Origin of the sequence: Streptomyces atratus (genome assembly GCF_014648655.1) — a bacterium.
Lineage (GTDB): Bacteria > Actinomycetota > Actinomycetes > Streptomycetales > Streptomycetaceae > Streptomyces > Streptomyces atratus.
The window spans coordinates 1-54,389 of record NZ_BMRN01000014.1 but is presented as its reverse complement, the minus strand read 5'-3'; the positions used below and the strand labels follow the sequence as shown (position 1 = coordinate 54,389).

Sequence of the window (54,389 nt, the reverse complement as noted above, 5' to 3'; positions counted from 1 at the left end):
CCGGCACGGTCACCGTCACCGGACCCCAGATCAACCTCGACATCCCGTCCGGGAAGCCGATCGAGATCCCGCCGTACGAAGGGGACTTCATCATCCCCGCCAGTGCGAAGGGGCCGATCTCCTTCACCCCGGTACGCAATCTGACGCGTACGAAGGTGCTCGGTTCCACGTACGAGACCCCGTGCGACGTGATCAGCGGCGGCGGCTCCATCGGCACCGTCACCGCCGAGGGCACCGCGGGCCTGCCCGCCACTCTGACCGCGCCCACCACCGCCGTCCGGCCGTCCACCGCGGTCGCCCTGACAGGCAGCCTGTGGACCGCCGGCGCCACCCCCGTGCCCTCTCTGTGCGCGGCGGACGGCGGTGGCTGCGACACCGGAAAGTTCGTCTCCGGCACCCTCGCGATCAGCAGCTCGGGGGAGCTGACCGGAAGTGCGGTGCTCGCCGCCGCCGGCGCCGTGGCCGACGGCTCGTACCTGGTGAAGGTCGGCGACGGTACGAAGGAGGCGACCGCACCTCTGACCGTCAAGGCGTACGTCCCCGGCGGCCCGCGGACCATCGCGCTCTCCCGCCCCGGCGCCCCGCTGGGCAGCGTCATCAAGGTCACCGGCAGCAACTACTTCCAGGACCGGTGGATCAACACCGTCGCCCTGGACGCGAGCGGGACGACGCTCGACGACACCGCCGTCTATGTGAAGAGCACCGCCGACGGCACGTTCAGCGCAGACTTCACCGTCTCCGACCCGGCCATCGCCGCGATCCAGGTCGACGAGGGCAACGACCCGGCCACCGTACTGACCACCCCGTTCGCCGTGACCGACGCCTCCGCGACGCTCTCGGCAGGTGCGGCAAAGGTCAAACCCGGCGGAACGATCACCCTCTCCGGCGGTGACTGGCCGACCGGGACCACGCCCGCCGCCGCGCTCTGCGCCGCGGACGGCAGCGCCTGCGACAGCGCACGGATCAGCGGCTCCACCCTCCGGATCAACGCCGACGGAACGCTCGCCGGCACGGTCACCGTCGCCGGATCCACCCCGCGCGCCGTGTACGCGCTCCAGGTCACCGCGGGAGGAGCGCAGGCCCTCACCCCGCTGACCGTCGCCCCGACCTTTGTCGTCCTCACCCCGTCGGCCGGGCCGAAGGGCACCGCCGTCACCGTCCTCGGGCAGGGGTTCGCGAAGGTCGCCACCGTATCCATCGTCGGGCTGCGGGCCGACGGGTCGCAGACGTCCGACCCGGTGAGGACGAAGGTGGTCGGGCTGGACGGGGCGTTCTCGCAGACCTTCACGGTCAACGCCACCGACACCGTCGCGATCCGGGTCCGGGAGGTCCTCGTCAACCCGCGCACCGAGACGGCGGCGTTCACCGTCCAGGACGGGACCGTCCCCGCCGGACCGTCCTTCGCGCTCTCGCCGTCCGAGGGGCCCCTCGGCACGGTGGTCCAGGTGACCGGCCGGGGCTTCGCCCCCGTCGCCACGGTCTCGGTGACCGGCCGCACCGCGGACGGGAAGCAGACCTCGGACTCGTACGTCACCCGGGTCATCGGACTAGACGGCACCTTCGCCCTCAACTTCACCGTCCGCGACCCGGCGACGAGGGCGATCAGAGCCTGCGAGGTGCTCGTGAACGGAAAAATTGTTCAACAGTCGTTCACGTTGAGCTAACGACCGTTCACGTCCGGTATGCGGAGCGTCGCCGAGGCGTCGGTCGACCTGGACGCGCGTAGACGTCCAGGCTTCGGCCGACGCCGCGCTGACCGGCGCTTATGGTTCTTCACCGCAACTCCACTTCCGCTGACGCCCGGATTCTGGACGAGGTCTTCCGCTGAGCGGACTGGCTCGCTACTGTCCCAAAAAAATGCACGCCCCGTGGCAACGCCGCCGCGGAGCGCAGCCGGTTGCCTTGGCCAGGCCGGCGGCCTCTCCGTGCGTCGCCGCTGGGACCGGTGGCACACATTCCGTGGGAACCAGCCGCCGCCGCTCACCAAAGAGGAGAGGGCGTCGTGACCGCGGAGACTTCCCAGACTCTCGACCGGGGACTACGGGTCCTCAAACTGCTCGCCGACACCGACCACGGCCTGACCGTCACCGAGTTGTCCAACAAACTCGGCGTCAACCGAACCGTGGTCTACCGTCTGCTGGCCACCCTGGAACAACACGCCCTGGTACGCCGCGATCTGGGCGGCCGGGCCAGGGTCGGCCTCGGCGTGCTGCGCCTGGGCCGCCAGGTGCATCCGCTCGTACGGGAAGCCGCACTGCCCGCACTGCGGTCCCTCGCCGAGGACATCGGGGCCACCGCCCATCTCACGCTGGTCGACGGCAGCGACGCGCTGGCGGTCGCGGTCGTCGAGCCGACCTGGACCGACTACCACGTGGCCTACCGGGCCGGCTTCCGTCACCCGCTGGACCGGGGTGCCGCGGGCCGGGCGATCCTCGCCGCCCGCCAGAAGCCGGTGGGTGAGACCGCCTTCACCCTCACCCACGGCGAACTGGAAGCCGGGGCGAGCGGGGCGGCGGCCGCGCTGATGGGGGTGACGGGGGTCGAGGGGAGCGTGGGCGTGGTGATGCTCGCCGACGCCGTACCCGAACGCGTCGGCCCCCGAGTCGTGGACGCGGCCCGCGAGGTGGCGGACGCGCTCCGCTAGCCAATTCAAGCCCGTCGGGCGATCGAGGACGAAGCGGCCGACCGGACGACCCGGCCCCTCGCGGGAGCGCGGGCAGCCGGGCGGGCCGGGTCGCCCCACCACCCGGCCCGTACCAGCGCCCCGGCGGTTAGATTGGGCGGGTGCTCACTCGTCTCTCGCGCCCCCGCACCCGCACCCTCGCCCTGTGCGCCGTGCCCGTCCTCGCCCTGTTCGGCGTGGCTGCCTTCGCACCGCTGCCGTTCACGCTGGCACAGCCCGGCACGACCGCGAACGTGCTCGGGGACGATCACGGCACTCCCGTGATCAGTATCAAGGGCGCGCCCACCCGCCCCACCGAGGGCGAGCTGCGGATGACGACGATCGTCGCGACCGGGCCCACCGTCGATGTCGGCATCGGTGATGTGGTCGACAGCTGGTTCCGTACGGACCGGGCGGTTCTGCCCCGCAACTCCGTCTACCCGACCGGCGGCTCCGAGAAGGAGATCGAGAAGCACAACCTCGAGGACATGAGGAAGTCGCAGAACTCCGCCGTCGACGCGGCCCTGAACTACCTCGACAAGCCCAAGAACTCGGTCGACGTCACCCTGCACCTCGCCGATGTCGGAGGCCCCAGCGCGGGCCTGTTCTTCGCGCTCGGCATCGTCGACAAGCTCGACGGCGACGGCTCCGGCGGCGATCTCACCGGTGGCCGCACCATTGCGGGCACCGGAACGATCCAGGCGAACGGCACAGTCGGCGCGGTCGGCGGAGTGTCGCTCAAGACTCAGGCCGCGCACCGCGACGGCGCGACCGTCTTCCTCGTCCCGAAGGCCGAGTGCAGGGAGGCGGGTGCCGAGCTCCCCAAGGGGCTCCGGCTGATCCCGGTCACGACTCTGAAGAGCGCGGTGTCCTCGCTCCAGGCGCTGGAGCAGGGGCGCGAGGTCCCGAGCTGCTGACCTCGGCGGCCGGTGACGGTACGGAGGCCTCCGACGCGGCGCCCCCGGCCCCGGACTCGGACCCGGACCCGGACCCGGCCACGTCCATCGTGCGCCACACCGGGAACACCAACGGGCTCAGCGTCGCCAGCAGGTACACCGTGCCCATCGCCAGCAGTGCCCCTCTCGCCCCTGCGCTCTCCACCAGCAGGCCGGCCGCGAGACCGCCCACCGGCATGGCCAGTTCGCCGCCCGCCGTGAGGACCCCGGAGACCCGGCTGCGCAGCTCGTCGGGCACGCTCCCGTAGATCACCGTCGTGAGGATCGGGTTCAGCACCCCGCCCGCGATGCCGCTCAGCGCCATGGTCACGGCGAGCGGCAGCGTCGTCCCGGTCAGCGCCGCGACCGCATACCTGGGCGCGCCGCACAGCACCACACACACCGTGAAGACGGACCGCCGCGAGAAGCGGTGCCCGAACGCCCCGTACAGCAGTGCCCCGGTCAGCCCGCCCGCGCCGAACAGTGCGGTGAGCAGTCCGATGTCCCTGGCCCCGCCCAGCTCGGCGGAGGCGTGCACCGGTAGCAGGACGGCGTTCCAGCCCTGATCGGTGCCGTTCATGAAGAGGACCATCACCACGACGGCCAGCAGCAGCCGGTTGCTCAGCAAGTAGGCGTATCCCTCGCGCAGTTCGGCGCGGTACGCCCGCAGCGAGACGGGCGCCGCGGCCTTGCGGGGCTCGGCCGCGGGTACCCCCCGCACCCCGGCCGCGATCAGCAGCGCGGACGTCAGGAACGTCGCGGCATCCAGCAGCAGTACGGTCTCCGCGCCGACCAGCGCGATCAGTACGCCGGCCAGCGCCGCCCCGACCATCCGGGCGCCGCGCGAGACGGCGTCGAAGAGGCTGGCGGCGCGGGCGAGGGTGGTGCCGGCGTGCTCGGCGAGATCCGGTACGAGGACGTAGCGGGCTGTGTTGCCCGGGGTGTGCAGGAGTCCGCTGAGCGCCATCAGCGCGCACAGCATCCAGAACGCCAGGGCGTCCGCGTAGTGCAGCACCGGGATGGCGGCCACGGCCGCGCCGCACACCAGGTCGGAGGCGACGGAGACCCGGCGGCGCCCGATCCGGTCGATGACGGGTCCGCCGATCAGCGCGGAGACGACGATCGGCAGAGTCGCGCAGAAGGCGACGACGCCGGCCCGTCCCGCGCTGCCCGTGGTCTCCAGGACGAACCACGGGACACCGATGAGGGTGAGTGAAGTACCGGCCGTGGATATGGAGTTGGCGGAGAGAACGGCGATGAGCGGGGTGCGGTTCCGGTCCCCCCGGCCGTTCATGCCGTACTGGGTGCGACAAAGGCGCGGCCGGGGTGGCGGGGCAGGATGCGCAGCCCCAGCTCGATGAGACCCCAGCCCAGTCGGGTGCGCAGCCCGGTGTGCGAGGCGGCCGGTGCGAGACCGAACTCCGTTGCGTGCCCCCGCAATTCGGCGGAGCGCAGGCTGTGCAGCAGCAGATGGGTGTCGCAGTGCATGACGGTGTCCTTCCGGTCGGGAGGGGCTGGTTACTCCGCGGGGCGCGGGAAGAGGTGCACATGGCTGCGGACGTTGGCCGATCCCTCGGTGCCCTCCGGTACCCGGCCCCGGTAGCTCTCGATGAGTTCGTGGATCTTCCCGATCAGCTCCTCGGAGAGATCCGGGGTGAGGCGCACCTGGAAATCGCTGATGTCCCAGCCTTCCTGGCGCCATGCGTCGGGCCATTCGCGCATGGTGCCGATCCAGGTGTTCAGCTCCTGGGAGTGTGTGGTGGCGATCTCGTGGAGTACGACGTCGACCGCACCGCGCACCTCGGGATCCGGGTGGCTCAGGAATCTGCTGCTGTCGAAGACGGTGCCCCGGTGTGCGGCCCGCCACCAGCGCTCGCGGCCCTTGCCGCGTTCCGGGTCGTCCTCGACGAAGCCGTACGCCGCCAGCTGCCTGAGGTGGTAGCTGGTGGCGCCGCTGGACTCGCCCAGCCGGTCGGCGAGACCGGAGGCGGTGGCGGGGCCGTACTCCCGCAGGGCGGCCAGCAGGCGCAGCCGCAGGGGGTGGGCCAGCCCGCGCAGGGTGCGGGCATCGACTTTGTGGACGTTCTCGGCTTCGGCGGGGGGCTCGGTGCCGTCCTCTGTTGCGGGCATGGGTAAACCGTAGAGTTGCAAAGTTCTCTTTGCAACAGGTTCTTTGCAACGGAATCTTTGTGAGTGAGGGGCGGTGCCCGGGGGAGGGCCGCGGCGCAGGCTTCCCGGCTCACCCCTTCTTGATGAACCCCTCTTGGATCAGCCAGTCCTTCGCCACCTCGTGCGGGTCCTGCCCGTCCACGTCCACCTTCGCGTTGAGCACCTGGGCGACCTCCGTCGTCAGCTTCCTGCTGACCGGGTCGAGCAGCCCCGCGATCTGCGGGTACTTCTCGAAGGTCTTGGTGTGGATGACGGGCGCCGCGTTGTAGTTGGGGAAGAAGTGCTTGTCGTCCACGAGCACATCGAGGTCCATGGCCTTGATCCGGCCGTCCGTCGTGAACACCTCTCCCAGCAGGCAGGAGTTGGACTTCGAGACCTGGGTGTAGATGATCCCGGCGTCCATCTTCTTGATGTTGGCGGCCGGGAGCGACATCCCGTACGCCTTCTCCATGCCCGGCAGCCCGTCGTCGCGCGAGGCGAACTCGTTCTCCACGCAGATCGTCACCGCCGACGGATCCATCTTCGCCAGTGCGGCGACATCGGAGAGCGTCCTCAGGTGGTACTCCGCGTTGTTCTTCCTGCTGATGGCGAGCGCGTAGGTGTTGTTGAGGGTGGACGGCGTCAGCCAGGTCACGCCGTTCTTCCGGTCCTCGTCGCGGACCGCCTTCCATTGCTGCAACGGGTCGGCGATCGGCTTCGCATGGCCGAGATAGGTGATCCAGCCGGTGCCCGTGTACTCGTACATCGCATCCGCGCCACCCTTGACGATCGCCTCGCGCGCACTGATCGAACCGGGCAGGTCCGTCCGGTCCAGGACCTCCGCACCGGCGGCCTTGAAGACCAGGCCGATCATCTGGCCGAGGATGATGTTCTCGCTGAAGTTCTTCGAGGTGACGGTCAACGAGGCACCGTCCAGCGGCTTCCCCTGACCCACGGAGCCGGGCACCACGTCGTCCACCATCGGCGAGCCGCTCTTCAGACCGCACCCGGAGAGCGTCAGTGCCAGGACGACCGCCCCCAGGAGTCCGGCACGCACCTGCCGCGGGCCCATCTCACCCCACCTCCAGTCCGCGCGGCGTCAATGCCACCTCGACCAGCGAGGCCAGCCAGTCCACCAGCAGCGCCAGCACCACCGTCAGTACGGAACCGAGTACCAGCACCGGCATCCGCTGGGTCTGGATGCCCGAGGTGATCAGGTCCCCGAGGCCGCCGCCACCGACGAAGGTGGCCAGGGTCGCCGTACCGACGTTGAGCACCAGCGCCGTCCGTACACCGGCCAGGATCAGCGGGACGGCGAGCGGCAGTTCGACCTTGGCGAGCGTCCCCATCGCCGACATGCCGATGCCGCGCGAGGCCTCGACCAGGCTCGGTTCGATCGCCTTGAGACCGGCCACGGTGTTGGAGAACACCGGCAGCACCGCGTAGATCACCATGCCGATGATCGCCGTCGACGGGCCGATGCCCAGCCAGATGACCAGGAGCGCCAGCAGACCGATCGCGGGGGTCGCCTGCCCGATGTTGGCGACGGCCGTGACCACCGGGGCGCCCTTGCGCAGCCGGCGCCGGGTCAGTGCGATCCCCAGCGGGATGGAGATGATCAGAACCCAGAACGTCGAGATCGCGGTCAGTTTCACATGCTGCCACCAGCGCAGCCGCACATTGCCGCCGGTGAGCGCGTTCCTCGCGATCGAGTCGAGGTGGGTGTTGGTGATCCACAGATAGGTGATGGCCAGGACGATCGCGAGCGCGGCCGGCAGCAGTACCAGCTTGCGCCAGGTGATCCGGCGCCGCGGCCCCGCCGGTGGCGGTGGGGGTTCCTCCTCCTCGTCGCGGAAGGCATGGCCCATGACGTCGTGTTCGCCGGGCGGGCGGTCCTTGTCGGACGCGGGCGCCGGGCGCAGGGAGCGCGGAGTCCGCGCCGGTTCGGGATTCCGAGGGGAGTTGGGATTCATGCGCCCGCACCGCCCTCCAGCTCCTGTTCGGTCTGGTGGGCGCGCATTTCCTCCAGGTCGTGCTGGTGCTCGATGGCGGCGAGCCGGTCGGCCTCCAGCAGTTCCTGGACGGAGTTCATCAGGGTGTGCATGTCGACGACCCCGATGAACTCGCCGCGCCGCCCGGTCACCGCGGCCCGTCCGCCGCTGTCGGTCAGCACCGCCTCCAGGGCGTCGTGCAGCGTCGCGTCCCGCGTCACCGTGTCATGGACCAGCTGTCCGGCACGCGCCAGCGAACCCCGCGCCCGCATCAGGTCGCCGCGCCGCAGCCACTTGTACGGGCGGTTCCTGCGGTCCAGCATCAGGAGCTCGTTGTGCGGGCCGCCGCGCAGCTTGTTGAAGATCGACTGGAGCGGGTCGTCGACCGTAACCGTCGGGAACTGGACCATCTCCACATCCCGTACGCGGGTGAGGTTGAGCCGCTTCAGCGCGGCCCCGGCACCGACGAAACCCGAGACGAAGTCGTCCGTCGGGTTGGTGAGGATCGCCTCCGGGGTGTCGAACTGCGCGATGTGTGAACGCTCCCGCAGTACCGCGATCCGGTCACCCAGCTTGATCGCCTCGTCGAAGTCGTGGGTGACGAAGACGATCGTCTTGTGCAGCTCGTGCTGGAGCCGGATCAGTTCGTCCTGCAGGTGGTCGCGGGTGATCGGGTCGACCGCGCCGAACGGCTCGTCCATCAGCAGCACCGGTGGATCGGCCGCCAGGGCCCGCGCCACGCCCACCCGCTGCTGCTGTCCGCCGGAGAGCGCACGCGGGTAGCGCCCGTGGAACTCCCGGGGGTCGAGGCCGACCAGATCGAGCATCTCCTCGACCCGGTCCTTCACCTTCGACTTCGACCAGCCGGCCATCCTCGGTACGAGGGCGATGTTCTCGGCGACCGTCATGTGCGGGAAGAGCCCGGACGACTGGATCGCGTAACCGATCTTGCGGCGCAGCTTCACCGGGTCGATGTCGGTGACGTCCTCGTCGTTGATCCTGATCCGCCCGGACGTCGGCTCGATCAGCCGGTTGATCATCTTCAGGGTGGTGGACTTCCCGCAGCCGGACGGGCCGACGAAGACCACCGTTTCACCGGCCTTGATGTCCATCGTGACGTTGTCCACCGCCGGGCTCGGATTGCCCGGATAGCGCTTGGTCAGATTGTCCAGATGGATGGTGGCGCCGGAAGTGGTCTTCGTCGTTTCGGCGCTGTCGGCGGTATCGGGGCCGGCGTTTCCGGCGCCGGAGGTCTCAGACACGGATCCCCCTGGGAATGGTGAGCCGCCCGAGCAGTACGTACGCGGCGTCGAAGAGCAGGGCGAGGATGACGATGCCGAGCGTGCCTGCGAGCACCTGATTGAGCGCGTTGGCGCTGCCCAGCGAGGCGATGCCGCGGAAGATCTCATTGCCCAGGCCGGGGCCCGACGCATAGGCGGCGATGGCGGCGATGCCCATCAGCATCTGTGTGGAGACCCTGATGCCGGTGAGGATCGGCGGCCAGGCGAGCGGCAGCTCCACCCGGCACAGCCGGGCCGGCCGCGACATTCCGATGCCCTTCGCCGCGTCGACGAGCGACGGATCGACGCCACGCAGGCCCACGATCGAGTTACGGACGATGGGCAGCAGCCCGTACAGCGTCAGAGTGATCACCGTGGGCGCGACCCCGAGCCCGACCAGCGGGATGAGCAGACCGATCGCGGCGAGGGAGGGGATGGTGAGGATCGTCGCCGTCGACGTGATGGCCAGCGCCCCCGCCCATCCGCTGCGATAGGTGACGACCCCGATCAGGACACCCAGCACGGTGGCGATGACCATGCACTGGAATACGGCACTGACGTGCTGATACGCGTCGGTGAGCAGCTGTTGATGCCGGTCGCCCAGGTACTCCCAGAAGCTCACACGCCACTCCTCGGCTCAGTCGTTGTCCCCTGCGGCCTGCTCGACGAGCGGGATGATGCGCAGCGGAACCGGGTTCTCCATGACGATGGCCGTGGAGGCCCGGACGATGCCATCAAAACCGACAACCCGGTCGATCACCCGTTGAAGATCGGCGTTGGAACGCGCGACGAGACGGCAGAGCATGTCTCCGTGCCCGGTGGTGGTGTGCAGCTCCAGCACTTCCGGGACACCGGCCAAGTGGGCCCGTACATCGGCGCCTTGGCCCTGCTTGATCTCCAGCGTCGCGAACGCGGTGACGGGGTAGCCGAGCGCCGCCGGATCGACGGTCGGGCCGAATCCGCGGATGACTCCATTCGACTGAAGCCGGTCCAGGCGCGCCTGTACCGTCCCGCGCGCCACGCCGAGCCGGCGCGACGCCTCCAGGACGCCGATACGGGGCTCGCGGGCCAGCAGCACGATGAGCCGCCCGTCCAGGGGATCGATCGCCATGGTGCGTCTCCGGGGTCGCTGTGATGGTCATCATGTACAGATAGCCCGGCCATCATCCCCATCGGCTGTGCAGATTGCCCAGCGGATTCGCGAACTGTTGCGCACCTTGCGAAGCGGCGAGAGCCTTCGAGTATGACTGAGACTCTGCACACCACCCCCGACACAGCCCGGCAGGCCGACCCCTTCCCGGTCAAGGGAATGGACGCGGTCGTCTTCGCCGTCGGCAATGCCAAACAGGCCGCCCACTACTACTCGACGGCCTTCGGCATGAAGCTGGTCGCCTACTCCGGGCCGGAGAACGGCAGCCGCGAGACGGCGAGTTACGTCCTGACCAATGGCTCAGCCCGTTTCGTCTTCACCTCCGTCATCAAGGCGTCCACCGACCACGGCCGCTTCCTCGCCGACCATGTCGCCGAGCACGGCGACGGCGTCGTCGACCTGGCCATCGAGGTCCCGGACGCCCGAGCGGCCTATGCGTACGCGGTCGAGCACGGCGCCCTCGGGCTCGCCGAACCGCACGAGGCCAAGGACGAGTACGGCACGGTCGTGCTGGCCGCCATCGCCACGTACGGCAAGACCCGCCACACCCTCGTCGAGCGCACCGGCTACGACGGCCCGTACCTGCCCGGCTACGTCGCCGCCGCCCCCATCGTCGAGCCGCCGGCCAAGCGGACCTTCCAGGCCATCGACCACTGCGTCGGCAACGTGGAACTCGGCCGGATGAACGAGTGGGTCGGCTTCTACAACAAGGTCATGGGCTTCACCAACATGAAGGAGTTCGTGGGCGACGACATCGCCACCGAGTACTCCGCCCTCATGTCGAAGGTCGTCGCCGACGGCACCCTGAAGGTGAAGTTTCCGATCAACGAACCGGCGATCGCCAAGAAGAAGTCCCAGATCGACGAGTACCTGGAGTTCTACGGCGGCGCGGGCGTCCAGCACATCGCGCTCGCCACGAACGACATCGTCGCCTCGGTGCGCGCGATGCGGGCGGCCGGCGTCCAGTTCCTGGACACCCCCGACTCGTACTACGACACCCTCGGCGAGTGGGCGGGCGAGACCCGCGTCCCCGTGGAGACCCTGCGCGAGCTGAAGATCCTCGTCGACCGCGACGAGGACGGCTACCTGCTGCAGATCTTCACCAAGCCCGTCCAGGACCGCCCGACCGTCTTCTTCGAGATGATTGAGCGCCATGGCTCGATGGGCTTCGGCAAGGGCAACTTCAAGGCCCTGTTCGAGGCGATCGAGCGCGAGCAGGAGAAGCGCGGCAACCTCTGAGCTCCCAGGGCGTGAAGGCGGGGCCTCCGGCGAACCCGGAGCCCCGCCTCATATGTTGCCCGTGCCCGGAGGGCGCGCTGTCGGGGCGGCGACCGCGACTCGGCGTCCTGCACGGTCACCTTCGCGGACCCGGCCGACGGCCCCGAGTACCACGCCGTCGGTACCCGCCTGGTCATCGCCGACGGACGCCCACTCTCTCCCCCGCGACCTCGCCGTCGACGGAAATCGCCGGACGGCCTGCGATGTGCGGGCCGTCCGGCGGCCGGACCGACGCGGGACCCGGGCGAAGTACCGGCTGCCCCGTCAGCGGGCTGCTCAACACATGCGAGGCCGGGGCCTTAGCGGGCGCCTGCCGCTGCGGCGCCGGTGCGACGGGCCGCGGCTCCGGCGCCGGATCGGGTGCCCGGGCGGGCTGCATGCCCTGCGGGACGTCAGCCGGAGGGCCGCCCAGGGAATCCAGGGCCTTCTGGGCCGCAGGGCCTTCCAGCGGCGAGAAGTGCGGGTTGATGAGCAGGGCCTCCGCCAGATTGCGGCGCGCCGGACCGTAGTCCTTCAACGCCTGCTGGATCGCGCCCAGGTGGGACATGTACGAGGCGTTCTGCCCATCCGTGTCGACCGCCCGCGTCGCGTACTGCAGCGCGGAGGACGAGTCGCCGGAGCGGTGCAGCGCCCAGCCCAGCGCGTCCGCCACCGCCGCGCTGCGGTGCGACCGGTCCCACTCCGCCTTCAGCAGCTTCACCGCCGCGGCCGGGTCCCCGTGATCGGTCTCGAAACGGCCGCGCAGAGCTGCGTTGTCCACGCCCTCGCCGTCGTCACGCGCGAGAGCCGTGCCGAGCTGCGCGTACTGGCTGCGGGCATCTTCGTCCCGGCCCAGCGACTCGTACAACTCGCCCAGCGCCAGCATGTATTCGGGCCGGGGGAGGTTGGCCAGCGCCGCCTTGTAGTCGCGCTCGGCCTCGTCCGTACGGCCGAGCGCCACCAGCGCCCTGGCCCGGCCCGCGAGCGACGGATGGGCACGGTCGGTCCGCAGCGCCGCGCTGTACTGCGCCACCGCCTTGTCGGGCTCGCCACGCTCCCAGGCCAGTTCGCCCAGCAGATACAGGCATTCCGCCTTCTGCGCCGGTGTGGTGGCCCGGTCCGCCGCGGCCTGCGCGTCGGCCTGCGCGTCCTCGCGCCGGCCGAGGTCCCGGTACCTCTGCGCCGTCCGGATGAGAGCCGGGGCGCCGGAGTGCAGCGCCGTGAACTTCTCCACCGCAGTGTTCGCGGACTCGTAGTCACCGAGGCCGTTGTACGCGTCGATCAGGGCCGGATACACGTTCCACTGTTTCGGCTGCCGTGCCCGTACCGTCTCACCCCACTTCTTCGCCGTGACGAAGTCGTGCCGGGCATTGGCGAGCGTCGCGAGCCCCACCCAGGCCGCCGTGTTCCCTTTCTCACCCGGCTGTACGTCCAGCGAACGCTTCAGCGCCTGTTCGGCCCGGCTGTAGTACGCCGCGTCCGCGGAACGCTGCCCCCACTCCACATAGGCCGTGCCGAGCAACGCCCACGACGGCGCGTCGGACGGATGCGTGCCCACCCACTGCTGCCGGTCCCCGATCAGCGCCGTCAGATCGGAGAGCGAGGCGGGGGAGCCCATGTCCCTGGCCTTCAGGGCCCGCGAAACCGGACCGGGCGCGGGCGGCGGCGCGGACTTCTTCTCGTCCTCCGGCACGGCCACCACCGCACCTGTCACCAGTACCGCACCCGCCACCGCACCCATGGCCGCCCTGCGCAGCGTCGTACGCAGCGAAAGGGGCGGCAGTTCGGACGGGGCCGGGCCGGGCGACGCCGGGTCCGGCGGTGCGGGGCCGGTTCCGGGAGGTTCAAGGGGAGGCTCGGTCGAATCGGGGGACTGCGGAGGCTGCTGCGGCGTGACATCCATGCCGATCACTCTGCGTCAGTACGAAGAGCACACCGCGCCTTGCGGAGGCTGCGGCAGACGGGTTCACACCAATGGGCCCGAGTGCCACGCTTGGATCATGAACGGTCTTCTCGAACAACTGCGTGCGGGTCTGCCCGCCGAGGCCCTGACCACCGATCCGGACGTCATCGCCTCCTACGCCCACGACATGGCGAGCTTCTGCGATGCGGGAACGCCGGCCGTCGTCGTGCTCCCGCGCACGGTCGAGCAGGTCCAGCACGTCATGCGCACAGCCACGGCCCTGCGCGTCCCGGTCGTCCCGCAGGGAGCCCGTACCGGTCTGTCGGGCGCGGCCAACGCCTGCGACGACTGCATCGTGCTGTCCCTGGTGAAGATGGACCGGATCCTGGAGATCAGCCCCGTCGACCGGATCGCCGTCGTCGAACCGGGCGTCATCAACGCGGTGCTGTCCCGGGCGGTCAACGAGCACGGTCTCTACTACCCGCCGGACCCCTCCAGCTGGGAGACGTGCACCATCGGCGGCAACATCGGCACCGCGTCCGGCGGTCTGTGCTGCGTGAAGTACGGGGTCACCGCCGAGTACGTACTCGGCCTGGAGGTCGTCCTCGCCGACGGGCGGCTGCTCACGACCGGCCGCCGTACCGCCAAGGGCGTCGCCGGATACGACCTCACCCGGCTCTTCGTCGGCTCGGAGGGCAGCCTCGGCATCGTCGTCAAGGCCGTGCTCGCGCTGAAGCCCCGGCCGCCGCAGCAGCTGGTCCTGGCCGCCGAGTTCCCGAGCGCGGCCACCGCCTGCGAGGCGATCTGCCGGATCATGGAGCGCGGTCACACCCCGTCACTCCTCGAACTGATGGACCGTACAACAGTCCATGCCGTCAACAGGATGGCCAACATGGGCCTCCCCGACACCACCGAGGCGCTCCTGCTCGCCGCCTTCGACACCCCGGACCCGTCGGCCGACCTGGCCGCCGTCGCCGAGCTGTGCACCACGGCGGGCGCCACCGAGGTGGTCCCCGCTGAGGACGCCGCCGAGTCCGAAATGCTGCTCCAGGCCCGGCGGATGTCGCTCACCGCACTGGAGACGGTCAAGTCGGCCACGATGATCGACGACGTCTGCGTACCGCGCTCGAAGCTCGGCGCGATGCTCGAAGGCACCGCCGCCGTCGCCGAGAAGTACGACCTCACCATCGGCGTCTGCGCGCACGCGGGCGACGGCAACACCCACCCCGTCGTCTGCTTCGACCACACCGACGCCGACGAGTCCCGGCGGGCCCGGGAATCCTTCGACGAGATCATGGCGCTCGGCCTGGAACTCGGCGGCACGATCACCGGTGAACACGGCGTCGGCGTCCTGAAGAAGGAATGGCTCGCGCGTGAGCTCGGCGAGGTGAGCGTCGAACTGCACCGGGGCATCAAGCAGGCGTTCGACCCGCTCGGGCTGCTCAACCCGGGCAAGGTGTTCTGACGGCCGGCCAGGCCGCGCCCGCTCACGCCTCGCCGTCCTGCCACTCGTCCGACGCCCACGGCTCGCTCAGCCACAGATCGTCGGCCGGCAGCGGCGCGAGCAGCTCGGCGAGGGCCTCGTCGATGCCGAGCCGCTCGGTCTCCGTACCCGGCGGAACCAGCCGCAGAGTCCGCTCCACCCAGGTGGCCACCACGGCGGACGGCACCTCCAGAAGGGCGTCGCCGTCGGGCGAGGCCAGGGCCACGAAGATGACGTTGCGCCGGTCGACCTTGGTGGGCCAGATCCGCACATCCCCCTGGCCGCACGGCCGGAACACGCCCTCGACCAGCAGATCGCGGGCGAACGTCCAGTGGACGGGGAAGTCGGAGCCGACGTGAAAGGCGACGTGCACGGCGTACGGGTCCTCCGTGCGGTACGTCAGCCGGGCAGGGACGGGGATGCTGCGCTCGGGCGACAGAACCAGCCTGAGCTCCAGTTCGCGTTCCACGACGGTGTGCATGAGTGCGTCCTTTCGGTGCCTGTGGGCCGGTTCCGCGACCGGGCCGCACAGGGAGAGAGCGCCCTCCTCGCCATCTATTACGCGACTTCCGGAAAAAATTTCTGCGTGACCGGAAAGTGGCTCAAACCCCTGGACCGGCCCAGGGGTACGCGGGCGTCTGATAGATGTGGACCCGTTGTATTGAGGCCTCGAAGAGATACGGGACCACGGTGATGAGCGCCCCAACCCCGGCACCCGGTGACGATAGCCCCCGCGAGGGGTACTACCCCGACCCGTCCATTCCCGGATATGTCCGGTACTGGAACGGCGCTTCGTGGGTGCCCGGCACGAGCCGGCCCGCCCCTCAGCAGGGCGAGCCGATGCCCGCAACGTCGTCCGGAGCGGCGGCCGAACCGCAGCCGCAGCCGTCGGCCCCGGCGCCCGCGCCGGTGGACGAGACCGGTCCGGTCTTCCTCGACGAGGAGCCGTACGCGGACAACCGCCCCGAACCGGCCACCGCCTGGCAGGCCGACGCCTCCCGGCAGACCGGCTTCGGCGGCGAACGCGACCGGCGGGTCTCCTGGGGCGGCGCCGGGCAGCCCGGCGGACAGGGCGAGCCGGGTCGGCAGAGCGAGCAGAGCCGGCCGCCGTCGGGACCGGAGTCCGGCCGGGATCCGCGTACGCCTGCGGACCGGGCCCCGGCCGATCGTGTCCCTGCGGACCGGACCCCCGCGGTCCGGGAGCCTGTCGATCGGACCCCCGCGGTCCGGGAGCCCGTCGACCGTGTTCCCGCAGACCCGCGCCGACCGGCCTCCCCGGATCCGACGGGCGGTGCACTGCCGGGCATGCGTGACGGCAGGAGCCAAGCCCCCGAGAACACGGCCGCGATCCGCGCCGTGGGCCGGGGCGGCCGGCCGCCGGCTCCCCGGACGACGGAACAGGTGCCTGCGGACGGGACGATGGCGATCCGCGCGATCGCCCCCGGGGCCGGCGCGCAGCCCCCCGCACAGGCCCAGGCTCCCGCCCCCGCACAGGCCCAGACCCCCGCCCCCGCACAGGCCCAGACCCCCGCCCCCGCACAGGCCCAGACCCCCGCCCCCGTACAGGCCCAGGCTCCCGCCCCGGCTCAGAACCGGGCCCCCGCCCCGGCCCCCGCCGAGCTCAACAGCCCTCTCACCCCGGGCCCCGGCGGCGGTGCCGCCTCCTGGGCGCAGCAGGTCCACCAACTCGCCCAGCCCGACCAGGCGGCTCAGCCTCAGCAACACCAACCCCAACCCCAACCCCACCCCCCGCTCCTGGGACAGCAGCCTCACCCACAGCTCGGTGCGCACGGTGGACAGCCGGACCAGCCCGTCGTGCCCTGGAAGCCCCCGGTCAGCGACCCCTTCCAGCAGCTGGCGCAGGCCCAGGCATCGGCCAGGCCCGCCGGACTCGGCAGGAGGTTCACCGCCCGGCTCGTCGACACGGTGGTGCTGGCGGCGCTCGTCGGCGCGATCGGCTTCCCGCTCGTCTCGCGGGCGATGGACCACATCGACGAGAAGATCAGCGCGGCGAAGCTGTCCGGTGAGACGGTCACCGTCTGGCTGGTGGACTCCACCACGGCCGTTCTGTTCGGTGGGGTGCTCGGCGCGTTCCTCGTGCTCGGCGTCCTGCTGGAGGCGCTGCCGACCGCCAAGTGGGGCCGTACGCTCGGCAAGAAGCTCTGCGGACTCGAAGTGCGGGACATCGAGTCCCACGAGGCCCCGTCCTTCGGCGCCGCGCTGCGCCGCTGGCTGGTCTACGGCGTGCTGGGCGTCCTGGTGGTCGGAGTGGTCAATGTGCTCTGGTGCCTGTTCGACCGGCCGTGGCGCCAGTGCTGGCACGACAAGGCGGCGCGCACCTTCGTAGCGGGCTGATTGTGCGCGAGGGCCGCGGAGACCACTCCTCCGGCTGACGGCTCATCGGGGGAGGGGCCTTCGGGGGACGTGCCGTTCCCCCGAACGCACCCGAGCCGTTGCGGGTGCCCGTGGGCCGGGGTGCACTGCCCCCATGAGCAACGATCAGCCGACGTCCGGTCAGCCGCCCGAGGAAGACCCGTTCCTCAAGAAGCCGCAGGAACCGCAGGAACCGCAGGGGCCGCGGGAGCCGCAGGGGCCGCAGGGGCCGCAGGGGCCGCCGTCGGGTTCGCCCTACGACAGCGCTCCGCCGCCTCCTCCTCCACCGCCGCCGCCGTACGATTCCGGTCCCTACGGCGGCGGTGGTCCGTACGGGGGCGTGGATCCGCTGGCCGGTATGCCGCCGCTCGGCGAGCCCGGCAAGCGGATTCTGGCCCGGCTGATCGACTTCCTGATCATCTCGATCCCGCTGTATCTGATCTCGTTGCCGTGGGGCGGCGCGGTCGAGATGCGCGACAACAACAGCGGCAACAGCAACTTCAGCGATGTCTTCAGCCAGACGTACAGCGGGCACCAGTTGCTCTGGTCGCTGATCGGTCTGGTGGTCTACGTCGGGTACGACACGTACTTCACACACAAGGACGGCCGGACCATCGGCAAGCGGCTGTTGAAGCTGCGGGTCGCGATGCTCAACGACGGCCGGGTGCCGGACAGCGGTGCGTCGTTCCTGCGGGCCGTGGTGCTGTGGCTGCCGGCGCTGCTGTGCTGCCCGTGCCTGTGGTGGCTGATCAACATCGTGCTCATGTTCACGGACAAGCCGTACCGGCAGGGCCTCCACGACAAGGCGGCGAAGACGGTGGTCGTCCAGACCGACTAGGGGGTGCCGGACGCTTCCTGGGCCCCTCCTGCGCCTTACGGCCCCGGTCTCTGTACAGACTCGAAAACCGAGTCTGTACAGAGACCGGGGCCGTATGCGTCAGCGCCGCAGGGAATGCTCGCCCAGCAGCTCGTCCACACGCGCCGCGGCGCGCTGCTCGGCCGTGCGGGCCGCCGGGATCGGGGCCTGGACTCCGTCGCGGGCGAGGCCTTCGGCCTCGACGGCGGCCGAGACCGCATCCTGGTTCGTACGAACTGCGGCCCCGGCCTTCGCCGACTTCGCTGTTTTCGCCCGGGACGGGTGGGGTACGGTCACGGCCACCAGCAGGCCGAGCGCAAGTGCCGCGGTCCCGATGACGGCGACGCCGAGGCCCGAACCCGTACGGGAGAGCAGCAGCATGGCGAGGGTCGAGAAGACGACGGTGACCGAACCGTAGGAAATCTGTGCGGCAGTGATACGCGGCATGTCGGTATCCGTCCTGGGGGCATCGGATGGGCAGTCTCTCAACACGGTCGCACTGTCGAGCGACTCTACGACGGTGGATGCCCGTGAGGAACCGGTAGTAAGCATCACCTAACCCACGGTACCGGTGCACGGGGGGCGCACGGATTCATTCCGTTCCCCAATCGCGTTCCTGGACGCGCTGGTTGCCTACATGGTGAACGTCCGGATAACGGAAATGTGCTCCTGCATAGTGCACTTGGCCTGTTCAAGTCAAGGTCTGTCTTTTCTCGCGTAACTCCGGTCGAATGTCGTCACTTGTGACGCGTATCCGCGCGCGGCCCCTTTACACCACCCCAGGCCGCAGCCGCGGACGCCGGGGAGGACTGCATCAAGTGACCACTAACAGACGGGCGCTTCGCGCCGCAGCGGTTGTCGTGGCCATGGCCGCCACTGCCGCCACGGCGTCGGCTTTCGCCACCGCCCAGGCGGATGAGCACACATCGGGGGCGAAGGCGCCGGTAGCCGACCGCCGCGACCCGGGGTCGGCCAAGGGCAACGCGCACGACCTGCAGGGCCCCTTCAGCGAGCAGCAGGACGCCCAGCGTCAGGCCGCCCTGGAGCAGGTCATGGCGGGCGACAAGAAGGTGACGACGCGGGGCGGCTCCAAGGTCGTCAAGCTCGACGACAAGAAGTACGTCGAGCTCGGCCGCGAGAAGACCGACAAGATCTTCACGGTTCTGGTGGAGTTCGGCGACAAGGTCGACAACACGACCATGTTCGACCCGGACGGCGACGGCCCCGAGCCGGCCGTTCCGAAGTACGGCGGCACGCCCGGCCCGGCGCACAACAAGATAGCCAAGCCGGACCCCAAGAAGGACAACAGCACCGCCTGGCAGGCCGACTACAACCAGGCACACTTCCAGGACCTCTACTTCGGTACGGGTGCCGGCAAGGACTCGCTGAAGACGTACTACGAGAAGACGTCCTCCGGACGCTACTCGGTCGACGGCGAGGTCTCCGACTGGGTCAAGGTGCCGTACAACGAGGCCCGTTACGGGTCCAACTACTGCGGCTCGACCAACTGCGCCAACGCCTGGGACATGATCAAGGACGGCGTGAACGCCTGGGCCGCCGACCAGAAGGCCAAGGGTCGTACGCCCGAGCAGATCAAGACGGACCTCGCGAAGTACGACCAGTGGGACCGTTACGACCACGACAACGACGGCAACTTCAACGAGCCCGACGGCTACATCGACCACTTCCAGATCGTCCACGCCGGTGAGGACGAGTCCGCGGGCGGCGGCGTCGAGGGCAAGAACGCCATCTGGGCGCACCGCTGGTACGCGTACGGCACCGACGCCGGTGCGACCGGCCCGGCCGACAACAAGGCCGGCGGCACCGAGATCGGTGACACCGGCATCTGGGTCGGCGACTACACCGCGCAGCCCGAGAACGGCGGCCTGGGTGTCTTCGCCCACGAGTACGGCCACGACCTCGGTCTGCCGGACCTCTACGACACCACCAACCGCGCCGAGAACTCGGTCGGTTTCTGGTCCCTGATGTCGGCCGGCTCCTGGCTCGGCACCGGCAAGAACCAGATCGGTGACCTGCCCGGCGACATGACCGCCTGGGACAAGCTCCAGCTGGGCTGGCTCGACTACGCCAAGGCCAAGGCCGCGACGAACTCCACCCACAAGCTGGGCGTGTCCGAGTACAACACCAAGGACAAGCAGGCGCTCCTCGTCTCGCTGCCCGACAAGCCCGTCACCACCGCTGTCACGAAGCCCGCCGAGGGCTCCAAGCAGTGGTGGAGCGACATGGGTGACAACCTCAACAACACCCTGTCCCGTTCGGTCGATCTGACCGGCAAGTCCAAGGCGTCCCTCGACCTTTCGGGCTGGTGGGACATCGAGAAGGACTACGACTACCTCTACGCCGAGGTGTCGGAGAACGGCGGCACCAGCTGGACCGCGATCGACGGCACCGCCGACGGCAAGGCGATCCCGCGCGACGCCAGTGACAAGCCGGCCCTGACCGACGTCTCCGGCAAGTACCAGAAGCTCTCGTACCCGCTGGACGCCTACGCGGGCAAGAAGATCGACATCCGCTTCCGTTACGCCACCGACGGCGGCATGGCCAAACTCGGCTTCGCGGCCGATATGATCTCGGTGACCGCCGACGGTGCCGCGCTCTTCACGGACAACGCCGAGGGCGACGACAACGGCTGGACCGCCAAGGGCTTCTCCCGCGTCGGCGAGTCGTTCACCAAGGACTACCCGCAGTTCTACATCGCGGAGAACCGCCAGTACGTCAGCTACGACCGGACCCTCAAGGTCGGCCCGTACAACTTCGGCTTCTCCAAGACCCGTCCGGACTGGGTCGAGCACTACCCGTACCAGAACGGTCTGCTCATCTGGCTCTGGGACACCTCCCAGAAGGACAACAACGTCTCGACCCACCCGGGCAAGGGCCTGATCCTGCCGATCGACGCACACGCCAAGCCGCTGAAGTGGGCGGACGGCACGGTCATCCGCAACAAGATCCAGCCCTTCGACGCGCCCTTCAGCCGGCAGGCGACCGACGGCTTCACGCTGCACAACGCCGACGTGGCGCTGAAGATCAAGCCGCAGCTCGGCATCCCGGTCTTCGACGACCACAAGGGAACCTACTGGTACAGCGAGAACAAGACCGGAAGTGTTCAGGTCGCTGACACGAACACCCGGATCACGATCGTCAGCGAGCCGCGCGACGGCTCGACGGTGACCGTGAAGGTCGGGGCCTCGCGCAAGTAATCCCGCATCATCGCAGGTCAGAGCTTGATCGGCCGTCGCCCTCTAGCGGGCGGCGGCCGATCGTGTTTAGGTGCGTCTTGTCCAGATCCTTATTGACATGACGTCTCACGGGGGAGCGCGGAGCATGGCAGGCGGAGGGTTCAGCAAGTTGCCGAACGGCAGTGTGGTGGTGGCGATCACCCTGACCGGTCCGACGGACGGAACGGGTCCGGGCACCCCGGTCCGGGTCCTGGTGCACGCCGCCAACCGGGCCCGCGCGCTGACCCGGCTGCGCAATCTGGGCCTGCGCGCCGTCTACCTCCGCGGCAACGCCGAGCCGCCCACCCCGGACGAGATCACCGCCGTGCTGCACCACCCGGACGGGGTGCTCTGGCGAGCGAGACCGGAGCGGGCCCAGGAGCTCTGGCACCCGATCCGGGCGCTGCTCCGCCCGGCGGTGCCGGCCGTACCGGACCACCGACCGGCCTGAGAGCAGGGGGCCGGTGACGGGCGTGATCGGGTGAGAGCGGCAAGGGGCGGCGAGGAACCGCGGCAGCTCTCGCCCGACTACACCACGACGGGCTTGCCGGAAAGCTTCACGCCCGCCCGGCGGAGCTCCTCCAGCGCCCGCTCCGTGGTCTCCTCGGCGACCCCCGCGGTCAGATCGAGCAGCACATGCGCCGTGAGACCTGCCCGGACCGCGTCCAGCGCCGTCGCCCGCACGCAGTGGTCGGTCGCGATGCCGACCACGTCGACCTCGGTGACCCCGCGGTCCCGCAGCCAGTCGGCCAGCCCCACACCGTTCTCGTCGAGGCCCTCGAAGCCGCTGTACGCCGCGGCATAGGCACCTTTGTCGAACACCGCGTCGATCGCCCCCGAGGCGACCGCAGGGGCGAAATTGGGGTGGAAGCCCACCCCCTCCGTACCGGCGACACAGTGCGCCGGCCAGGTGTGCTCGTAGTCCGGCTCAGTGGAGAAGTGGTTGCCCGGGTCGACATGGTGGTCACGGGTGGCCACCACATGGCGGTACCCGGGCTGGGCCTCGCCGATCAGGTCGGTGATGGCGGCGGCGACATCGGCACCCCCTGCCACGGCGAGGCTGCCGCCCTCGCAGAAGTCGTTCTGAACGTCCACGACGATCAAGGCGCGGTGCATGGCGGGTGTCCTTCGGTGGGGGACGGTCGGCGGTCATGGGGGGCGTATTCGAGCCTAGAGACTCCGGAGCGGCTTAGGGAGGGGACGTCATCAAGCCCGCCGAGGGGCCCCCTCCCACGCGCTTCAGGCTATGGAGACCGAGGGCAAAGCGGTAGCCGGGCGCCCCGGTCTTTGTCCCGCCGCTCCCGTCACATGTACTCCGTGGGAATCACCGGCTCCCCGCGGGACAACTGCATCGCCGACATCGGCAGCCCCGACCGGGCCGCTATGTGCCGCTCGCGCGCCGCGTCCAACGGCTCACGGGCGATCACCTCACCACCCCTGACCAGCTCGGCCAGCAGCTGCCGGTCGGCCAGCTCGGCCGGTACGGGACCGGTGCCGATCACCTCGGCCTCGGCCACCCCGTTCTCGTCCAGTCGGCGCGCGGCCCACTTGCGACCGCCCACGGACGTCTTCGCGCCGAGCGACTTCTTGGCGACCGGACGCAGCGGCTCCGCGGGGTCGGTGGATGGGGCGCGGGCGACCAGCTTGTAGACCATCGAGCAGGTGGGATGCCCACTGCCGGTCACCAGCTGCGTGCCCACCCCGTAGGCGTCGACCGGCGCCGCGGCCAGCGACGCGATCGCGTACTCGTCCAGATCCGACGTCACCACGATCTTCGTCCCGGTCGCGCCCAGCTCGTCCAGCTGCTGCCGCACCCGGTGCGCGACCAGCAGCAGGTCCCCGGAGTCGATCCGTACGGCACCCAGCTCGGTACCCGCGACCTCGACCGCCGTACGGACCGCCTCCGCGACGTCGTACGTGTCGACCAGCAGCGTCGTGCCCCGGCCCAGCGAGTCGACCTGGGCCCGGAACGCGTCCCGCTCGGTGTCGTGCAGCAGCGTGAAGGCGTGGGCGCTCGTCCCGACGGTCGGGATGTTGTAGCGGAAGCCCGCGGCCAGGTCGGATGTGGTGTCGAAGCCGCCGATGTAGGCGGCACGCGCCGACGCCACCGCCGACAGTTCATGGGTGCGTCGTGCACCCATCTCGATCAGCCCGCGCCCGCCTGCCGCGGCGGACATCCGCGACGCCGCCGCGGCGATCGCCGAGTCGTGGTTGAGGATCGACAGGATCACCGTTTCCAGCAGCACGCACTCGGCGAAGGAGCTCTCGACCCGCAGGATCGGCGAGCCGGGGAAGTACACCTCGCCCTCGGGGTAGCCCCAGATGTCGCCGCTGAAGCGGTAGTCGGCCAGCCAGGCGAGCGTGGGCCCGTCGACGACGTTCTGTTCGCGCAGGAAGGTGAGCATCTCGTCGTCGAAGTGGAAGTTCTCCACCGCGTCCAGCACCCGTCCGATGCCCGCGACGACGCCGTAGCGCCGTCCCTCCGGCAGGCGGCGGGTGAACGCCTCGAAGACCGAGCGCCGGTCGGCCGTGCCGGCCTTCAGGGCGGCCTGCACCATCGTGAGCTCGTACTGGTCGGTGAAGAGCGCGGTCGACGGCACACCGACCCGTCGCCCAAGGTCCGCAGAGTTCATGGTCCGGATGCTACCCCTATGTCGTCAGAGTGACGAGATCTCGGGTCGTTTGTGCGATGACACCTCCCGGGTGGCAGCATGGGGTGGGTGAGTGTCGCCCCCACTGAGATCGAGCGTCCCGAATCGGCCGAGGAGAGTCTTGTCGTCCCCGAGCCCGACGTCCCCTGGGTGACGCTGGTCCACAACGACCCGGTCAACCTCATGAGCTATGTGACCTATGTCTTCCAGGCCTACTTCGGCTACTCCAAGGACAAGGCCCACAAGCTGATGCTGGACGTCCACCACAAGGGCCGCGCCGTCGTCTCCAGCGGCAGCCGCGAGGAGATGGAACGCGACGTCCAGGCCATGCACGGCTACGGACTGTGGGCCACCCTCACGCAGGACCGCAACTAGACCGATCCTCCTCTGCCCCGCCCGACCCACCATCGGAGAAAACCCATGGCCGGCCACTTCGAGGCCACCCCCGGCGGCGGCGCGGCCGTCGCGCTCGACGAGGTGGAGATCGCGATCCTGCGCTCCCTCGCCGTCCAGCTGCTGGAACTGATCGGCCCCGGCGACGAACCCGCCGAGGGCGAGGACCCGCTCGCCGCCCTCTTCGCCGAGGGGCCCAGCGAACCGCCCACCGACCCCGCCCTGGCCCGCCTCTTCCCCGAGGCGTACGGCGACAAGGACAGCGAACTGCGCGCCGCTTCCGCCGAGTTCCGCCGCTTCACCGAGAACGATCTGCGCAGCCGTAAGCGCGACGACGCCCTCACTGTCGTACGCACCCTGGATGCCCTCTCCGTCACCGAGGACGGCGACGCCGTACTGGAACTCACCGGCGACGAATGCCGCAAGTGGCTCGGCGCGCTCAATGACCTCCGGCTGACCATCGGCACCCGCCTCGAGGTCTCCGACGACGACGAGGCCGGCTCGCTCTACCGGCTTCCCGACAGCGACCCGCGCAAGCCGATGATGATGGCCTATCTCTGGCTCGGCGCGCTCCAGGAAACCCTCGTGGAAACCCTGATGCCGTAGTTCCCGCATGTGAAGTTCCCGATCACTCGCTTGCGCGAATCCCGATCACTCGCTTGCGGACTTTCCGAGCGCTCTTTTACGGACTTTCCGATCACTCGCGCATCGCGTTCGCTCAACGAACGCTCAAATCCGGATAACGATCCTGTCACCCGAACGGTCTCTTTTGTGGCGGCTGGAAACCCTTGTCCGCTTTTTCCTGTGGTGTGCCCCACATAATGTCCGATGATCCACCCATGTGACCGTGGTAAATCTTCACGACCGCTCGGGGACGCCACCTCTGTTCCCGAGGGCGCTACAGGCCGGCGACCGCCGGCGGCACTCCATCCATATCCGGGGGGATCAGGACCTGATCCGCAGCCTCAACGGCGCGGATCAGCGTGGAGAAAGGCGCAGCACATGACATCGGCGCAGGTCGACAAGGGACAAGACGGCCGCAAGGCCGCAGCGGTCGCGGATGCCGGAACGGCGGGCGAGGGGTACCAGCGAGCCCTCGGCGCCCGTCAGATCCAGATGATTGCCATCGGCGGGGCCATCGGCACCGGCCTCTTCCTCGGTGCGGGAAAGGCGATCGCCAAGGCCGGGCCCAGCCTCATCCTGGCCTATGCCATCGCGGGCCTGGTGATCTTCTTCATCATGCGGGCCCTGGGTGAACTCCTCATGTACCGCCCCGTGTCGGGCTCCTTCTCGGAGTACGCCCGCGAATTCATCGGTCCCTTCGCGGGCTTTGTCACCGGCTGGACCTACTGGCTGTTCTGGGTCGTCACCGGAATCACCGAAGTCACCGCGGCCGCCCAGTACATGACCTTCTGGTTCGACATTCCTCAGTGGGTGTCGGCGCTGATCTTCACGATCATCCTGTACGGCGTGAACCTGATCTCCGTAAAGCTCTTCGGGGAACTCGAATTCTGGTTCTCGATGGTCAAGGTGACCGCCATCGTCGGCATGATCCTCATCTGCGCCGGAATTCTCACCCTCGGCTTCTCCGACGCCGGGGACACCGCGTCCGTCACCCACCTCTGGGCCGACGGCGGCTTCTTCCCGCACGGCATCAAGGGCACCTTGTTGACCCTGCAGATCGTGATGTTCGCCTTCCTCGCCGTGGAACTCGTCGGCGTCACCGCGGGCGAGTCCAAGGACCCGAAGACCGTCCTGCCCAAGGCCATCAACACCGTGCCGTGGCGCATCGCCGTCTTCTACGTCGGCGCCCTCATCATGATCCTCTCCGTGGTCCCGTGGACCGAGTTCCAGCCCGGCATCTCGCCGTTCGTCGCCGCCTTCCAGAAGATGGGCCTTGGCATCGGCGCCGGCATCGTCAACTTCGTCGTGCTGACCGCGGCCCTCTCCTCCTGCAACTCCGGCATGTACTCCACCGGCCGCATGCTCCGCGACCTCGCCCTCAACGGCCAGGGCCCGAAGTTCTTCACCAAGCTGACGAAGAGCGGTACCCCGCTCATCGGCACCACCTTCTCCGCCGCCCTGATGCTCGTCGGCGTCTGGATCAACTACCAGTGGCCCGGCGACGCCTTCACCTACGTCGTCTCCTTCGCCACCATCTCCGGCATGTGGGCTTGGATCATGATCCTCATCTGCCAGATCCGCTACCGCGGCCTCGCGGACCGCGGCGTGCTCCCGCAGTCCACGTTCCGGGCCCCCGGCGCCCCGTTCACCAGCGTCTTCGCGCTGGCCTTCATCGCCATGGTCATCGTGATGATGGGCATCGACAAGGACGCCAGGATCTCGCTGTACTGCGCCCCGCTCTGGGCGGCCGTCCTCGGCGTCTCGTACCTGGTGCTCAAGGCCCGCAACCCCGAGAACAAGGCCTTCGCGAAGAACTGAGGCCGACTCCGCACGAACCCCGAACCATCCCCTGACGACCGCCGCCCCAGCGACCGCGTCCACCATGCGGGCCCCCGCGTACCACCCCTCGGTACGCGGGGGCCCGCCCGCCTATCCTGGCGCCATGCTGACCATCACCCAGGCGCTCTACGACCAGATCGTCGCGCACTCCCGCGCCGACCACCCCGACGAGGCGTGCGGCGTGGTCGCGGGACCGGCCGGAACCGGCCGCGCCGAACGCTTCATCCCCATGCTCAACGCCGCCCGCTCGCCCACCTTCTACGAGTTCGACTCGGGCGACCTCCTCAAGCTCTACCGGGAGATGGACGACCGCGACGAGGAGCCGGTGATCATCTACCACTCCCACACCGCGACCGAGGCCTACCCGTCCCGCACCGACGTCACGTACGCCAACGAACCCGGCGCCCACTACGTGCTCGTCTCCACCGCGGACACCGACGACGCGGGCCCCTTCCAGTTCCGCTCCTACCGGATCGTGGACGGCGAGATCACCGAGGAGGACGTCGAGGTCGTCGAGGCGTACGAAGCCGCCTGACCTCCTCGCACCGCCCGACCCCGGCACTCCACCGGCCGGACGGGACCGGGCCCACCGCGGTCCCGTCCACCTGTCGAACACCGACCATCCATCAAGTGAGATCACATTCCGGATCAGGGACCGGGAATCGATACGATGAGCGCATGGTTCCCCATGACGTGAGCGACAAGACGCCGGGCATGCTGCTCGTTGCGCGGCTGCACGTCGACCTGTGCAGGCTCTCCAGCGCGATCTGTACGAGCCGCCTGCCCGCCGGCCGCAAGGCCTGAGCCGGGCTCGCGGCCCGAGCACCCATTCGTCACGCACCCACCCCTGCGCGGGGGCAGAGCCGCGCGCCCCACGCCACCTCTCCGCTTTCGACAGGAGCCCACGCCATGGCCATCGAGGTCCGCATCCCGACCATCCTCCGCACCTACACCGACGGCGCCAAGGCCGTCGAGGGCAACGGGGAGACCCTCGCCGACCTCTTCACGGACCTGGACAGCCGCCACAACGGCATCCGTGAGCGCATCGTCGACGGTGACCAGCTCCGTCGCTTCGTGAACGTCTACCTCAACGACGAGGACGTCCGCTTCCTCGACGGCATCTCCACCAAGCTCAGCGACGGCGACAGCGTCACCATCCTCCCGGCCGTCGCCGGAGGAGCCGCCGGGGCGAAGCCCTGTCCGGCCGGGGTGGCGGTCGGGCGACGGGCGGGCATGAACTGATGCGGTACGACAGCCCGCTCGCCGCGGTGGGCAACACCCCGCTCGTCCGCCTGCCGCGGCTGTCACCGTCGACCGACGTCCGCATCTGGGCCAAGCTGGAGGACCGCAACCCCACCGGCTCGATCAAGGACCGCCCCGCGCTCCACATGGTCGAACAGGCCGAGAAGGACGGCCGGCTGACCCCCGGCTGCACCATCCTGGAACCCACCAGCGGCAACACCGGCATCTCGCTCGCCATGGCGGCCAAGCTCAAGGGCTACCGCATCGTGTGCGTCATGCCGGAGAACACCTCCCAGGAACGGCGCGACCTGCTCGCCATGTGGGGCGCCGAGATCATCTCCTCCCCGGCGGCGGGCGGCTCCAACACGGCCGTACGCGTCGCCAAGGAACTGGCCGCCGAGCACCCCGACTGGGTCATGCTCTACCAGTACGGCAACCCGGACAACGCGGGCGCCCATTACGCCACCACCGGCCCGGAGATCCTCACCGACCTCCCGTCCATCACCCACTTCGTGGCGGGCCTCGGCACCACCGGCACGCTCATGGGCGTCGGCCGCTACCTGCGCGAGCACAAGCCCGACATCAAGATCGTCGCCGCCGAGCCGCGCTACGACGACCTGGTCTACGGGCTCCGCAACCTCGACGAGGGCTTCGTCCCCGAGCTCTACGACGCCTCCGTCCTCACCACCCGCTTCTCCGTCGGCTCCGCGGACGCCGTCACCCGTACCCGCGAACTGCTCCAGCAGGAGGGCATCTTCGCGGGCGTCTCCACCGGCGCCGCCCTCCACGCCGCGATCGGAGTGGGAAACAAGGCCGTCAAGGCGGGGGAGCCGGCCGACATCGTCTTCGTCGTCGCGGACGGCGGCTGGAAGTACCTGTCGACGGGCGTCTACACGGCCCCGACAACAGAAGCGGCCATCGAAACGCTGCACGGCCAGCTCTGGGCGTAACCCGTCCTGATTCGCCGGACGAGCCGAACATCCAGCCCGTCCGGCGATCGAGGACATCTTTCGGCCTCGTCGGCGTTCGATGCGCGAGGCCCGGGGCGGAGCCCCGCGTGCACCCCGGCCCCTCCGGCGTCCGAGGAGCGGAGCCCCCGGTTCCGGGAAGGGGCGGCTGGGGGAACAGGCCCGCCGCAGGCGCCCCCGCCGCGGCCCCGCCTCCACGCTCGCCCGCGCCCCGCCGCAGGCGCCCCCACCTCACCCAAGCCCCCGAACCCGCTCCCACACCTCCGGATCCACCACTCCCACCCGTCGCCGGAACCCCCGCACGGCAACCTCCCGCAACTCATCCGTCTCCAGGAAGCTCTCCCGCCCCCGAGCATCCCCCACCGTCCCCGTAGGCAGCGCGATCACCCCGGGCCGTTCCTCGTGATACTTGCTGGTGATCTTCGCGACGAGCGCCGAGTCACCCCGTACCGACAGCACCAGGCAGGGCCGGTCCTTCGCCCCGGGCCTGTCCTCGTACGGCACCGCGGCCCACCAGATCTCACCCGGCCGCGGCCTGCGCTCCGGCCCGGGCCCACGCCCCGGCCCCGCCGGTGGACGCCTCCGCCCGCCCGGACGCCCACCGGAGCGCGTACCCGCTGACCTGCCGGAGCGGCCCCGGGGCCGTTGCCCGCCCCGCCCCCGCCCATCGGCGACCGCTACGACGAGCGCGAGCAGGACGACAACGGCAATCGCGATCCACCACCAGGACATGCCCATGTCCCGACCGTACCGGCGTCCCCGCCTCTTCCATCGAACCGGTGACAGAGCAGGTGAGTTCCCCCACAACGGACGGCCGTGGAGGAGCGACCGGCTGTTTCGCGCCTTACGCTCGACAAACCGCTCAACAGACCGCACGAACCCTCCCCGTTCCCACGTCTCGGAGGTTCACGCTCCATGAAGCTCACCGTCGTCGGCTGCTCCGGCTCGTTCCCGTCCGCGGGATCAGCATGTTCGAGCTACCTCGTAGAGGCCGACGGCTTCAGGCTGCTCCTCGACATGGGCAACGGCGCCCTCGGTGAGCTGCAGCGCCATGTCGGTCTCTACGACCTCGACGCCATCTTCCTCAGCCACCTCCATGCCGATCACTGCATCGACATGTGCGCGTACTTCGTCGTCCGCTACTACCGGCACGACGGCGGCCGTCCCGCCCCGATCCCGGTCTACGGTCCCGACGGCACCGAGCAGCGGCTGACCACCGCCCACGCCGACACCCCGTCCGAGCGGTCGATGAGCGAGGTCTTCGACTTCCACACGCTGAAGCCGGGCTCGTTCGAGATCGGCCCCTTCTCGGTCCGTACGGAGAAGGTCTGCCACCCCGTCGACTCCTACGCCATCCGGCTCGAGCACGGCGGCCGCTCGCTCACGTACTCCGGCGACACGGGTGCCTGCGAGGCCCTGGACGAACTCGCCGAGGGCGCCGACCTGTTCCTCTGCGAAGCATCGTTCGTCCATGGCAAGGAGGACATCCCGGACCTCCACCTCAATGGCCGCGAGGCGGGCGACATCGCCGCCCGCGCCGGGGTGGGACGGCTCGTCCTCACCCACATCCCGCCGTGGACCGACGCCGACCGCAACCTGGCCGATGCCCGCCTGCTCTACAGCGGGCCGGTGGAGGTGGCGGCACCGGGCGCGGTCTACGAGATCTGACCGTCCCGCACATCCGGTGCACGACGAAGCCCTCACCTCCCGCGGGGAAGGTGAGGGCTTCGTCGTGCGCCGGGGTGAGGCCTACTTCGCCTCGGCCTTGAGGAGCTCGGCAAGCTCCTCGTCGGACTCGCGGCCCGGAGTCGGCAGGTTGAACCTGGTGATCGCGAAGCGGAAGACCACGTAGTAGACCACCGCGAAGCAGAGGCCGACCAGGACCAGCAGCCATGGCTTGCTCGCGATGCCGAGGTTCAGGAAGAAGTCGACCGCACCCGCGGAGAAGCCGAAGCCATCCTTCATGCCGAGGCCCCAGGTAAGGGCCATCGAGACACCGGTGAGCACCGCATGGATCGCATACAGCGCCGGTGCGATGAACATGAAGGTGAACTCGATCGGCTCGGTCACGCCGGTCACGAAGGCGGTGAGCGCGAGGGAGAACATCATGCCGCCGACGACCTTGCGGCGCTCCGGACGAGCACAGTGGACGATCGCGAGGCAGGCTGCCGGGAGGGCGAACATCATGATCGGGAAGAAGCCGGTCATGAACTGTCCGGCCGTCGGGTCACCGGCCAGGAAGCGGTTGATGTCGCCGTGGGCGCCGTTGTACTCGCCCGCCTGGAACCACGGGAACGAGTTCAGCAGGTGGTGCATGCCGACCGGGATCAGCGCACGGTTGGCCACACCGAAGATGCCCGCTCCGACCGCGCCGGAACCGACCAGCCACTCACCGAAGTTGTGCAGCACGGTGCCGAGTACCGGCCAGACGTAACCGAAGACGATGCCGATGAGCAGACCCGCGAAGGCGGAGAGGATCGGAACCAGGCGGCGGCCGCCGAAGAAGCCCGCCCAGGCCGGCAGCTTCGTCCGGTAGAACTTCTGGTAGAGCAGCGCGACGACGATGCCCATCACCACACCGCCGAGGACTCCTGCGTCCACGGGGGCGTCCGTCATGACTATCTTGCCGTCGACCACCGTCGCGATCTTCGGAAGATTGCTGTCCGTGAAGGTGGCGAGCACCTTCTGGAAGACCAGGTAGCCGGTGACGGCCGCGAGCGCGGTCGAGCCGTCCGACTTCTTGGCGAAGCCGATCGCGATACCGACGGCGAACAGCAGCGCCAAGTTGGCGAAGATCGCGTTACCACCCGCGTCCATGAAGCTCGCGATCTTGGTGACGAAGTCCGGGAACGACTCTCTGCCGAGCATGTCGTTGTGACCGAGCCGGACCAGCAGCGCGGCAGCGGGCAGCACCGCGACCGGCAGCATGAGGCTGCGGCCGATGCGCTGCATGACCGCCATCACGCCGGCGCCCTTCTTCTTGGTGACCGCGGGTGCGGTGTCTGCCGTGGACATCAACTTCCTCCATTGGGCAAGGCACCGCCCAGGTCATTGACGAGGGGAGGCGGCGACTCGGGAAACGCGGCAGAACGCACGCGGTCTGGACCACTCAGTGGTGTAGACCAGTTGTAGCACGGTGTGGGTGAGATAAGGAACCTGCAATTTCCGACTACTTCGCATTAGCCATCACCCACGCTCGGTGACATGGCGAGGGCCCCCGGACCGCAAGGGTCCGAGGGCCTGCTCCGGCCGGGCCGAAAGCTCGGCTGAAGTGCTACTTCGTGAGGTTCCTCTCGATCTCCTCCTCCAGCTCGTCGGGCTCCCGGCCCGGAGTCTGGAGATTGAATTTGGTGATCGCGAACCGGAAGATCACGTAGTACACGATGGCGAAGGCCAGACCGATCGGAATGATCAGCCAGGGTTTGGTCGCCAGGTGCCAGTTGATGACGTAGTCGATCAGCCCGGCGGAGAAACTGAAGCCGTCCTTGATCCCGATCGCCCATGTCACCGCCATCGAGACACCGGTGAGCACCGCGTGGATTGCGTAGAGCAGCGGTGCGACGAAGAGGAACGAGTACTCGATCGGTTCGGTGATTCCCGTCACGAACGACGTCAGGCCGACCGAGAGCATCATGCCGCCGACCGCCTTTTGGCGGTGCGGCTTGGCGCAGTGGTAGATCGCCAGCGCCGCCGCCGGGAGGGCGAACATCATGATCGGGAAGAAGCCCGAGGTGAACTGACCGGCCGTCGGGTCGCCCTGCAGGAACCGGTTGATGTCACCGTGCACGACCGTCCCGTCCGGCTTGGTGAAGTCGCCGAACTGGAACCAGACGAAAGTGTTCAGGAACTGGTGGAGGCCGATGACCAGCAGTGCGCGGTTGGCGACACCGAAGATGCCGGAGCCCACCCAGCCCAGGTCCACCAGCCACTTGGAGAAGCTGGTCAGGCCGTCGCCGATCGGCTGCCAGAGCCACGCGCACAACGCCCCGAGGAGGAGGCCGACGAACGCCATGATGATCGGGACGAGCCGGCGGCCGTTGAAGAAGCCCAGCCAGTCCACCAGCTTGACCCGGTGGTACCGCTGCCAGAACCAGGCGGACAGCAGACCCATCACGATGCCGCCGAACACCCCGGGGTTCTGGTACTCCGCGGCCGTGACCTTGGCGTTGCCGGTGACGCAGGTGCCGAACCAGGTGCCGCCCGAAGTGAACGTGGAACCGGGCGCACAGTCCACCGGGAAGGCGTGCAGCACCGCGTAATAGACGAGGAAGCCGGTCACCGCGGCGAGCGCGGTCGAACCGTCCGACTTCTTCGCCATGCCGATGGCGACGCCGACGCAGAACAGCAGCGGAAGGCCGAGTCCCGAGTCGAGCAGCGCGCCACCCGCGGCCGCGAAGACCTTGGCGACATTGCCCCAATGCAGGCCCTTGTCACCGAATACGTCCGGCTGGCCCAGCCGGTTGAGAATGCCTGCCGCCGGCAGGACGGCGATCGGGAGCTGGAGGCTGCGGCCCATCTTCTGGAGGCCCTGGAAGAGGCCGTTCCACCACGTCTTCCGTGGAACTGCGGCGCTGCTCGAGCTCATCGGCATCCTCCCGGAACAAGGTGCGCCCGGCGGTTGTTGCAGAATGGTGTAGACCAGTTGAGGTACGGTGCGTAACCCGCCTGGAAGGCAGGGCACCGGTGATCGTCATCATTGGGGACGGTCCAGTCACTCGCTCGCGAAGCTGGGCCAAACGTGCGTTACGGTGACGAAACGGACCCATGGTGGGCCGTCGCACGCATGTGAACAACCAGGGAGAAGGCCATGGCCAGCAAGGCTGAGAAGATCGTCGCCGGGCTCGGCGGTATCGAGAACATCGACGAGATCGAAGGCTGCATCACGCGCCTGCGCACCGAGGTCCACGACCCCAGCAAGGTCGACGAAGCCGCGCTCAAGGCCGCCGGAGCCCACGGTGTCGTCAAGATGGGCACCGCGATCCAGGTCGTCATCGGCACCGACGCCGACCCCATCGCCGCCGACATCGAAGACATGATGTGACCAGCCGCCGAACCCCCCGCTGAGCCCAAGCGCCCAGCACCGACGCAGGCCCTGCCCACCCGGACGGGGCCTGCGGTGCACCCGAACGGCCGCCACCCCCGCACCCGATAAAGTCGACACCATGTCTCGTATCGACGGCCGCACCCCCGAACAGCTCCGCCCCGTCACCATCGAACGCGGATGGAGCAAGCACGCCGAAGGCTCCGTACTCATCTCCTTCGGCGACACCAAGGTCTTCTGCACCGCCTCCGTCACCGAAGGCGTCCCCCGCTGGCGCAAGGGCAGCGGCGAAGGCTGGGTCACCGCCGAATACTCCATGCTGCCCCGCTCCACCAACACCCGCGGCGACCGCGAATCCGTACGCGGCAAGATCGGCGGCCGCACCCACGAGATCAGCCGCCTCATCGGCCGCTCCCTGCGCGCCGTCGTCGACTACAAGGCCCTCGGCGAGAACACCATCGTCCTCGACTGCGACGTCCTCCAGGCCGACGGCGGCACCCGCACCGCCGCCATCACCGGCGCCTACGTCGCCCTCGCCGACGCCGTCACCTGGGCCCAGCACAAGAAGCTCGTCAAGCACGGCCGCAAGCCGCTGACCGACACCGTCTCCGCGATCAGCGTCGGCATCGTCGACGGCACCCCCCTCCTCGACCTCTGCTACGAGGAGGACGTCCGCGCCGAGACCGACATGAACGTCGTCTGCACCGGCGACGGCCGCTTCGTCGAGGTCCAGGGCACCGCCGAGACCACCCCCTTCGACCGCAAGGAACTGGGCGCCCTCCTCGACCTCGCCACCGTCGGCTGCGCAGACCTCACCGCTTTCCAGAACGAGGCCCTGGCCCGCACGCTGGGCGAGTAAAGAAGCAACCAAATACGCACCACGACGCGTCGTTACGAACACGGGCGCACGGGTCGAACCGTGCGCCCGTCCGCGTATCCGCACCTGGGGAGGAACCGCACCATGGCCGAGGCCACCCGCCACCGCCGCATCACCGTCGCGCTGACCCTGACCGCCCTCGCCCTCACCGCGACAGCCGGCTGCGGTGCCGTAGACAAGGCACTCGACTGCGTCCGCACCGCCGACGCCATCGCCACCAGTGTCGACAACCTCCAACAGGCCGTCTCCAACGCCTCGAACGACCCCACCCAGGCATCCGAAGCCCTCGACGACATCGAGAAGGAACTCGGCAACCTCGGCGACAAGACCGACAACGCCGACCTCGGCAAGGCCGTCGACAACCTGCAGTCGGGCGTCGGCAACGTCCGCGACTCCATCGACAAGGGCGACGCCACCCCCGACATCACCCCGGTCACCGACGCCGCCAAGGAGATCGGCAAGGTCTGCACGCCCTGACCACCCCCGATACTGGGTGACATGACCCGCCTCATCCTCGCCACCCGCAACGCCGGGAAGATCACCGAACTCCACGCGATCCTCGCCGACGCAGGCCTCGACCACGAGCTCGTCGGCGCGGACGCGTACCCCCACATCCCCGACGTCAAGGAAACCGGCGTCACCTTCGCCGAGAACGCCCTCCTCAAGGCCCACGCCCTCGCGAAGGCCACCGGCCACCCCGCCATCGCCGACGACTCCGGCCTCTGCGTGGACGTACTCGGCGGCGCCCCCGGCATCTTCTCCGCCCGCTGGGCCGGCACCCACGGCGACGACCGGGCCAACCTGGACCTGCTCCTGGCCCAGCTCTCCGACATCGACAACCCGCACCGCGGCGCACACTTCGCCTGCGCGGCGGCCCTTGCCCTCCCCGACGGCACGGAACGCGTGGTCGAGGGCCGCCTGCTGGGCACCCTGCGCCACACCCCGTCCGGCACGAACGGCTTCGGCTACGACCCGATCCTCCAGCCGGACGGCGAAACCCGCACCTGCGCGGAACTGACCCCGGCGGAGAAGAACGCGATCAGCCACCGCGGCAAGGCGTTCCGGGCGCTGGTGCCGGTGGTGCGGGAGCTGTTGAGCCAGGCGTAACGGGTACGAGAACGGCCTGCGAATCAAGTTCTTTGATTCGCAGGCCGTTTACTGTGCGGCGGAAGGGATTCGAACCCTCAAGCCGTTTCACGGGCCACAGATCCTAAGTCTGCTGTGTCGCCATTGCACCACCGCCGCCAGCCGTCAGACATGCTACCGGGGTGCGCCTGCGGGTCGGCAGGTACGGGGTCAGAATCTCGGGTCCGGCGTCTGGGCCGTGGCCAGTTCTGCCGCCTCCTCATGTGTCTCCATGGGATGTCCCTCACATCTTCTCGGCCGTTTGAGGAAGTCCTCGAAGGGCCCGGGTCAGATCCCGAGGTCCTTGATGATCTTGGCTACGTGGCCGGTGGCCTTGACGTTGTAGAGGGCTCGTTCGACCTTGCCCTCTTCGTCCACGACGATCGTGGAGCGGATGACGCCCGTCACCGTTTTGCCGTAGAGCTTCTTCTCGCCGAAGGCGCCGTATGCCTCAAGGGTCTCCTTGGTGGGGTCGCCGACCAGGGTGACCTGGAGGCTTTCCTTCTCGCGGAACTTGGCGAGCTTCTCGGGCTTGTCGGGGGAGACGCCGATGACGTCGTATCCGGCGCCGGCGAGCAGATCCAGGTTGTCGGTGAAGTCGCAGGCCTGCTTGGTGCAGCCGGGGGTGAGGGCGGCCGGGTAGAAGTAGACGATGACCTTGCGGCCCTTGTGGTCGGCGAGCGAGATCTCGTTGCCGTCGGCGTCGGGGAGGGTGAAGGCGGGGGCGGTGTCGCCGGGCTGGAGTCGCTCGCTCATGGTTCTCCTCAGGTGGCACGTGGGGTGTACGGGACCGAGCGTAATAGGGGTGCCGCCGGGTACGTGGGCGGTCGAGCTGACAGACTGTCGATGAAGGTTTACCGGACGAGGACCACGGAGGCGGCGCAGTGTCGGATGCCAGGACCCCTGCGCAGATCGAGGCGGACATCATCAGCAGGCGTGAGCAGCTTGCGGTGGTGCTCGATGAGATCGGGGTGCGGGTGCACCCGAAGACGATCATGGGTGATGCGAAGGCCAAGGCTGCCGAGGCCGTGGACCGGACGGCCGGGCGGGCTTTTGTGGCGGTGAACCGGACGGTGTCGGACGTGAAGGCGCAGTTTGTTTCCGAGGACGGTACTCCGCGTCTGGAGCGGGTGATTCCGGCGGCGTTGCTCGCGGTGGGTGTCGTGGGTCTGCTCGCGGTGTCGAAGCGGCGGCGGAAGAACTGATGCCGCGGTCCGTGTACCCCGGAGGGGCGCGGAGCTGCGGCGGACAGGTAGGTTGCGGGGCGTGAGCGAGAACACCGACGACAAGCTGCCCATCCGCATGCTCCATGACCGTGTGCTGGTCCGGTCCGATACGCCGGAGGGCGAGCGGCGCTCGGGTGGCGGCATTCTGATTCCGGCGACGGCTGCGGTCGGCCGTCGGCTGGCCTGGGCCGTGGTGGTCGCGGTGGGGCAGAACGTGCGGACGGTGGAGCCGGGCGACCGGGTGCTGTACGACCCCGAGGACCGTGCTGAGGTCGAGGTGCGCGGTGTGGCGTACGTGCTGATGCGCGAGCGGGATCTGCATGCGGTGGCGGCGGACCGGTTCGAGGGGTCGGTGGATTCGACCGGGCTGTATCTGTAGGCGGCAGCAGTTGCGAGTAGGGCCTGGTGACCGATGTCACCAGGCCCTTTGCATGTTCTTTGCTACGGTGGTGTGACCCCGACGAGACGCGCCGTACCGGGCTATGCAAAGACGACGCACCCCGTGTTGTTCGCGTTTTCTGTCTCGTCGGAGGTTCCGTCATGGCGTGGGTTCTGCTGATTGTCGCCGGTCTGCTCGAAGTGGGCTGGTCGATCGGGATGAAGTACACCGAGGGGTTCACCCGGCTGTGGCCCAGTGTGTTCACGGGTCTCGGGATCGTGATGAGCATGGTGTTGCTGTCCCATGCGGCGAAGACGCTGCCGATCGGTACGGCGTACGGCGTGTGGGTCGGTATCGGTGCGGCCGGTGCGGCGGTTCTCGGCATGGTGGTGCTGGGTGAGCCGGTGACCGCCGCCCGGATCTTCTTCGTCTCTCTGCTGCTGGTGGCCGTGGTGGGTCTGAAGGCGACCTCGGGTCACTGACGCGGTGCCGGGGCGCTCTGCGATGCCGGGGCGCTCTGTGGTGCCGGGGCGCTCTGTGGTGCCGGGGCGTTCTGTGGTGCCGGGGCGTTCTGTGGTGCTGGAGCGCTCTGTGGTGCCGGGGCGCCGCGGGCGCCCGGGCGGAAGTCGTAGCCGTCCTGGTCGCCGTTGTCCCCGCCGCCGTTCTCCGCGCCGCCGATTTCCGTTCCGCCGCCGGTCGGTGTGCCGGTCTCCGTGCCGCCGGTGGCAGGTTCGCTGCTGCCGGGGGGCGGCGGGCTGCTGGGCGGGATGCTCCCGGGGCTGCTGGGCGGTGTGACGGAGGGGGCCTCGGACGGTGTTCCGGTGGTGCCGGGGCTGGAGTTCTCCTCGGTGGGCTGGGCGGTTTTTTCGGCGCCGCTTTCGAGGTTGAGGTCGAAGTTCTCGACCGTGCTGCCGCGCAGCGCGGCCTCGGTGTACTGGGCCCAGGTCTGGGCGGGTGTGCCGCCGCCGTTGATGCGGGCCAGGCCGAGTGCTCCGTAGAGCGGTTTCTGTGCGCCGGTGTCGGGGTCCTGGCCCATGACGGCGATGACGGTGGTGAGGTCGGGGGTGTAGCCGGCGAACCAGGCGGCTTTGTCCTCTTCGGCGGTGCCGGTCTTGCCCGCGGCGGGGCGGCCGGCGCCCTGGGCGGCGATGCCGGAGCCGCTCTCGACGACGCTCTGAAGGATGGCGGTGGTGGTGTCGGCGGCTTCGCGGCTGACGGCCTGTTCGGTGTTCCTGCCGGGGAGTTCCAGGTCCTCGCCGCCCTTGCTGATCTTGTCGACGAGGGTGTACGCGCCGTGCCTGCCGTGGTTGGCGAGGGTGGCGTACGCCTCGGTCATGTCGAGGACGCTGGCGGTGGCGACGCCGAGCGCGATGGACGGGTAGGGGGTGAGATCGGGCGTGTTCTTGGGGATGCCGAGGTCGATGGCGGTCTGTTTGACCTTGTCGGGGCCGACGTCCTCGGCCATCTGGGCGTAGACGGCGTTGACGGATTTGTCGGTGGCGATGCGGACGGTGATGGGCCCGTAGTTGATGTCGTCCTCGTTGGCGGGGGCGTATCCGGTGGGTCCGTTCGGGCCTTGGACCATGCGTTTGTTGGTGCCGTCGTACACGGTGTTGGGGGTGATGCGCCGGCCGTCCTGGGTGGTGGAGCCGCCCTCGACGGCGGAGGTGAAGACGAAGGGTTTGAAGGTGGAGCCGACCTGGTAGTCGCGTCGGGTCGCGTTGTTCACGTACTGCTTGGTGTAGTCGATGCCGCCGTACATGGCGACGACCCGGCCGGTGCCGGTGTCGATGGAGGCGCCGCCGACGCGGACGTTGCGGTCGGCCTCGCGCTCTGTGCTCGTCCGGGACATGACGTTGTCTTCGACGGCTTTGACGAGCGCGTTCTGTTTCTTCTTCTCCAGTGTGGTGGTGATCCGGTAGCCGCCGGTGGCCAGGGTGTTCTCGTCGATGACCTCGTTGCTGGTGAGGTAGTCCTCGACGGCCTGGACGATGTAGCCGCGCTGTCCGGAGAGCCCGGTGGATGGCTTGGCCTTGCCGGGTACGGGGAATTTCATGGTGGCGCGTTCGCCGGCGGCGAGCCACTTCTCCTTGACCATGCCGTCGAGTACGTAGTTCCAGCGCGCGAGGGCCGCGGCCTTGTTCTGGGGGTGGACGACGACGTCGTAGGCGCTGGGGGCGTTGAGCAGGGAGGCGAGGTAGGCACCCTCGGCGGTGGTGATGTCGCCGATGTCCTTGCTGTAGTAGGCCTGTGCGGCGGCCTGGATGCCGTAGGCGTTGCGGCCGAAGTAGCTGGTGTTGAGGTAGCCCTCGAAGATCTGGTTCTTGGACTCCTCGCGGTCGAGCTTGACCGCGATGAAGAACTCCTTGATCTTGCGGATGAGGGTCTGTTCCTGGCCGAGGTAGTAGTTCTTGACGTACTGCTGGGTGATGGTCGAGCCGCCCTGTTTGCCCTTGCCGGTGAGGGTGTTCCAGGCGGCGCGGGCCATGGCTGTGAGGTCGACGGCCCGTTCGGAGTAGAAGTCGCGGTCCTCGGCGGCGAGGACGGCGTGCCGGACGGTGAGCGGGACCTGGGCGAGCTTGACGTTCTCCCGGTTGACCTCGCCGGAGCGGGCGATGACGCTGCCGTCCTTGTAGAGGTAGACGTTGGACTGCGCGGTGGCGCTGGCGTTGGCGGGCGGGATGTCGACGAGCTGGTATCCGGCGATGAAGCCGCCGATCAGGAGCAGGGCGACGACGACGAGTGCGCCGAGGACCATCCGCCAGGTGGGGACGGCGCGGCGCCATCTGGTGCGCTTGGGGCGTCTGTGTCTGTGCTTCGTCGCCCGGCCGGCTTTGCCGCTCTGATCTGCGCTGTTGCCGCCGTTGCCGCCGTTGCCGCTGTTGCTGCCGTGGGCGGACGGGTCCCCGGGGTTCCAGCCCCGGGGTTGGTGTTCCCCGTTCGGCTGCTGTGGCTCGTCGCTCATGTCCGTGCAGACTCCTCGGCCGCGGTCAATTCCCCCATAGTGCCCTTTTCTATGGAATAAGCCCCGGATCGACCCCTGAAAAGCGGTCGCGGCGGCCGTCCTCGTTGGACTAAGGTCTTGCGCTTTGGTGTCCAACGCCGTTGGGTGCCCGGGCGATGGGGGTGGATGCGGTGCGGCTGTACGCGGTGGTGGCGGCGGGTGGGTTCCGGCGCTATGCCACTTACCGGACCGCGACGGCGGCGGGGGTGTTCACCAACACCGTCTTCGGTTTCATCATGGCGTACACCTATGTGGCGCTGTGGGACGAGCGTCCGCAGCTCGGCGGTTACGACATGCCCCAGGCGCTCACCTATGTGTGGCTGGGGCAGGCGTTGCTGATGACCTGCGCCATGATGGGCGGCGGTTTCGAGGACGAGCTGATCGAGCGGATCCGCACGGGCGATGTCGCGGTGGATCTCTACCGGCCGGTGGACCTCCAACTGTGGTGGCTGGCGGGCGACTTGGGTCGGGCGGCGTTCCATCTGCTGGGTCGCGGCATCGTGCCGATGCTGCTGGGCTCGCTCGCCTTCGATCTGGCGCTGCCCGCCTCGCCGGGGGTCTGGCTCGCCTTCCTCGTCTCGGTGGCGCTCGGTGTCGTGGTCAGCTTTGCGATCCGCTATCTGGTGGCGCTCTCCGCGTTCTGGCTGCTGGACGGGGCGGGGGTGTCGCAGATGACGGCCCTGGCCGGGATGTTCTTCTCCGGGATGCTGCTGCCGCTGACGCTGTTTCCCGGGGTGCTGGGCGACGTGGCGCGGGTGCTGCCGTGGTCGTCGCTGCTCCAGGTGCCGGCCGATGTGCTGCTCGGCAAGAGCACGGGGTGGGGGCTGGTGGAGGCGTACGCCTTCCAGGGTGGCTGGGCGCTGACGCTGCTGCTGGTGGGGCGGTTGGTGCAGTCGGTGGCGACGAGGAGGGTGGTGGTTCAGGGTGGCTGAGACGGCCGGTGCGGTGGAGGTGACCGAGGCGGCGGGCCCGCCCGAGGTGGTGTTCGTCGAGCGGTCGAGGCTTGTCGAGGGGGTCCGGGCGTACGGGCTGATCGCGACGATGTGGCTGCGCTCGACGATGGCGTACCGCGCCTCGTTCGCGATGACGGCGTTCGGGAACTTTGCGGTGACCGCCTTCGACTTCGTCGCGATCCTGCTGATGTTCCAGCACGTGGATGCGCTGGGCGGTTACACGCTGGCGGAGATCGCGCTGCTGTACGGGGCCTCGGGCACCGCGTTCGGTCTCGCCGACCTGGTGATGGGCTCGATGGACCGGCTGGGGCGGCGGGTGCGCGACGGCACGCTGGACACGCTGCTGGTACGGCCGGTGCCGGTGCTCGCCCAGGTCGCGGCGGACCGGTTCGCGCTGCGCAGGATGGGGCGGATCACCCAGGGGGCGCTGGTCCTGGGGTATGCGCTGGTGACGCTGGACATCGGATGGACACCGCTGAAGGTGGCGATGATTCCGCTGATGCTGCTGAGCGGGGCGGCGATCTTCGCGGCGGTGTTCGTGGCCGGGGCGGCGTTCCAGTTCGTCGCGCAGGACGCCTCCGAGGTGCAGAATTCCTTCACGTACGGGGGAAACACGCTGCTCCAGTACCCGCCGTCGATCTTCTCGAAGGACTTGGTGCGCGGGGTCACGTTTGTTGTGCCGCTGGCCTTCGTGAACTGGCTGCCCGCGCTGTATGTGCTGGGCCGGGACTATCCGCTGGGCCTGCCGGACTGGGTGGCGTTCCTGCCTCCGGTGGTGGCGGGTCTGTGCTGGCTGCTCGCGGGCCTGGCCTGGCGCTCGGGCCTGCGCGCGTACCGCAGCACAGGCAGTTGACGAAAACATCGAGCAGGGCGAGGGCAAGGGCGAGGGCATCGGACATGAACGCAGAAACCCGCACCGACACCGGCACGGACATCCGCACGGACAACGGCAAGGGCACCGGCACCGGCTTCATCGAGCTCGACAACGTCGAAAAGGTCTTCGACGTGCGGCGCAAGACCGGCTTCATGCGCAGTGAACGCCGCCAGGTGCGAGCGGTCGACTCCATCAGCTTCCGCGTCGCACGCGGCGAGATGGTCGGCTACATCGGCCCGAACGGTGCCGGGAAGTCGACCACGATCAAGATGCTGACCGGCATCCTCACCCCGAGCGGCGGCCGGCTGCGGGTGGCGGGCATCGACCCGTCCAGGGAGCGTACGAGGCTGGCTCACCGCATCGGTGTGGTGTTCGGCCAGCGCACCACACTCTGGTGGGACCTGCCGCTGCGCGACTCGTACCGGCTGATGCACCGGATGTACCGGATTCCTGACGCCCGCTTCCGTGAGAATCTGGACCGTTGCGTCGAACTCCTCGATCTGGGCGAACTGTTGGACGTTCCCGTACGGCAGCTTTCGCTGGGGCAGCGGATGCGCGGCGATATCGCGGCGGCGCTGCTGCACGATCCCGAGGTGCTGTACCTGGACGAGCCGACGATCGGCCTGGACGTCGTCTCCAAGGCCAAGGTCCGTGGATTCCTGCGGGACCTGAATGCCGAGCGTGGCACGACCGTGCTGCTCACCACGCATGATCTGACGGACATCGAGCAGCTCTGCAAGCGTGTGATGGTGATCGACCACGGCCGTCTGATGTACGACGGGGCGCTCGCCGGACTGCATGAGGTGGGTGAGAGCGAGCGGATGCTGGTGGTCGACCTGGAGCGTCAACTCCCGCCGATCCGACTGGAGTCGGCGCCTTCGGTCCGTACGGTGAAGGTGGAGGGGCCGCGCCAGTGGCTGGCCTTCCCGGCCTCGGAGTCGGCCGCACCGCTGGTCGCCCGGATCGCGGCGGACTACCCGCTGGCCGACCTGTCGGTGCGGGAGCCCGACATCGAGGCCGTGATCGCGAAGATGTACGCGTCCGCCGACGGAATGGAGATCGGTGACGGGGGCGCACGCGTTCAATAGGCTGCGCGGTATGACAAGTGAGCTTCCGGAAATGCGTGCCTCCGATGCCGAGCGTGAGCGTGTCGCCGAGACCCTGCGCGAGGCGGTGGCCGAGGGCCGGCTGGAGATGGAGGAGTTCGAACAGCGGCTCGAAGCGACCTACAGGGCGCGTACGCATGGGGAGTTGGAACCGATCGTCCGAGACCTTCCGGCACCGGGCACGGCAGTTGCCCCGGTGGGTGCGGCCCCGGTACCGACCGGCTCGGCGGTGCGCTGGGCGGACCGTATCGGCAAGCCCGCCACGTCGGGCGGTGCGTTCGCGATCTGGGGCGGGTTCGGCCGCCGGGGGAACTGGACGGTGGGCCGCAAGTTCACCGCGTTCACGATGTGGGGCGGCGGTGAGATCGATCTGCGTGAGGCCGACTTCGAGGACCGCGAGGTGGTCATCCGCTGCTTCACGATCATGGGTGGTATGCGTGTGAAGGTCCCGCCGGAGCTGAACGCCCAGGTCAAGGGCATCGGCATCATGGGCGGCTTCCGTGAGCAATCGAAGGACGCGAGGACTGTGTCCCCGGACTCCCCGCGGGTGCGGATCACCGGCTTCGCGCTGATGGGCGGCGTCCGAGTGGAGCGCAAGCGGAGCAAGGCGCAGAAGCAGCGGCTGAGGGACGCGGAGCGGGCGCGGCTGGAGAAGGGCCGGGGGGCCTCGGGCCGCTCCGAGGACTGAGCCCGATCCGTCCTCCGGTCTTCCGCCGCCCCCGGCCCCACCGTCAGAGCTGGTCGGAGACGGGCCGGTCGTGTTGCAGGGCCGCCAGGTCGACCAGCGAACCCAGCCGCTGGTAGCCCGTGTCGTTCAGGTGGAGATGGTCGCCGCAGTCGTAGGCGGGCAGCAGCCGGGACGGGCGGTACGGGTCGCGGGCCGCCTTGTCGAAGTCGATGACCGAGTCGAAGATCCCGCCCGCCCGGATCAGCTCGTTGACCTGTTCCCGTACGGCGTTCCGTGCGGGCGTCCAGGTGCGGAACCCCTCGTACGGCATCAGCGTCGCCCCGACGACCCGCAGCCCGCGTGCGTGGGCGCGCTGGGTCATGGACCGCAGCGCGTCCGCGATGCGCTGCGGGTCGGTCTCCTGCGGGAACTGCTGCACATCGTTGATGCCGAGCGCGACGACGACCGTCTTCACCCCGGCGACGTCCAGTACGTCTCGGTCGAAGCGGGCGCTCGCCCGTACGCCGCGTCCGTCACGCAGGATGCGGTTGCCCGCGATGCCGGCGTTGACCACTCCGTACCGGCCGCTCAGCCGGTCGGCGAGCACGTCGGGCCAGCGGCTGTTCGCGTCGAGGGTGGAGCCGGTGCCCGCGGTGAGCGAGTCGCCGATCACCGCGATCGTTCCGGTGGCGGTCTCGTTGTGTACGTCGACGGCGGTGAGGTAGCGCCAGTCGGTGGTGCGCCGGGTGCCCCGCCCGTCCTCCACGTACGACGTCTGGTGGGTGCCCGGGTGGATGGTGACGGGGCCCTCGGCGGTGGGGGTGCGCAGGGTGACGACGAGATCGGCGTCGGCGGCGACCGGGACGAGGACCGGGTCGCTGACGATCTGTGCGCCCGCGGCGACGGTCACGGCGGCGGCGCCCCGGAAGGTCACGGGGCGGGTGTTGACCGTGGCGTGGTCCACGACCAGCGGGTGCGTGCCGAAGAGATTGGAGAGGGTGATGCGGGCCGCGTCGCCGCCGATGCTGGTGTGCACGACGTTACGGATGGTGCGCCGGGTCAGATCGCCGCCGTTGTACGTGTCGATCACCCCGGTGGTGGGGGCCGCCGCCCAGGTGCCGAGCCAGAGGCCGGTGGAGTGGGCCGGTGCGGCGGGCGTACGGGCCACGGACCGCGGGTCGGGTGCGGCGACCTGCTGCGACCGGGTGCCGGAGCCGGAGAAGAGCAGGGAGCCGGCGAACGCCACGCCGGCGGCGAGCGCTGCGGTGCCCGCCACGAGGGCGATGAGCAGGGCGTACCCCTGGCGCCTGGGCATGGACGGTGTGTCTCCTCGTGGTTGGACCGACCGGCCAATGGGCGGCGTTGCGGGGCCGGGCACGCGACGCCGCCCCCCATTTGCCGGTCGGTCTTAAATCGGACTGATCCCATGATGGGGCAAGGTGTCGGGAACTCGGCGTGCGGCCCGGGAGTAGGTCAGGTAAGGACAATGCGTACGGGACACCGGGGGCGATGCGTACGCGGACGGGTGGAGCGGATGGAACGGATCGATGGGACCGGACCCGGGGAACAGGGTGCGGGGCAGCCGGAGCGTGCCCGGGAGCAGTCGGCGGGCGCGGCCCGTCCCGCGCCGGGCGGCCGCCCGGCCCCTCTCGCCTCGTTCGCGTACACCGCAGCCGACGAGGAGAAGCGTCGCGGCGTACGCCGGATGAAGACCACGGCCACGGGCCTCCTTCTACTGGTCGCGCTCGTGTACGTTCTCGCCACCTGGGCGAAGAGCACGGGTGTGGGCGGCTGGCCCGGCTTCGTCGCCGCGGCCGCCGAGGCGGGGATGGTGGGTGCGCTGGCCGACTGGTTCGCCGTCACGGCGCTGTTCAAGCGCCCGCTCGGCCTGCCGATCCCGCACACCGCCATCATCCCCACCAAAAAAGACCAGCTGGGAGCCTCGCTGGGTTCCTTCGTCGGCGAGAATTTCCTCTCCGGCGATGTCGTACGCAGCCGTATCCACGCCCTGGGTATCGGTGGCCGGCTCGGCTCCTGGCTGGCCGAGCCGGAACACGCCGACCGGGTGACCGCCGAGCTGTCGACCGCGCTGCGCGGTGCGTTGACGGTGCTGCGGGACTCCGACGTGCAGGCCGTGGTGGGTGAGGCGATCACCCGGCGGGCCAATGCGGCGGAGATCGCTCCCGGTCTCGGCAAGATGCTGGAGAAGATCGTCGCGGACGGCGGCCACCGCAGGATGGTGGACCTGATCTGTGTGCGCGCCCACGACTGGCTGGTGCTGCACGGCGATTCGGTGATGGACGCCGTGCAGGGCGGGGCGCCGGGCTGGACGCCGCGGTTCGTCGACAAGCGGGTGGGGGAGCGGGTCTACAAGGAACTGCTGCGCTTCATCACGGAAATGCGGGACATGCCGGGGCACCCGGCGCGCGGTTCGATCGACACGTTCCTGACGGACTTCGCGGCCGACCTCCAGACGGACTCGGACACCCGGGCACGGGTGGAGCGGCTGAAGTCGGAGATCCTGGGGCGCGGCGAGGTCCAGGAGGTCATCGCATCGGCCTGGTCGTCGGTGCGCCAGATGATGATCGCGGCTGCGGACGACGAGCAGAGCGAGCTGCGGCTGCGTGCGCGGGCCTCACTGCTGACGTTCGGCGCGCGGCTGGCGACGGACGGGCGGATGCAGGCCAAGCTGGAGGGCTGGCTGGAGGACGCGGCGGTCTATGTCGTCACGACGTACCGCGCGGAGATCACGTCGCTGATCAGTGACACGGTCGCGAGCTGGGACGCGGACCAGACGTCGAAGAAGATCGAGGCACACATCGGCCGTGACCTGCAGTTCATCCGGATCAACGGCACGGTCGTGGGTGCGCTGGCGGGGCTGCTGATCTATACGGTGTCGCTGGCACTGGGGGCGTAGGGCCCGGGGTGTTCCGGCTCGTCGGAGCCGTGAGGGTTCCGGGTGCGTACCCGTCCTGTCGTATGGATACGCACCCGGCTTACGCGGGGGAGTGCCCTTGAATACGCACATGGCCCCGCCCGCGTTCAAAGCGTCCGGCAGATGATTGCCGGCTGATCACCGGCAATCCGTACGTGATTCAGGCGGCCCGGCGGGTGACCGCCCACGACGCGGCGGCCATGCTGCCCGCCACGGCGAAGACGGCCGGCCAGGCGCCTACCTTCTTGGCCAGCGGGTGCGAACCGGCGAACGCGGCGACATACGCCGTGGTCAGCCCGACGGCCGCGCGCGGCCCGGCCTGCCGGTTCCACTCGTACGCGGCGACGGTGCCCGCGGCGGCGAGGGCGACCCCGCCCAGCGGCCGCTTCTTGGTCCACCGCGCGACGGCGTACCCGCCGACCAGCCCGCTCGCCGCCACCGCCGCTGCCGGAACCTTCGCCATCGCAGCCACCTTCGCCTTCTTGTCTGAGTTGTCCGGACCCGGAGCCCGGGTCTTCGAGGCTAACGCGGCGTGCGGACTTTCTGTCGCCGAGGGGGTGCACAAGCGTTTACCCTGGGGGGTGAACGAGCGTGCACCCCTGCGTGAAGCCCCTGCCGACGAGCACCGTACGGAGAGCCATGCCCGCGGACATACCCGCCCCGACCGCCACCACGGATGAGGCCCCGCATCCCCGTTTCGCCGTAGGCGTCCTCGCCTTCTGCGGCGTCGTGGTCGCGGTCATGCAGACGATCGTCGTCCCGCTCCTCCCGCACATTCCGGCCCTCACCGGCGCGACCCCCGCCGCCGCGAGCTGGCTGGTCACCGTCACCCTCCTGACCGGCGCCGTCTTCACGCCCGTCCTGGGCCGGGTCGGCGACATGTACGGCAAGCGGCGGGTGCTCGTCGCCTCGCTCGTGGTGCTGGTGGTGGGCTCGGTCCTGTGCGCGGTCAGCTCCCACATCGGGGTACTGATCACCGGCCGCGCCCTGCAGGGTGCGGCGCTCGCCGTCGTACCGCTGGGCATCAGCATCCTGCGCGACGAACTCCCACCCGAGCGGGTGCTGTCCGCCGTGGCGCTGATGAGCTCCACGCTCGGCATCGGCGCGGCGGTCGGGCTGCCGGTCGCGGCGCTCGTCGTCGAGAACTTCGACTGGCACACGATGTTCTGGGTCTCGGGGGTGATCGGCGTCATCGACATCGTGCTGGTGCTGTGGTGCGTACCGGAATCCCCGCTCCGCACCCGCGGCCGGTTCGACGCCGTCGGCGCGCTGGGGCTGTCCGGGGCCCTGGTCTGTCTGCTGCTCGCGGTCACCCAGGGCGCCGACTGGGGCTGGACGTCGGCGCGGACGGTCGGTCTGCTGGTGGCCGCCGTCGTCGTGGCGCTGGTCTGGGGTGCGTACGAGCTCCGCGTCCCGACGCCGATGGTCGATCTGCGGGTCTCGGCCCGCCCGGCCGTCCTGCTCACCAACGTCGCCGCCCTGTTGATCGGCTTCGCCTTCTATGCGAACTCCCTGGTCACCGCGCAGATGGTGCAGGAGCCGAAGGCGACGGGTTACGGGCTCGGTGCCTCGCTCGTCGTCAGCGGGCTGTGTCTGCTGCCGGGCGGCGTGATGATGGTGGCGCTCTCGCCGGTCTCGGCGCGGATCTCCGCGAAGTACGGTCCGAAGGCGAGCCTGGCGCTGGCGGCGGGCGTGATCGCGGCCGGCTATGTGGTGCGGTACTTCACCAGCCACAGCCTCTGGCTGATCATCGCCGGTGCGACGGTCGTCGCCTCGGGCACGGCCATCGCGTACTCGGCGCTGCCCGCGTTGGTCATGCGCGGCGTACCGGTCAGCGAGACGGGCGCGGCCAACGGCCTCAACACCTTGATGCGGTCGATCGGGCAGGCCTTCTGCAGCGCGACGGTGGCCGCGGTCCTGGCCCACATCACGTTCCTGGTGGGCGGCCGGACGGCCCCGACGCTCCACGCCTACCAGGTGGTCTTCCTGATCGCGGCGGGCGCGGCGCTCGCGGCGTTGCTGGTCACGCTGTGCCTGCCGGGCGGCCGTACGCCCACGCCGGGTACGGTCGAAGAGAGCCGCAACGCCCCGGGCGACCGGAAGGACGGTGTGCGGACGATGCCGATCCAGGAGGGCGCATGACCAGCCGCCAGGCCACCGTTCCGGCCCCGGCTCCGGCCCCGGGACCGGAGCCGACCGCTGTCGATCCGGGCACGGGCCGGGACGCGATCCTGCGCGCCGCCCGCCGGGCGTTCACACAGCGCCCCTACGCCGAGGTGACCATAAGGGGGATCGCGGCCGACGCCGGAGTGAGCCCGTCCCTGGTCGTCAAGCACTTCGGCCGCAAGGAAGAACTCTTCAACACCGTCGCCGACTTCGGCCCCGCAGCCGCCGAACTCTTCGACGCCCCGCTCGACATGCTGGGCCGCCACATGGTGGTGACGCTGGTGAGCCGCCGTCGGGAACTGCAGTCCGACCCACTGCTGCGGGTCGTCTTCTCGCTCGGCAACCGCGACGAACGCTCCCTGCTGCGCGACCGCTTCCACGAACAGGTCACCGACGTACTGGCGGCCCGCCTCACCGGCCCCGAAAGCACCCTGCGCGCCGAACTGATCGCCGGCCACCTCCTCGGCCTCGGCGCCACCCTCAGCCTCCACCGCGAGGGCGCGGGCGCGGACGCCACCCCCGAACACATCGCGGACCTGTACGCGCCCGCGCTGCAGACCCTGATCACGGGGTGAGTGAGCGGCGATGCCGGGGATGTAAGGTCTGGGCCGACCGGAAGAGGGGGGCCTCATGTTCATCCGTACCAATGCGCGCGGCGCTGCGAAGGCCGTGGCCGCGGCAGCGGTTCTCGGTGCGTTCCTGGTGGGCTGCACCAGCGTCTCCACGTCGCAGGGGCCGGGTGGCGACGTTCCCTATGTGGACCCGTCCGTGAACGCGTCGGTTGCGGCGAAGGCGGCCGACGACGCCGTCGCGGCGCAGAGCGCCTCGGACGAGGCGAGTGCGGAAGCGGAGGCGGAGGCGGCTGCCGAGGCCGCCAGGAACAGGCCGGAGGCCGTACGCGACGCCTTCGCCGGCCTCCAGGCCACCCTGAACGACAACTGCACCCCGGGATCGGCGAACTGCGCCTACTTCCTGGGCCGGGTCAACGACGAACTGGCGCGCCTGGACAAGGCCATGAAGGCGGACGCTCAGGGACCCGGCCACTTCAAGGAGCCGCTGGCCCGGATCAGCGCCCTGCGCGAGACGCTGAAAGGTGACACCTCCACGGCCAACCTGGAGAAGCACCGCTCCGAACTGATCGGCACCCGCGACCGCATCAACACCTGGATGCAGGGCCACCCGGAGGACTACCGCTGACGGTCGCCGCCCCGTGCCGGCCGGGCCGGTCGGCACGGGGCCGTCACGGGTGATGGAGCGCCCGGGACCGGCCCGGGTCGACCGCCCCACCCTCTTCCGTGGGCAGGCCGATACGCAGGAAATAGTCCGCCTGCCACTCCTGCGTACGGCCGGCCTGGCGATTGGTCGTCGTCACCCAGGGCGGGTAGACGCGGAAGGCGCGCTTCCCACCGCGACCGTTCCTCGACACGATGCCCCGCTCGCAGAGCACGTCCCGCGGAAACACGAACTGCCCGAAATGGTCGGCGTCACGGGTGCTGATGACGAAGAGATCGACTGGGTCCGCGGAGTCGTAGGGCTGAATCGGCCCACCGGCGGACCGCTTCCACACCGTCACGAACTGGCCGACCTTCGTCGGGGTCGTCCTGGCCACCCGGAACCTGACGGCGGCGCCGTCCACGGTGAATACATGGGCCCCGTACTCGGCGCTCTCCGCCTCGGGCACCGGCCGGGAACATACGAACCCGCACGGGTCGTAGACCAGGGACTTCGCCGCGAGAAGGTCGGCGTGCACCGGCCCGTCGCACGACCAGGGCCCGGGTGCGGGTCCGGGCCCACAAGACGTCATCATTCATCCGATTCTGTCATCGCGCCGCAGGTGGCCCGCCGACGAGTGCACGGGACCGACCGCACCCGGGCTCGGCTGCCGCGGCCGGCCCCGAAGCCCCGCCCGGCCGACGGGGCTTCGCCATGCCCTGCCCCTGGCCGTCCGTCGCCCTCCCGGCGCTATGATCGGCGCACGATTTGAACTCGTTCAAAAAAGGGGGGACAGTTCATGCCCGAGCCGACCGTGCCCGACCCGACCGACACACCCGCCGTCGCCCTGGGCCCCACCGCACTCGTCCTCGGCGCCATCTCCGTCATAGGTACATGGGTGCCCGCGCTCGCGTTCGTCATGTTCCCATGGGCGATCATCGCCGGAGCCCTCGCCGTCACCCTCGGCACAGCGGGCATCCACTACGCCTGCCACGACACCGGCCGCCTGTGGACCGCAATCGCCGGAACCACCCTCGGCATCATCGGATTCGTCGGCACCATGACCCTCATCTGGGCGTTGAGCGCCTGACCCCGGAGCCCGCGCCGGGAGTCACTCGGCCCGCCCGACTCCTGCTGGGCGGGCCGCAGTTGCCTCGCCCTGGCTGGAGTCTCTATCAAACCCGGAACCGGTCACTGCGGGCCCCGAGGAATCCCGGGGCCCGCAGTGTCATGCCTGGCGTCCCGGCCTGCGAAAGGTCGGTGGTGCCGGTGGTGGCGCGGGGCCGGTTGCGTGCCCAGAGCTGAGCTCACCGCCGACAAGCTCCATCTGCCGGCCGACCTCGGCTCGGTGTACTCCATATGGCTGATTCTTCTGTTTATGCCCTTGTTGGTTATGCGCCCGCATGGGTCACTGTGGGTATCGAACCGGCGGGTCGCCCATCCCGTGCCGGGGAAACGTGGTATGGGCGACGTCCGCCGGTCTTTTTGCGTCTGTGCGCAGGGTGGCTGCCGTGCGGCATCGCGTGTCCCTCTGGAACTGCTCGCTCACCTGGATTGCCGGCTGGTTGCCGGCTGTCAGGCGGTGTGGCCGATCGGCCGGTTCGTGGTTTCTCCGTCCGTCTCATCCAGCAAGGGAGAACAGTCATGCCTATCTCTCCGAACGAGGGTTCCACCGGTGGCGGCACTCTGGTGACCATCACCGGCACGAACCTGTCCAACGCCGGTGCGGTGAAGTTCGGTTCCAAGTCCGCGACGGGTGTCACCCAGGTCTCGCCGACCCAGGTCACTGCCGTGTCCCCCTCGGGGGCCGGCACGGTCGGAGTCACCGTGACCACCCCGGGCGGGACCAGCAACCCGGTGCCGTTCTTCTACGTCGGCGCCCCGTTCGAGTCCTCACTGAGTGCCACCTCCGGCCCGCTGGGCGGCGGCAACAGCATCACCGTCAACGGCAACGGGCTGTCCACCGCGACCAGTGTGTCCTTCGGTGCTGTCACCGCCACCCCGACGGTGATCTCCGACAGTCAGATCAGCGTCACAGTGCCCGCAGGCGCCGCGGCCGGAACCGTGTCGGTGAGTGTGACGACCGCAGGCGGCACCAACAACGGCCTCTCCTACACCTACATCGACAACCCCACCATCACCACCATCGCCCCCAACTCCGGCCCGGCGTCCGGCGGGACGGCAGTGACCATCACCGGCACCAACTTCGACACGACCGACTCGGTTACCTTCGGTGCCGTTCACGCCCCGTTCACTGTCGTCAACGCGACCACCCTGTCCGTGGTCGCCCCGCCCACCACCGACGGCGCGCCCGGCCCGTCAGACGTCCGGGTCACCAACGCCGCCGGGACCGCCCTGGCAGCAGACGGATTCACCTACCTCGCCACTCCCGGCATCTGACCAAGAGTCCCAGCCGTGAGACGGTCCATCGGACCGTAGAGCGGCGACCGCGTCGACGTAGGCGCGGTCGCCGAACACCCCCGGCAGGGTCCCCGCGTACTCCGGCGTACAGACCAGAACGGCATCCGCCTCGTCGATTGCCGCACGCAACGCGACCACCGGCTCCGGCAGCGGCTCGGCGTCGTCATCGGGATTGAAGTGCGGGAGCGCCGCGAGGCCACCGTAGAGAACGGTCCGTACGCCGGCAGGACAGCCTGCACGGTGCGCAACACGGTCTCGTTGGAGGAGCCGTTGCGCAGACTTCCGGACAGCAAAAGGATCACCGCTGCGTCGGCATGTCCGGTCAACCAGTGACGGCCGGGCCTCATTCCCCGCATGAGAGAGGGGCCGCCCCCGGGCCGGCCCCTCTCTCGGTCTGCGCGGTGGTGGCGGGATCAGCTGAAGGCGACGGAACGGAGCTTCAGCCGGCTGGAGGCGTGGCCGCCGTGCGGCCGGAGGAGGAAGAAGTCGCCCTCGCAGTCGACGCCGGTGAAGACAACGGCGGTCGCGTCGGTGTTGTTCCGCGGAGAGCGGGCGGGGCTCGACGAACCGGGGTCGGCAACCTCCGGCAGGGTGATGCACACCCTGCTCGGCGGGTCGAACAGGAAGGCGACCTGCGGGGAGCCGTCGAGACCGCTGTACGTGTAGCTGAAGTTTCCGGAGGCCGCATCGGCCGAGGACGGCACAGCCACGATGAGCGCGAGCGCGCCGAGGGCGGCAGCCACGGTGGAACGAAGACGCATGAAGGGCACTCCTTGTACGGGAAAGAGAACGGAACCGGCCCAAGTCTGTGCCGCTGACCTGCGGTTACTGTCGGATATGGGGTTCCGTCACCCGGACGGGAGCTGCCGAATCGGTTCTGCCGACGGCCATGTGGGTCATGTACCGCACTCGCCGAGTTGACCGCCGCCTCGGCCGGGTCACGACGGCACGGGCGGCGCTTCGGAGACGGGGGCCGGTCGTTTGGTGGTGAACCGGTCGCGGTTCAGGACCTCTTGTGGGTTACGGCATTTCCGGCCTTCTGATTGCGTTGGGGCAGAGCCGCCTCCCGTGCGCATGGGGGAGTGAAATAAAACAAACGGCGATTTTTGGGCCATTTCATCAGTCAATCCACAAACGAGGTCGTTTGGGTGATCCCGTCGAGCGCCAAATTCCTCCTTGCAACGTTCGAGGCGAAGGGACACGAGCATGGCTGACTGGAAGCAAGTCTCTGGTGGTCTCACGACGATCTCGGTCGGGTCCAGGACTCATGTGTGGGGCGTGAACTCTCTGGGTCAGATGTACCGGTACACCGGGCATGACTCCAACCCGTGGGTCGGTATCCCCGGTAAGGCGGTGGATATCGGTGTGGCCGCCGATGGCACCGTCTGGCACGTCAACTCCGATGGTGGGAT

58 protein-coding genes, 1 tRNA gene and 1 riboswitch (1 of these 60 running past the window's edge) are annotated in these 54,389 nt (G+C 69.3%); of the genes, 35 read left to right on the top strand and 24 right to left on the bottom strand.

What is annotated here, in order from left to right; translation table 11 throughout:
- From IEZ15_RS22985 to IEZ15_RS22975, 3 genes are all read left to right on the top strand, one after another.
- On the top strand, positions 1–1,664 hold the 3' portion of the coding sequence (locus IEZ15_RS22985) for a hypothetical protein (protein ID WP_189279161.1). Its footprint begins 307 nt before the window's first position; 1,664 of the gene's 1,971 nt are visible here — the last part of the coding sequence; its start codon lies beyond the left edge, outside the window; its stop codon occupies positions 1,662–1,664.
- 338 nt (positions 1,665–2,002) lie between these two features.
- Entirely contained in the window at positions 2,003–2,644 is a 642-nt protein-coding gene (locus tag IEZ15_RS22980; RefSeq protein ID WP_114244765.1) for an IclR family transcriptional regulator, read from the top strand.
- Between the two features lie 140 nt (positions 2,645–2,784).
- Positions 2,785–3,579: a S16 family serine protease gene (locus tag IEZ15_RS22975; RefSeq protein WP_114244764.1), complete on the top strand. Its 795-nt coding sequence runs from the start codon at positions 2,785–2,787 to the stop codon at positions 3,577–3,579.
- On the opposite strand, the gene IEZ15_RS22970 is transcribed toward IEZ15_RS22975, so the two are convergent.
- From IEZ15_RS22970 to IEZ15_RS22935, 8 genes are all read right to left on the bottom strand, one after another.
- Complete coding sequence (locus IEZ15_RS22970; protein ID WP_189279160.1) at positions 3,509–4,891, bottom strand: MFS transporter; 1,383 nt, start codon at positions 4,889–4,891, stop codon at positions 3,509–3,511. The two genes, IEZ15_RS22975 and IEZ15_RS22970, sit on opposite strands and share 71 nt — an antisense overlap.
- Positions 4,888–5,085 (bottom strand): hypothetical protein, encoded by a 198-nt coding sequence (locus tag IEZ15_RS22965; RefSeq protein ID WP_189279159.1) that lies wholly within the window; start codon positions 5,083–5,085, stop codon positions 4,888–4,890. Before IEZ15_RS22965 ends, IEZ15_RS22970 begins: the two co-directional genes overlap by 4 nt.
- A gap of 30 nt (positions 5,086–5,115) precedes the next feature.
- Positions 5,116–5,727, bottom strand: coding sequence for a winged helix-turn-helix domain-containing protein (locus IEZ15_RS22960; RefSeq protein ID WP_114244761.1), 612 nt, complete (start codon positions 5,725–5,727; stop codon positions 5,116–5,118).
- 109 nt (positions 5,728–5,836) lie between these two features.
- Positions 5,837–6,817, bottom strand: coding sequence for a glycine betaine ABC transporter substrate-binding protein (locus IEZ15_RS22955; protein ID WP_189279158.1), 981 nt, complete (start codon positions 6,815–6,817; stop codon positions 5,837–5,839).
- A gap of 1 nt (position 6,818) precedes the next feature.
- Entirely contained in the window at positions 6,819–7,613 is a 795-nt protein-coding gene (locus IEZ15_RS22950) for an ABC transporter permease (protein WP_229846062.1), read from the bottom strand.
- Between the two features lie 101 nt (positions 7,614–7,714).
- Positions 7,715–8,998 (bottom strand): ABC transporter ATP-binding protein, encoded by a 1,284-nt coding sequence (locus IEZ15_RS22945; protein WP_373302601.1) that lies wholly within the window; start codon positions 8,996–8,998, stop codon positions 7,715–7,717.
- A complete protein-coding gene (locus IEZ15_RS22940; RefSeq protein WP_114244758.1) occupies positions 8,991–9,638 on the bottom strand; it encodes an ABC transporter permease in 648 nt (215 codons plus the stop codon). Before IEZ15_RS22940 ends, IEZ15_RS22945 begins: the two co-directional genes overlap by 8 nt.
- A 15-nt stretch (positions 9,639–9,653) precedes the next feature.
- A complete protein-coding gene (locus tag IEZ15_RS22935; protein WP_114244757.1) occupies positions 9,654–10,127 on the bottom strand; it encodes an Lrp/AsnC family transcriptional regulator in 474 nt (157 codons plus the stop codon).
- A gap of 132 nt (positions 10,128–10,259) precedes the next feature.
- Here IEZ15_RS22935 and hppD point away from each other — a divergent pair, with 132 nt between their 5' ends.
- Positions 10,260–11,405, top strand: a complete 1,146-nt coding sequence (gene hppD, locus IEZ15_RS22930) for a 4-hydroxyphenylpyruvate dioxygenase (protein WP_114244756.1) — start codon at positions 10,260–10,262, stop codon at positions 11,403–11,405.
- Between the two features lie 172 nt (positions 11,406–11,577).
- On the opposite strand, the gene IEZ15_RS22925 is transcribed toward hppD, so the two are convergent.
- A complete protein-coding gene (locus tag IEZ15_RS22925; protein ID WP_189279156.1) occupies positions 11,578–13,326 on the bottom strand; it encodes a tetratricopeptide repeat protein in 1,749 nt (582 codons plus the stop codon).
- A gap of 97 nt (positions 13,327–13,423) precedes the next feature.
- On the opposite strand from IEZ15_RS22925, the gene IEZ15_RS22920 reads away from it, so the two are divergent.
- Positions 13,424–14,791 carry an FAD-binding oxidoreductase gene (locus IEZ15_RS22920; RefSeq protein WP_189279155.1) on the top strand — a complete coding sequence of 456 codons (1,368 nt, stop codon included), beginning with the start codon at positions 13,424–13,426 and terminating at the stop codon, positions 14,789–14,791.
- 22 nt (positions 14,792–14,813) lie between these two features.
- Here the strand turns inward: IEZ15_RS22920 and IEZ15_RS22915 are convergent, their stop codons facing one another.
- Positions 14,814–15,290, bottom strand: coding sequence for an SsgA family sporulation/cell division regulator (locus IEZ15_RS22915; RefSeq protein ID WP_189279154.1), 477 nt, complete (start codon positions 15,288–15,290; stop codon positions 14,814–14,816).
- A gap of 212 nt (positions 15,291–15,502) precedes the next feature.
- Here IEZ15_RS22915 and IEZ15_RS22910 point away from each other — a divergent pair, with 212 nt between their 5' ends.
- Positions 15,503–17,164: an RDD family protein gene (locus tag IEZ15_RS22910; RefSeq protein WP_189279153.1), complete on the top strand. Its 1,662-nt coding sequence runs from the start codon at positions 15,503–15,505 to the stop codon at positions 17,162–17,164.
- A gap of 133 nt (positions 17,165–17,297) precedes the next feature.
- The gene (locus tag IEZ15_RS22905; RefSeq protein WP_189279152.1) at positions 17,298–18,020 is read left to right on the top strand and encodes an RDD family protein; all 723 of its coding nucleotides are present in this window, start codon (positions 17,298–17,300) and stop codon (positions 18,018–18,020) included.
- A gap of 99 nt (positions 18,021–18,119) precedes the next feature.
- On the opposite strand, the gene IEZ15_RS22900 is transcribed toward IEZ15_RS22905, so the two are convergent.
- Entirely contained in the window at positions 18,120–18,485 is a 366-nt protein-coding gene (locus tag IEZ15_RS22900; RefSeq protein WP_189279151.1) for a hypothetical protein, read from the bottom strand.
- Between the two features lie 371 nt (positions 18,486–18,856).
- Between IEZ15_RS22900 and IEZ15_RS22895 the strand changes: the two genes are divergently transcribed.
- Both IEZ15_RS22895 and IEZ15_RS22890 read left to right on the top strand, forming a co-directional pair.
- A complete protein-coding gene (locus IEZ15_RS22895; RefSeq protein ID WP_189279150.1) occupies positions 18,857–21,256 on the top strand; it encodes an immune inhibitor A domain-containing protein in 2,400 nt (799 codons plus the stop codon).
- 124 nt (positions 21,257–21,380) lie between these two features.
- Complete coding sequence (locus IEZ15_RS22890) at positions 21,381–21,725, top strand: hypothetical protein (RefSeq protein WP_189279149.1); 345 nt, start codon at positions 21,381–21,383, stop codon at positions 21,723–21,725.
- A gap of 77 nt (positions 21,726–21,802) precedes the next feature.
- Here IEZ15_RS22890 and IEZ15_RS22885 read toward each other — a convergent pair whose 3' ends face one another.
- Complete coding sequence (locus IEZ15_RS22885; RefSeq protein ID WP_189279148.1) at positions 21,803–22,390, bottom strand: isochorismatase family protein; 588 nt, start codon at positions 22,388–22,390, stop codon at positions 21,803–21,805.
- Positions 22,391–22,578: 188 nt separating this feature from the next.
- A complete protein-coding gene (locus IEZ15_RS22880; protein WP_189279147.1) occupies positions 22,579–23,907 on the bottom strand; it encodes a nicotinate phosphoribosyltransferase in 1,329 nt (442 codons plus the stop codon).
- A gap of 78 nt (positions 23,908–23,985) precedes the next feature.
- On the opposite strand from IEZ15_RS22880, the gene clpS reads away from it, so the two are divergent.
- The 7 genes from clpS to IEZ15_RS22850 all read left to right on the top strand — a co-directional run bounded on the left by clpS (position 23,986) and on the right by IEZ15_RS22850 (position 28,973).
- Positions 23,986–24,300 carry an ATP-dependent Clp protease adapter ClpS gene (gene clpS, locus IEZ15_RS22875; RefSeq protein WP_093900291.1) on the top strand — a complete coding sequence of 105 codons (315 nt, stop codon included), beginning with the start codon at positions 23,986–23,988 and terminating at the stop codon, positions 24,298–24,300.
- Positions 24,301–24,345: 45 nt separating this feature from the next.
- Entirely contained in the window at positions 24,346–24,924 is a 579-nt protein-coding gene (locus tag IEZ15_RS22870; RefSeq protein ID WP_114244747.1) for a DUF2017 domain-containing protein, read from the top strand.
- A gap of 396 nt (positions 24,925–25,320) precedes the next feature.
- Positions 25,321–26,760 carry an amino acid permease gene (locus IEZ15_RS22865; protein WP_189279146.1) on the top strand — a complete coding sequence of 480 codons (1,440 nt, stop codon included), beginning with the start codon at positions 25,321–25,323 and terminating at the stop codon, positions 26,758–26,760.
- A 124-nt stretch (positions 26,761–26,884) separates the two neighbouring features.
- Positions 26,885–27,316, top strand: a complete 432-nt coding sequence (locus IEZ15_RS22860; RefSeq protein WP_114249045.1) for a M67 family metallopeptidase — start codon at positions 26,885–26,887, stop codon at positions 27,314–27,316.
- A 143-nt stretch (positions 27,317–27,459) separates the two neighbouring features.
- Positions 27,460–27,585 carry a putative leader peptide gene (locus tag IEZ15_RS46435; RefSeq protein WP_268250412.1) on the top strand — a complete coding sequence of 42 codons (126 nt, stop codon included), beginning with the start codon at positions 27,460–27,462 and terminating at the stop codon, positions 27,583–27,585.
- Positions 27,586–27,690: 105 nt separating this feature from the next.
- Positions 27,691–28,023: a MoaD/ThiS family protein gene (locus IEZ15_RS22855; RefSeq protein WP_189279145.1), complete on the top strand. Its 333-nt coding sequence runs from the start codon at positions 27,691–27,693 to the stop codon at positions 28,021–28,023.
- Positions 28,023–28,973, top strand: a complete 951-nt coding sequence (locus tag IEZ15_RS22850; protein WP_189279144.1) for a PLP-dependent cysteine synthase family protein — start codon at positions 28,023–28,025, stop codon at positions 28,971–28,973. The genes IEZ15_RS22855 and IEZ15_RS22850 overlap by 1 nt, the downstream gene beginning before the upstream one ends.
- Before the next feature lie 249 nt (positions 28,974–29,222).
- Here IEZ15_RS22850 and IEZ15_RS22845 read toward each other — a convergent pair whose 3' ends face one another.
- Positions 29,223–29,729, bottom strand: a complete 507-nt coding sequence (locus IEZ15_RS22845; protein ID WP_114244743.1) for a type II toxin-antitoxin system PemK/MazF family toxin — start codon at positions 29,727–29,729, stop codon at positions 29,223–29,225.
- Positions 29,730–29,906: 177 nt separating this feature from the next.
- On the opposite strand from IEZ15_RS22845, the gene IEZ15_RS22840 reads away from it, so the two are divergent.
- A complete protein-coding gene (locus IEZ15_RS22840) occupies positions 29,907–30,659 on the top strand; it encodes an MBL fold metallo-hydrolase (protein WP_189279143.1) in 753 nt (250 codons plus the stop codon).
- 81 nt (positions 30,660–30,740) lie between these two features.
- Here the strand turns inward: IEZ15_RS22840 and IEZ15_RS22835 are convergent, their stop codons facing one another.
- Positions 30,741–32,006 carry a PTS transporter subunit EIIC gene (locus tag IEZ15_RS22835; RefSeq protein ID WP_189279142.1) on the bottom strand — a complete coding sequence of 422 codons (1,266 nt, stop codon included), beginning with the start codon at positions 32,004–32,006 and terminating at the stop codon, positions 30,741–30,743.
- Between the two features lie 259 nt (positions 32,007–32,265).
- Complete coding sequence (locus IEZ15_RS22830) at positions 32,266–33,576, bottom strand: PTS transporter subunit EIIC (RefSeq protein ID WP_189279141.1); 1,311 nt, start codon at positions 33,574–33,576, stop codon at positions 32,266–32,268.
- 222 nt (positions 33,577–33,798) lie between these two features.
- On the opposite strand from IEZ15_RS22830, the gene IEZ15_RS22825 reads away from it, so the two are divergent.
- The 4 genes from IEZ15_RS22825 to rdgB all read left to right on the top strand — a co-directional run bounded on the left by IEZ15_RS22825 (position 33,799) and on the right by rdgB (position 36,016).
- Positions 33,799–34,032, top strand: coding sequence for a PTS sugar transporter subunit IIB (locus tag IEZ15_RS22825; protein ID WP_014156020.1), 234 nt, complete (start codon positions 33,799–33,801; stop codon positions 34,030–34,032).
- Between the two features lie 121 nt (positions 34,033–34,153).
- Positions 34,154–34,891: a ribonuclease PH gene (gene rph, locus IEZ15_RS22820; RefSeq protein WP_189279140.1), complete on the top strand. Its 738-nt coding sequence runs from the start codon at positions 34,154–34,156 to the stop codon at positions 34,889–34,891.
- A gap of 102 nt (positions 34,892–34,993) precedes the next feature.
- On the top strand, positions 34,994–35,386 hold the full coding sequence (locus tag IEZ15_RS22815; protein WP_114244738.1) for a DUF8711 family protein: 393 nt from the start codon (positions 34,994–34,996) through the stop codon (positions 35,384–35,386).
- A 21-nt stretch (positions 35,387–35,407) separates the two neighbouring features.
- Positions 35,408–36,016 (top strand): RdgB/HAM1 family non-canonical purine NTP pyrophosphatase, encoded by a 609-nt coding sequence (gene rdgB, locus IEZ15_RS22810; protein ID WP_189279139.1) that lies wholly within the window; start codon positions 35,408–35,410, stop codon positions 36,014–36,016.
- Positions 36,017–36,070: 54 nt separating this feature from the next.
- On the opposite strand, the gene IEZ15_RS22805 is transcribed toward rdgB, so the two are convergent.
- Together IEZ15_RS22805 and bcp are read right to left on the bottom strand one after the other, a co-directional pair.
- Positions 36,071–36,154: transfer RNA gene (locus IEZ15_RS22805), tRNA-Leu, on the bottom strand.
- A gap of 168 nt (positions 36,155–36,322) precedes the next feature.
- Positions 36,323–36,790 (bottom strand): thioredoxin-dependent thiol peroxidase, encoded by a 468-nt coding sequence (bcp, locus tag IEZ15_RS22800; RefSeq protein ID WP_189279138.1) that lies wholly within the window; start codon positions 36,788–36,790, stop codon positions 36,323–36,325.
- Positions 36,791–36,918: 128 nt separating this feature from the next.
- On the opposite strand from bcp, the gene IEZ15_RS22795 reads away from it, so the two are divergent.
- The 3 genes from IEZ15_RS22795 to IEZ15_RS22785 all read left to right on the top strand — a co-directional run bounded on the left by IEZ15_RS22795 (position 36,919) and on the right by IEZ15_RS22785 (position 38,121).
- Entirely contained in the window at positions 36,919–37,239 is a 321-nt protein-coding gene (locus IEZ15_RS22795) for a DUF3618 domain-containing protein (protein WP_114244734.1), read from the top strand.
- A 61-nt stretch (positions 37,240–37,300) separates the two neighbouring features.
- A complete protein-coding gene (locus tag IEZ15_RS22790) occupies positions 37,301–37,639 on the top strand; it encodes a GroES family chaperonin (protein ID WP_030923137.1) in 339 nt (112 codons plus the stop codon).
- A 56-nt stretch (positions 37,640–37,695) separates the two neighbouring features.
- Positions 37,696–37,760, top strand: a riboswitch (guanidine-III (ykkC-III) riboswitch).
- Positions 37,761–37,800: 40 nt separating this feature from the next.
- Positions 37,801–38,121: a DMT family transporter gene (locus tag IEZ15_RS22785; RefSeq protein ID WP_189279137.1), complete on the top strand. Its 321-nt coding sequence runs from the start codon at positions 37,801–37,803 to the stop codon at positions 38,119–38,121.
- On the opposite strand, the gene IEZ15_RS22780 is transcribed toward IEZ15_RS22785, so the two are convergent.
- A complete protein-coding gene (locus tag IEZ15_RS22780) occupies positions 38,115–40,604 on the bottom strand; it encodes a transglycosylase domain-containing protein (protein WP_189279136.1) in 2,490 nt (829 codons plus the stop codon). The two genes, IEZ15_RS22785 and IEZ15_RS22780, sit on opposite strands and share 7 nt — an antisense overlap.
- Positions 40,605–40,774: 170 nt before the next feature.
- On the opposite strand from IEZ15_RS22780, the gene IEZ15_RS22775 reads away from it, so the two are divergent.
- Genes IEZ15_RS22775 through IEZ15_RS22760 form a run of 4 tightly spaced genes read left to right on the top strand, consistent with a single transcriptional unit; the run spans position 40,775 to position 44,264 of the window.
- Positions 40,775–41,575 (top strand): ABC transporter permease, encoded by an 801-nt coding sequence (locus IEZ15_RS22775; protein ID WP_114244731.1) that lies wholly within the window; start codon positions 40,775–40,777, stop codon positions 41,573–41,575.
- Between the two features lie 13 nt (positions 41,576–41,588).
- Positions 41,589–42,449: an ABC transporter permease gene (locus IEZ15_RS22770; RefSeq protein WP_373302604.1), complete on the top strand. Its 861-nt coding sequence runs from the start codon at positions 41,589–41,591 to the stop codon at positions 42,447–42,449.
- Between the two features lie 44 nt (positions 42,450–42,493).
- Positions 42,494–43,558 (top strand): ABC transporter ATP-binding protein, encoded by a 1,065-nt coding sequence (locus tag IEZ15_RS22765; protein WP_189279135.1) that lies wholly within the window; start codon positions 42,494–42,496, stop codon positions 43,556–43,558.
- Positions 43,559–43,589: 31 nt separating this feature from the next.
- A complete protein-coding gene (locus IEZ15_RS22760) occupies positions 43,590–44,264 on the top strand; it encodes a DUF1707 SHOCT-like domain-containing protein (RefSeq protein ID WP_189279223.1) in 675 nt (224 codons plus the stop codon).
- 43 nt (positions 44,265–44,307) lie between these two features.
- Here IEZ15_RS22760 and IEZ15_RS22755 read toward each other — a convergent pair whose 3' ends face one another.
- Positions 44,308–45,558, bottom strand: a complete 1,251-nt coding sequence (locus IEZ15_RS22755) for an SGNH/GDSL hydrolase family protein (protein ID WP_189279134.1) — start codon at positions 45,556–45,558, stop codon at positions 44,308–44,310.
- Between the two features lie 219 nt (positions 45,559–45,777).
- On the opposite strand from IEZ15_RS22755, the gene IEZ15_RS22750 reads away from it, so the two are divergent.
- Positions 45,778–47,160, top strand: a complete 1,383-nt coding sequence (locus IEZ15_RS22750; RefSeq protein ID WP_229846050.1) for a DUF445 domain-containing protein — start codon at positions 45,778–45,780, stop codon at positions 47,158–47,160.
- Positions 47,161–47,338: 178 nt separating this feature from the next.
- Here IEZ15_RS22750 and IEZ15_RS22745 read toward each other — a convergent pair whose 3' ends face one another.
- Positions 47,339–47,641, bottom strand: coding sequence for a hypothetical protein (locus tag IEZ15_RS22745; protein ID WP_114244728.1), 303 nt, complete (start codon positions 47,639–47,641; stop codon positions 47,339–47,341).
- 176 nt (positions 47,642–47,817) lie between these two features.
- Here IEZ15_RS22745 and IEZ15_RS22740 point away from each other — a divergent pair, with 176 nt between their 5' ends.
- Genes IEZ15_RS22740 through IEZ15_RS22730 form a run of 3 tightly spaced genes read left to right on the top strand, consistent with a single transcriptional unit; the run spans position 47,818 to position 50,541 of the window.
- Complete coding sequence (locus IEZ15_RS22740) at positions 47,818–49,320, top strand: MFS transporter (protein ID WP_189279132.1); 1,503 nt, start codon at positions 47,818–47,820, stop codon at positions 49,318–49,320.
- Positions 49,317–49,919, top strand: coding sequence for a TetR/AcrR family transcriptional regulator (locus tag IEZ15_RS22735; RefSeq protein WP_229846049.1), 603 nt, complete (start codon positions 49,317–49,319; stop codon positions 49,917–49,919). Before IEZ15_RS22740 ends, IEZ15_RS22735 begins: the two co-directional genes overlap by 4 nt.
- A 55-nt stretch (positions 49,920–49,974) precedes the next feature.
- Positions 49,975–50,541, top strand: a complete 567-nt coding sequence (locus IEZ15_RS22730; protein WP_189279131.1) for a hypothetical protein — start codon at positions 49,975–49,977, stop codon at positions 50,539–50,541.
- Between the two features lie 43 nt (positions 50,542–50,584).
- Here IEZ15_RS22730 and IEZ15_RS22725 read toward each other — a convergent pair whose 3' ends face one another.
- Positions 50,585–51,148, bottom strand: coding sequence for a MepB family protein (locus IEZ15_RS22725; protein ID WP_189279222.1), 564 nt, complete (start codon positions 51,146–51,148; stop codon positions 50,585–50,587).
- Positions 51,149–51,355: 207 nt separating this feature from the next.
- Here IEZ15_RS22725 and IEZ15_RS22720 point away from each other — a divergent pair, with 207 nt between their 5' ends.
- Both IEZ15_RS22720 and IEZ15_RS22715 read left to right on the top strand, forming a co-directional pair.
- On the top strand, positions 51,356–51,646 hold the full coding sequence (locus IEZ15_RS22720) for a hypothetical protein (protein WP_189279130.1): 291 nt from the start codon (positions 51,356–51,358) through the stop codon (positions 51,644–51,646).
- Positions 51,647–52,200: 554 nt separating this feature from the next.
- A complete protein-coding gene (locus IEZ15_RS22715; protein ID WP_189279129.1) occupies positions 52,201–52,956 on the top strand; it encodes an IPT/TIG domain-containing protein in 756 nt (251 codons plus the stop codon).
- On the opposite strand, the gene IEZ15_RS47110 is transcribed toward IEZ15_RS22715, so the two are convergent.
- Positions 52,876–53,307, bottom strand: coding sequence for an NADPH-dependent FMN reductase (locus tag IEZ15_RS47110; RefSeq protein ID WP_189279221.1), 432 nt, complete (start codon positions 53,305–53,307; stop codon positions 52,876–52,878). The genes IEZ15_RS22715 and IEZ15_RS47110 overlap by 81 nt on opposite strands.
- Positions 53,308–53,390: 83 nt before the next feature.
- Positions 53,391–53,738, bottom strand: a complete 348-nt coding sequence (locus IEZ15_RS22705) for a hypothetical protein (RefSeq protein ID WP_114244724.1) — start codon at positions 53,736–53,738, stop codon at positions 53,391–53,393.
- A 445-nt stretch (positions 53,739–54,183) separates the two neighbouring features.
- Here IEZ15_RS22705 and IEZ15_RS44935 point away from each other — a divergent pair.
- On the top strand, positions 54,184–54,389 hold a 206-nt coding region (locus IEZ15_RS44935; protein ID WP_308427431.1), incomplete at its 3' end, for a tectonin domain-containing protein.

Bases quoted from the DNA above. Each gene is read 5' to 3' on its own strand.
- IEZ15_RS22715 (WP_189279129.1), top strand. From the start codon at position 52,201: ATGCCTATCTCTCCGAACGAGGGTTCCACCGGTGGCGGCACTCTGGTG.
- IEZ15_RS22955 (WP_189279158.1), bottom strand. From the start codon at position 6,817: ATGGGCCCGCGGCAGGTGCGTGCCGGACTCCTGGGGGCGGTCGTCCTG.
- IEZ15_RS22780 (WP_189279136.1), bottom strand. From the start codon at position 40,604: ATGAGCGACGAGCCACAGCAGCCGAACGGGGAACACCAACCCCGGGGC.
- IEZ15_RS22950 (WP_229846062.1), bottom strand. From the start codon at position 7,613: ATGGGCCATGCCTTCCGCGACGAGGAGGAGGAACCCCCACCGCCACCG.
- IEZ15_RS22890 (WP_189279149.1), top strand. From the start codon at position 21,381: ATGGCAGGCGGAGGGTTCAGCAAGTTGCCGAACGGCAGTGTGGTGGTG.
- IEZ15_RS22740 (WP_189279132.1), top strand. From the start codon at position 47,818: ATGCCCGCGGACATACCCGCCCCGACCGCCACCACGGATGAGGCCCCG.
- IEZ15_RS22815 (WP_114244738.1), top strand. From the start codon at position 34,994: ATGGCCGAGGCCACCCGCCACCGCCGCATCACCGTCGCGCTGACCCTG.
- IEZ15_RS22840 (WP_189279143.1), top strand. From the start codon at position 29,907: ATGAAGCTCACCGTCGTCGGCTGCTCCGGCTCGTTCCCGTCCGCGGGA.
- IEZ15_RS22860 (WP_114249045.1), top strand. From the start codon at position 26,885: ATGCTGACCATCACCCAGGCGCTCTACGACCAGATCGTCGCGCACTCC.
- IEZ15_RS22725 (WP_189279222.1), bottom strand. From the start codon at position 51,148: ATGACGTCTTGTGGGCCCGGACCCGCACCCGGGCCCTGGTCGTGCGAC.
- IEZ15_RS22905 (WP_189279152.1), top strand. From the start codon at position 17,298: ATGAGCAACGATCAGCCGACGTCCGGTCAGCCGCCCGAGGAAGACCCG.
- IEZ15_RS22965 (WP_189279159.1), bottom strand. From the start codon at position 5,085: ATGCACTGCGACACCCATCTGCTGCTGCACAGCCTGCGCTCCGCCGAA.
- IEZ15_RS22765 (WP_189279135.1), top strand. From the start codon at position 42,494: ATGAACGCAGAAACCCGCACCGACACCGGCACGGACATCCGCACGGAC.
- IEZ15_RS22915 (WP_189279154.1), bottom strand. From the start codon at position 15,290: ATGCACACCGTCGTGGAACGCGAACTGGAGCTCAGGCTGGTTCTGTCG.
- hppD (WP_114244756.1), top strand. From the start codon at position 10,260: ATGACTGAGACTCTGCACACCACCCCCGACACAGCCCGGCAGGCCGAC.
- clpS (WP_093900291.1), top strand. From the start codon at position 23,986: ATGGGGTGGGTGAGTGTCGCCCCCACTGAGATCGAGCGTCCCGAATCG.
- IEZ15_RS22750 (WP_229846050.1), top strand. From the start codon at position 45,778: ATGGAACGGATCGATGGGACCGGACCCGGGGAACAGGGTGCGGGGCAG.
- IEZ15_RS22835 (WP_189279142.1), bottom strand. From the start codon at position 32,006: ATGTCCACGGCAGACACCGCACCCGCGGTCACCAAGAAGAAGGGCGCC.
- IEZ15_RS22745 (WP_114244728.1), bottom strand. From the start codon at position 47,641: ATGGCGAAGGTTCCGGCAGCGGCGGTGGCGGCGAGCGGGCTGGTCGGC.
- IEZ15_RS22825 (WP_014156020.1), top strand. From the start codon at position 33,799: ATGGCCAGCAAGGCTGAGAAGATCGTCGCCGGGCTCGGCGGTATCGAG.
- IEZ15_RS22720 (WP_189279130.1), top strand. From the start codon at position 51,356: ATGCCCGAGCCGACCGTGCCCGACCCGACCGACACACCCGCCGTCGCC.
- IEZ15_RS22960 (WP_114244761.1), bottom strand. From the start codon at position 5,727: ATGCCCGCAACAGAGGACGGCACCGAGCCCCCCGCCGAAGCCGAGAAC.
- bcp (WP_189279138.1), bottom strand. From the start codon at position 36,790: ATGAGCGAGCGACTCCAGCCCGGCGACACCGCCCCCGCCTTCACCCTC.
- IEZ15_RS22755 (WP_189279134.1), bottom strand. From the start codon at position 45,558: ATGCCCAGGCGCCAGGGGTACGCCCTGCTCATCGCCCTCGTGGCGGGC.
- IEZ15_RS22785 (WP_189279137.1), top strand. From the start codon at position 37,801: ATGGCGTGGGTTCTGCTGATTGTCGCCGGTCTGCTCGAAGTGGGCTGG.
- IEZ15_RS22885 (WP_189279148.1), bottom strand. From the start codon at position 22,390: ATGCACCGCGCCTTGATCGTCGTGGACGTTCAGAACGACTTCTGCGAG.
- IEZ15_RS22730 (WP_189279131.1), top strand. From the start codon at position 49,975: ATGTTCATCCGTACCAATGCGCGCGGCGCTGCGAAGGCCGTGGCCGCG.
- IEZ15_RS22970 (WP_189279160.1), bottom strand. From the start codon at position 4,891: ATGAACGGCCGGGGGGACCGGAACCGCACCCCGCTCATCGCCGTTCTC.
- IEZ15_RS22850 (WP_189279144.1), top strand. From the start codon at position 28,023: ATGCGGTACGACAGCCCGCTCGCCGCGGTGGGCAACACCCCGCTCGTC.
- IEZ15_RS22705 (WP_114244724.1), bottom strand. From the start codon at position 53,738: ATGCGTCTTCGTTCCACCGTGGCTGCCGCCCTCGGCGCGCTCGCGCTC.
- IEZ15_RS22880 (WP_189279147.1), bottom strand. From the start codon at position 23,907: ATGAACTCTGCGGACCTTGGGCGACGGGTCGGTGTGCCGTCGACCGCG.
- IEZ15_RS22830 (WP_189279141.1), bottom strand. From the start codon at position 33,576: ATGAGCTCGAGCAGCGCCGCAGTTCCACGGAAGACGTGGTGGAACGGC.
- IEZ15_RS22910 (WP_189279153.1), top strand. From the start codon at position 15,503: ATGAGCGCCCCAACCCCGGCACCCGGTGACGATAGCCCCCGCGAGGGG.
- IEZ15_RS22735 (WP_229846049.1), top strand. From the start codon at position 49,317: ATGACCAGCCGCCAGGCCACCGTTCCGGCCCCGGCTCCGGCCCCGGGA.
- IEZ15_RS46435 (WP_268250412.1), top strand. From the start codon at position 27,460: ATGGTTCCCCATGACGTGAGCGACAAGACGCCGGGCATGCTGCTCGTT.
- IEZ15_RS22760 (WP_189279223.1), top strand. From the start codon at position 43,590: ATGCGTGCCTCCGATGCCGAGCGTGAGCGTGTCGCCGAGACCCTGCGC.
- IEZ15_RS22900 (WP_189279151.1), bottom strand. From the start codon at position 18,485: ATGCCGCGTATCACTGCCGCACAGATTTCCTACGGTTCGGTCACCGTC.
- rdgB (WP_189279139.1), top strand. From the start codon at position 35,408: ATGACCCGCCTCATCCTCGCCACCCGCAACGCCGGGAAGATCACCGAA.
- IEZ15_RS22925 (WP_189279156.1), bottom strand. From the start codon at position 13,326: ATGGATGTCACGCCGCAGCAGCCTCCGCAGTCCCCCGATTCGACCGAG.
- IEZ15_RS22845 (WP_114244743.1), bottom strand. From the start codon at position 29,729: ATGGGCATGTCCTGGTGGTGGATCGCGATTGCCGTTGTCGTCCTGCTC.
- IEZ15_RS22920 (WP_189279155.1), top strand. From the start codon at position 13,424: ATGAACGGTCTTCTCGAACAACTGCGTGCGGGTCTGCCCGCCGAGGCC.
- IEZ15_RS22865 (WP_189279146.1), top strand. From the start codon at position 25,321: ATGACATCGGCGCAGGTCGACAAGGGACAAGACGGCCGCAAGGCCGCA.
- rph (WP_189279140.1), top strand. From the start codon at position 34,154: ATGTCTCGTATCGACGGCCGCACCCCCGAACAGCTCCGCCCCGTCACC.
- IEZ15_RS22870 (WP_114244747.1), top strand. From the start codon at position 24,346: ATGGCCGGCCACTTCGAGGCCACCCCCGGCGGCGGCGCGGCCGTCGCG.
- IEZ15_RS22855 (WP_189279145.1), top strand. From the start codon at position 27,691: ATGGCCATCGAGGTCCGCATCCCGACCATCCTCCGCACCTACACCGAC.
- IEZ15_RS22935 (WP_114244757.1), bottom strand. From the start codon at position 10,127: ATGGCGATCGATCCCCTGGACGGGCGGCTCATCGTGCTGCTGGCCCGC.